Below are 55,670 nucleotides of genomic sequence, written 5' to 3' on the forward strand. Positions count from 1 at the left end.
AGCGCGAGGACACATGAGACGCCGCGCCCACCACCGGGGCGCACACGCCCCACCGCCTAGGTGAACGCCGGGCGTTCCGGGTCGAGGGTGGGGGCGCCCTCCGTAGGGGACGACGCGTGGGCGAAGTGGCGGCGAGGGATCCGGCCCGCGCGGAACGCCAACCGCCCCCCCGCCACCGCATACCGCATCGCCGACGCCATCAGCTCCGGCTCCCGCGCCCGCGTCACCGCAGACGCGAGCATCACCGCCGCGCACCCCAGCTCCATCGCCAGCGAAGCGTCCGACGCCGTGCCCGCCCCCGCGTCCAGGATCACCGGGACGTTCGCGTGCTCCACGATCAGCTGGAAGTTGTGCGGGTTGCGGATGCCCAGGCCCGACCCGATCGGCGACCCCAGCGGCATGATCGCCGCGCACCCCACGTCCTCCAGCTTGCGCGCCAGGACCGGGTCGTCGTTCGTGTACGGCAGGACCGTGAAGCCGTCGTCGACCAGCGTCTCCGCCGCGTCGAGCAGCTCGATCGGGTCGGGCAGCAGCGTGCGCTCGTCCGCGACGACCTCCAGTTTGACCCAGTCCGTGCCCAGCGCCTCCCGGGCGAGCCGCGCGGTCAGGACCGCCTCCCCGGCGGTGAAGCACCCCGCCGTGTTGGGCAGGGCCCGGATCCCCAGGGATTCGAGGACGGAGAGCACGGACCCCTGCACGGTGGGGTCGAGCCGCCGCATCGCGACGGTGGTGAGTTCGGTGCCCGACGCGATCAGGGACCTGCGCAGGACGTCGAGGCTGGGCGCACCCCCCGTACCCATGATCAGGCGCGAGTCGAGGACGGTGTCACCGATGACGAGCCGGTCGTCGGCCATGGTCAGCCTCCCTGGACGGCGGTGAGGACTTCCACCCGGTCGCCGTCGCGCAGGAGCGTGCCGGACCAGCGGGAGCGCGGGACGACCGTCTCGTTGACGGCGGCGGCGACACCCGAGGGCGCGGGGGTCAGCGTCGCGACCAGCACGTCGAGCGTGGTGCCCGCGCCGATCGCGCGGGGCTCGCCGTTCACGGAGACGGAGAGGGCGGGGGCGGGGGTCGCGGAGACGTTCGCGGTGTCGGTCATGCGGGCTGCTCCTGACGTACCGGGGCGGGGGAGAAGCGGCGGGGGGTGAAGGGGCGCGCGACCTCGGGGAGTTCGCCGGTGGTCAGCACGTCGGCCATCGCGTCCCCGGTGACGGGGGTGAGGAGGACCCCGTTGCGGTAGTGGCCGGTGGCCAGGTGGAGGCCGGGGAGGGCGGTGGGCCCGAGGAGGGGCGCGTTGTCGGGCGACGCGGGCCGCAGCCCGGCGCGCGCCTCGGCGAAGGGCAGTTCGGTGATGCCCGGCACCAACTCGTGCGCGTCGCGGAGCAGTTCGTACACCCCGCCCGCCGTGACCGTGGTGTCCCAGCCCTGCTCCTCGCTGGTCGCGCCGACGACGAGTTCGCCGTTCTCGCGCGGCACGAGATAGACGTCGCTGCCGCGCACGACGGCCCGGACGGACCGGGACAGGAACGGCGCGTACGGCCGGGGCACCGTGAGCCGCAGGACCTGGCCCTTCACGGGCCGTACCGGCGGTACGACGTCGGTCGGCAGGCCCGCCAGCCGCCCGCTGAGACTCCCGCCCGCCAGGACGGTCTGGTCGGCGGAGAGCGCGCGGCCGTCGGCCAGGACGACGCCGGTGGCCCGGTCCCGTACGACGGTGAGGCGGTCCGCGAACGCGCGGTGGAAGACCACCCCGGCCCGTTCGCAGGCCGTGACCAGGGCCGCCGCGAGCCGGCGGGGATCGATCTGGTGGTCGCCGTCGACCCGCAGGCCCCCGCGTACGCCGGGCGCGAGCATCGGCTCCAGCCGCCGGCACTCGCGGCCCGAGAGCCACTCCGAGGAGAGCCCGGACCGCCGCTGGAAGCCGTGCAGTTCGCGCAGGTGCGCGCGGTCGTCGGCGTCGAGGGCCACGGCGAGCGTGCCGCACGTGCGGTAGCCGGTGTCCCGGCCGCTCGCCGCCTCCAGTTCGGCGACGAAGGCGGGGTAGCGCTCGGCGGAGGCGAGGTTGAGACCGAGCAGCGTCTCCTCGCCGTAGTGGAGTTCGGTGACGGCGGCGAGCATGCCCGCCGCGACCTGCGCGGCCCCGCCGCCCGGCTCGGGGTCGGCGACGGCGGTACGGAGTCCGCGCTGCGCGGCCCGCCACGCCGTGACCAGGCCGATGATGCCGCCTCCGACGACGAGGACGTCGGAGGAGGTGTTGATGTCGGGGTGCTGACCCGTATGGGACGACTGCATGGGCGTCCAGCCCCTCCCTTCGCCGGCATGACCCGGATCAGGTTCGTACGGTCGGAGGCCGTCAGCCTCCCTCTCAGCCCGGTGCGTCCGGGCTCCCGCGAGGTAGTGTCAACGGCCAGACTAACGCCCCGTCCTCCGCCGGGTAAGGGAGCAATCACCGTGGCCGGCTCGCGGGAGGGCGGCGGGACGAGTGGTGGCGGAGCTGACCCCCGACGGCCCGTCCGTTCTCTAAGGTGATCGGGTGAGCGAGCAGCGGACACACCCGGAAGAGCGGAATGTCGTCATCGTCGGGGCCGGGATGGCGGGGGTGCAGACCGCGGTCGCCCTGCGCGAGGGCGGCTTCCGCGACCGGATCACGCTGATTGGCGCGGAGCCGCATCCGCCGTACGACCGGCCGCCGCTCTCCAAGGCGGTCCTGCTCGGCCAGGCGGACGGGTCGTCCTTCGACCTCGACTTCGCGGCGCTCTCCGTCGACCTGCGGCTCGGCCTCGCCGTGACCGGGCTGCGGCCGGACGTACGGGAGATCGACACGGCGGACGGTCCCGTGCCGTACGACGTGCTGGTCGTCGCGACCGGCGCGGAGCCGGTCAGGCTGCCCGGTACGGAGGACGTCCCCGGCGTCCATCTGCTGCGCACGCTGGACGACGCCGAGCGGCTGCGGCCCGTGCTGGCGCGGCAGGACGAGGTGGTGGTCGTGGGCGCGGGCTGGATCGGCGCGGAGTTCGCGACGGCGGCGCGCGAGGCGGGGTGCGCGGTGACGGTCGTGGAGGCCGCGGACCGGCCGCTGGCGGGGGTCCTCCCGGCGGAGGTGGCCGCGCCGATGGCGGGGTGGTACGCGGAGAGCGGCGCCGTACTGCTGACCGGCGCGCGCGTGGCGTCCGTCGAGCCCGGCGCGGTGGTCCTCGCGGACGGCCGGCGGCTGCCGGCGGACGCGGTGGTCGTGGGCGTCGGGGCGCGGCCCGCGACGGGATGGCTGGCGGGCTCGGGCGTGGAGCTGGGCCCGGACGGTTCCGTCACGGCGGACGAACGGCTCGGGACGTCGCTGCCCGGGGTGTACGCGGTGGGCGACTGCGCGTCCTTCCCCTCGGCCCGGTACGGTGCGCGGCTGCTCGTCCATCACTGGGACAACGCGCTCCAGGGCCCCCGTACCGTCGCCGCCCGGATCATCGGGGAGACCGAGGGCGTCTACGACCCGGTGCCGTACTTCTGGTCGGAGCAGTTCGGCCGGTTCGTGCAGTACGCGGGCCACCACGCGGCCGCCGACACCCTGGTGTGGCGCGGCGACCCGGCGGAGGCGGCCTGGTCGGTGGCGTGGCTGCGGGAGGGCGCGCTGGTGGCCCTGCTGGCGGTGGGCCGCCCCCGGGACCTGGCCCAGGCGAGGAAACTGCTGGACACCCCCACCCGCCTGGACCCCCGGCGGGTGGGGGATCCCGCGATCCCGCTGAAGAAGGCCGTTCTCTGAGCGGCCGGGGACGCGTCCGCCGCCCGGCCGGGGCAACCCAACTACCGTCCGCCCGTCCGGGATGGCACGCTTGTCCTCGTGACCGAGATTGACGCAAAGATCGATGCTCTCGTCCCTGCCTGGCTCCACCTGCCCGATATCGCCGAATTGTTCGATGTCGAGGTGACGCGGGTGCGGCAGCTGGTGAAGGAAGGCCAGCTGATCGCCGTCCGCCGCGGGGAGAACCGCGCGCTCCAGGTGCCCGCCGCCTTCATCGACGGCGGCAAGGTCGTCAAGGGTCTCGCCGGGACCCTGACGCTTCTGAGGGACGACGGCTGGACCGACGAAGAGATGCTGGAGTGGCTCTTCACCTCCGACCCCACCCTGCCGGGCACGCCCGCGCAGGCGCTCAGCGAGAATCGCGGCACGGAGGTGAAGCGCCGGGCTCAGGCGCTCGCCGTCTGAACCGGCCGCCGTACCGCTCGTACCGGCCGAACCACATCACCGCACGCGGCGTGCGGCGGTACGGCACCGCCCCCGCGGTCCCGTACCGCCGGCCGCCGCGGAACCGACGGGGGGATCCTTCGTGCCCACAGACGTGACCGCGGCGCGCGCCGCGCTGTCCGACGCCCGGCTCTACCTCTGCACGGACGCCCGCAGGAAGCAGGGAGACCTCCCCGACTTCCTCGACGCCGTGCTGGCGTCCGGCGTGGACGTCGTGCAGCTGCGCGACAAGGGCATGGAGGCGGCCGAGGAGCTGGAACACCTCCAGGTCTTCGCCGAGGCGAGCCGGCGCCACGGCGTCCTGCTGGCGGTGAACGACCGCGCCGACGTGGCCCACGCCATCGGTTCCGACGTGCTGCACCTGGGCCAGGGGGACCTCCCGGTCCCCGCCGCCCGCGCGATCCTCGGCGCGGCGCCTCTGATCGGCAGGTCCACCCACGCGGAGGCGGAGGTCGACGCGGCGGTGGCGGAGCCGGGCGTGGACTACTTCTGTACGGGTCCGTGCTGGCCCACCCCGACCAAGCCGGGCCGCCACGCGCCCGGCCTCGACCTCGTGCGGTACGCGGCCGCCCTGGCCACCGACCGCCCCTGGTTCGCGATCGGCGGCATCGACGCGGGCACCCTCGACCAGGTGCTGGACGCGGGCGCCCGCCGGGTGGTCGTCGTACGGGCGATCACCGAGGCCGACGACCCGGCGGCGGCCACGGCCTCGCTCGCGAAGCGGGTGCGCGAGCGCTCCCGCTGACCGGCGGCCCGTCCCCGCGCGCGGCCTCCCGGGTGTCCGAGGCGTGGACCGGGGACCGGCAAACCGGTCAAATGTCCCCGGTTCGCTTGGGGGACGCCCACACCCTCGATAACCTGCACGTATGGCCTTCGGTACACCTTCGACCAGAACAGATCACGCACCGACCGTGCGCGATCTGCTCGCCGCGGGCGAGACCACCTATTCGTTCGAGTTCTGGGCGCCCAAGACGGAGAAGGGCGAGCGGAACCTCTGGAACGCGCTGCGCCGGGTCGAGGCGGTGGCCCCCAGCTTCGTGTCGGTGACGTACGGCGCGGGCGGCTCCACCCGGGCCGGCACGGTCAGGGCCACCGAGCAGATCGCCGCCGACACCACCCTCACCCCGGTCGCCCATCTCACCGCCGTCGGCCAGTCCGTCGCCGAACTGCGCAACATGATCGGGCAGTACGCCGACGCCGGGATCCGCAACATCCTCGCCGTACGGGGCGATCCGCCCGGCGACCCCATGGGCGAGTGGGTCAAGCACCCGCAGGGCGTGCGGTACGCGGCGGAACTGGTGCGCCTCATCAAGGAGTCGGGGGACTTCTGCGTCGGGGTCGCGGCCTTCCCGGAGATGCACCCGCGGTCGTCGGACTGGGCCACGGACATCCGCCACTTCGTGGACAAGTGCCGGGCCGGCGCCGACTACGCGATCACGCAGATGTTCTTCGAACCTGACGGATATCTCCACCTTCGTGACCGGGTCGAGTCCGCCGGGTGCGCAACTCCGATCATTCCGGAAATCATGCCGGTCACGAGCGTGCGGATGCTGGAGCGACTGCCCCAGCTCAGCACCGCGGCCGTGCCGGCCGGGCTGAAAGAGCGGATCCTCGCCGTCAAGGACGATCCGGCCGCTGTACGCTCCATTGGCATCGAGTTCGCGACGGAGTTCTGCGCGGGACTGCTCGCCGAGGGTGTCCCCGGACTGCACTTCATTACACTCAACAACTCCACGGCGACGCTCGAAATCTACGAGAATCTCGGACTGCGCGAGCAGTCGTGACCGGCCGCAGCCGCCCTGTCCCGGGGTGGCGGCCGCAGGAGAGGGGCGGGCATGGGCTGGACGGTCCTCTACATCGCGTTCGGAATCGTGGCGCTGTGGCTGCTGGGTGAGGTGCTGCTCCAGTACAAGGCGCGGCTGCGCTGGCGACTGCTCGCCTTCACCGGGTTCATGGGTGTGGTGCTGGGTGTCCTGATGCCGTCCGTCTTCGTCATCGCGCTCGGCGCGATCGCGTTCGCCGTCGGGCAGGCGTACGTGACGCTCTCCTTCCGTCGCGGCTTCTCCACCGGCTGGGCGCTGGGCGGCAGCCCGGGAGCCAGCCGCCGGCGCAAGGCGGTCGGCGGGGGCGAGCAGGAGCCCACGCTCCAGGTCTCGGACCTGGAGTACGAACCGGCCATGGCCGGGCCCGCGAGGGACGTGCCGATCGACGCCGCGATGACGGCGACGATGGGGGCGGTGTACGAACCGCAGCCGCTCCCCGACGACACCGGCCAGTACGGCGTCTACAAGGACGACCAGGCGCAGCAGAACCCGTACGGCGAGGCGTTCGACGCCTTCGCCGGGTACGGACAGGCCGCGCCCGGGCAGCCGTACGCGGCGCAGGACCCGTACGCCGACCCGAACGCGTACGGCACCGGCCAGGGCGTCTACGCGGCGCAGGACACCGGCCAGGGAGCTCAGGGTGCCGGGCAGGACACCTACGCGCAGTACGGCTACGGCACCGACCAGCCGTACGCGGCCTACTCCGACCCGTACATCGGCACGGCCGACGGCGGCGGGCAGCAGCAGGGCGCGTACGACAACTACGGCGGCCAGCAGCAGTACGCCGACCCCTACGCCGCCCAGCAGCAGTACAGCGCCGACACCCCGCCCGGCGGGGTGTGGGTCCCGCAGCAGCGCGAGGGCGACCACCAGGTCCCGCCGATGCCGCAGGAACAGCCGCACGACTACGGCTACGACCCCGGCTACAACAACAACGAGCAGCAGTACCGGTACTGACCGGCCGGCAGAGGCAGCGGTAGAGGTACCGGTACGGAACCGGCTACCGCGAGCCGCGGAAGTCCGCCCCCTCCACGATCAGCCCGGCGACCAGCGCCCCGGACATCCCCGCGTGCGCGAGGCCGCCCCCGGGATGCGCCCAGCCGCCCGCCCGGTAAAGCCCGGCCAACGCGGTGCTGTTCGCCGGATACAGGAAGTGCCCGTCCGCCCCGGCCAGCGCGGGCGCCGGCACCGCGCCGCCCGCCGCCCCCGTCTCCTCCGCCGTGTCGGCGGGCGTCCGTGTCTCACGCCACTCCACCCGCCCCGCCAGCCCGGGCACGGCCGCCTCCGCCGCCGAGACCAGCACGTCGGCGTACCGCTCCCGCAGGGCGGCGTCCGTCCAGTCGACCGGGCCCTGCGCGGCGACGGTCGCCGTGACCGTCACCGCCTCGTGGTCCGCGTCGGGGCGCGTCGCCGGGTCGTCGGGACGCAGCACCGTGACCGTGGGCCGGGCCGCCGGGCGCCCGGCGAAGAGGTCGGCCGCCTCGGCGGCGCCGTCGGGGGAGTGCACCACCGTCCGGTGCGCGGCGTCCCCGGGCCGCCCGCCCCGCAGCGCCAGCAGTACGGTGAACCGGCCGGGCGCCGAGGCGGCGTCGCGGCCCCCCGGTTGAAGGTCCCGCCCCTCCGGCCGTACGTCGCCCGCCTCCCGTACCTCCCGCCCGGCGAGCGGACCGGGTGCGACACCCGCCACCACCCGGTCGGCCGCCACGACCGTGCCGTCCGCCAACTCCACGCCCGTGGCCGCGCCGTCCTTCTCCACGATCCTCGTCACTCCGGCGCCGAAGACGAACTCCACCCGGCGCGCCAGGCACCGTTCGTACACCGCCCGGGCCAACTCCCGTATCCCGCCGCCCACATACCAGCTGCCGAAGGTCTGCTCCAGATACGGGAGCACGGCCGCGCTCGCCGGGGCGCGGCGCGGATCGAGGCCGTACGACAGCGCGTACCCGTCCAGCAGGGCGGCGAGGCGGGGATCCGCCAGCTCCCAGGCGCCGATCTCCGCGACCGTCCCCGCCCGGCGCGCGCCGCGCAGCAGCCGTCTGTGCCGTACGGCCGGATACGGCTCGCGCCCGAGCGGCCCCCGGTCGGGCGGCAACGGCTCCTCCAACAGCGGCCGCCTGGACCGGTCCCAGGTGTCCCTGGCCCGTCCGAGGAACGCCCCCCAGCGCTCCCCGGCGCCCGCGCCCAGCGCCGCGTCCAGGGCTGCCACGACCCCGCCCCGGGACGCGTCGGGCAGCAGGACGTCCGTACCGTCCGCGAAGACGTGCCGGGCGGCCGGGTCCACCTGCCGCAGCTCGACGCACGCCTCCAGCGGCTCCTTGCCGGTCTTGACGAACAGGTCGCGGTAGACCGCCGGGAGGTGCAGCAGCCCCGGCCCCGTGTCGAAGACGAAGCCCGCGCGCGCGAACCGGCCCACCGACCCGCCGTACGTCGCCGCGCGTTCGTACACCGTCACCCGGTGGCCCGCCACGGCCAGCCGGGCGGCCGCCGCCATGGCGCCCATGCCCGCGCCGATCACCACAATCCGTGCCATGCCAGGGACTTTATCCGGGGTCACTGACAACGCGGCCCCGCGCCCTGCGCCGCAGGAAACGGCGGATCCGGGAGGCCAGGAAGACCACCGTCACCACGCCCAGCACCAGCAGCGTGGCGGCGATCGAGGCGGCGGCGACCGGATGGAAGAGCGCGAACGTGATGATCCCGGCGACGCCCAGGTCCTCCAGCGTGCTCAGGACGATGTTGCTGAACGGCTCGGGGGAGGTGTTCACCGCCATCCGCGTCCCGGCCTTCACGAGATGGCTGACCAGCGCGGTGGAGCCGCCGACCGCGCCCGCCGCCAGGTCGGGCAGCGAACCGCTCTGACCGGCGAGCAACGCCCCGACCACCGCGCCCGACACGGGCCTGATCACCGTGTGCACGGCGTCCCAGACGGAGTCGACGTACGGGATCTTGTCGGCGACGGCCTCGCAGAGGAAGAGCAGGCCGGCGGCTATCAGCACGTCGGTGCGCTGGAGCGGGGCGGGCACGTCGTCGGTCAGCCCGGTGGCGCCGAACACGCCGAACAGCAGGACCACCGCGTAGGCGTTGATCCCGCTGGCCCAGCCGCTGGTGAAGACGAGGGGGAGTACGGACACGGACGCGATCGTAGCCACGGCGGGGCCGCCGCGGGATGGGGAGGGGAACCCGGTTCTGAGTACGGCTACTCAGCGCGCGAGTTGAGTAGGCGCGCGGATGGGCCGCCCCCGGCGCGGAGGGGAGAGTGGGGACCACGGAAGGGGCGCGGCGCCGGCACCGCCGGCACGGGGCTGCGGAACGGTGCCGCACCTCTGAGGCGGCAGGGGGGACGGGGGACAGGGGGAGCTGGACAGGGGGGACGGGGGAAACGGGGGAGGTACGGGGGGACGGGGGAGGTACGGGGGAACGCGCCGGTTCGGCGGGGCTCAGGAGGCTGAGTCCGCCGGACCGGCGCGCTCGTGTGTCCGGGGAGCTCGGCCCGGGACAGGTGCCCGGCGGGGCGAAAAACCTCGCCCGCCCCTGTGTACGCGGCAACGTCGCAGGTCAGAGGTGATTGTCAGTGGCGTACTCCACGATGAACACATACGGCCACAGAGCCGTCACACGAGGACAGGAGGTTCCGCCATGGCCAGCTCCCATTCCGGTGCCGCACGTCGGCGCCCCACGGGTGGCCCTGCCCCCTCACTGACCGGACCACCGAGCGACGTCCACCCCGTCCTGCGAAGGGCCACGGCCCCGCCGGCCGCCCTCGACCTCCTGTCCAAGGCCCGCGACGGCCTGGACGAGGCCGCGACGCTGGACACTCCGAACGAGCGCTACGCCACCGCCCACCTCGCCGCCCTGCGCACCGCGGCCGCCGTCCTCGCCGCCCGGGGCCGCCCGGACACCACCCCGCCGCGCCGCCGCAGGATCAGGACCGCCTGGGAAGTGCTCCCCGAGATCGCGCCCGAACTGTCCGAGTGGAGCGCCCTGTTCGCCTCCGGAGCCGCGCGCCGGGCGCGCGCCGAGGCGGGCATACGGGGCGCGGCGAGCAGCCGCGACGCCGACGACCTCCTGCGGGACGTGGCCATGTTCCTGCGCCTGGTGGAGCGGATGCTGGTGCTCGCGCCGGTCCTGCCCCAGCCCCGGGCGGAGTTACCGGGACAAGGGGACGCCGTGGGGTGAGGGCCGGGGGCGGCCGAGGCAATAGGGTGGGCGGAGCCCGCACCGTCCACGCCCCGCCGCCCGGGGCGGCACCGCGCCGAGGAGTCAACTGCCGTGTCGGACCCTTCCCCTGTCTTCGGTGGGGAGACGCCATCGCGCCCCCGGGGCTCCCTGCGCACCGCCGTGGTCTGGGAAGTCCTCAAGGAGGCCCTGGAGCACCGGGCCAAGGCCGCCGGGACGGACGTCCTGGACGTGCTCGACACCGGCGGGGGCACGGGCAACTTCGCCGTGCCCGTCGCCCGCCTCGGCCACCGGGTGACCGTGGTCGACCCGAGTCCGAACGCGCTCTTCGCGCTGGAGCGCCGGGCGGACGAGGCCGGGGTGGCCGACCGGGTCCACGGTGTGCAGGGTGACATCCACGGACTCTTCGACGTGGTCGACCGGGCCGGCTTCGACGCGGTGCTCTGCCACGGCGTCCTGGAGTACGTGGACGACCCGGCCGACGGCGTACGGACCGTGTCGGACGCGCTGCGCCCGGCCGGCGCCCTCAGCCTGCTCGCGGCCGGGCTCGGCGGCGCCGTGCTCGCCAGGGCGCTCGCCGGGCACTTCACCGAGGCCAGGCAGGCGCTCACCGACCCGGCGGGCCGCTGGGGCGAGGGCGATCCGGTACCCCGGCGCTTCACCGCCGAACAGCTGACGGATCTGGTCGGCGGCGCGGGCCTGCGGGTCGGTGCCGTACACGGCGTGCGGGTCTTCGCGGACCTCGTGCCGGGCGGCCTGGTGGACACGCAGCCGGGGGCGCTGGAGGCGCTGCTGCGGCTGGAGACGGCCGCCGCCGAACTGCCCGCCTTCCACGCCGTCGCCACGCAGCTGCACGTCCTGGGCGAGAAGCGGAGCTGAGCCCCGGGGCCCTCCGGCCTCCCCGGAGGACCCCGCGAGGGGCTGATCGTGTGGCTGATCAGCGATGCAGCCGCGCATGCAGTGCGTCACTGCACCCCCGTGAAAGCGCCTGGCGCCGTATGATCGGTGTACACCATCCGGCATGACGGATCGATGGTTGGGGAATCAACGCCTCAGCGGTTGAAACGGCATGGCGGCCCGGATTGGCGAAATGGCGTTGAGGGCGGGTTTCACGGGGGCCGATTCCCTGCCTATCCTTGAAGGGGCCGCATCCGGTCGCCCCCCGCGACCGACGACTAGGAGGACTCCGTGCCGCTCTCGGAGCACGAGCAGCGAATGCTCGAGCAAATGGAGCGAGCGCTGTACGCCGAAGATCCCAAGTTCGCGACAGCGCTTGAGGGAAGCGGGCTGCGTACATACACCCGACGACGGGTCTATCAGGCAGTCGCAGGCTTCCTGGTGGGTATCGCGCTCCTCATGGCCGGAATGGTCGCTCAGCAGATCTGGATCAGCGTGGTGGGGTTCCTCGTCATGCTCGGCTGTGCGGTCCTGGCGGTCACCGGCTGGCGGAAGGCGCCCAAACCGGGCGAGCAACCGGCTGCCGGCGGCGGTGCTCCCGGCCGACGACAACCACGACAGCGCCGCTCGATGATGAACCGCATCGAGCAGCGGTGGCAGCGCCGCCGCGACGAACAGGGCCAGTGAGTCCCTGAGGTTCTTCACGAAGGACATGAAGGAGGGGCGAACGCGCGACGCGTTCGCCCCTCCTTCATGTCCGCGGTCGCCGTGACCCGCCCCCCTCAGCCCCCCTGGCGGGACGGCCGGCGGCGGATCGTGTCCGCCCAGCGGGACGGGTGGAGGCGGTGTGCCGTCCACCGTTCCGTGAGAACCGACCACCGCTCCGAGAGCGCCCACATCACCCGAATGGAGGAGCGCGGAGCGAGGAGCGCACGCAGCCGGGCCGCGCGCCCCGCCGGGGCGCGAAGGCCCTCGTGCACCAGCCGGACGTCCTCGGCCAGCCCCGTACCCGGCCGGGGTACCGGCGCGTACAGCACCTGTTCCACCGCGTCCGCGAGCCGGTGCACGGCCTGCGCCGCCGCCGGCTCCAGGTGTCCCTCCCGCACGATCCGCTCGGCCGCCTTCCGGGGCGTCCGCGAATCGTCCGGCGCGATGCCGTAGTCCCACGCCGTATCGGTGATTTCACGCCACGCTGCGAGCGTCCGTGCGGTGAGGTCCGCTTCCGTACGGCCCCCGGAGCCCAGCCGCCGGGCGCGCACCCTCTGCCGTCGCAGCAGGGGCAGCAGCGGCAGCAGGAGGAGCACCACGACGGCCAGCACAAGACCGGCCAGGCCCAACCCCGACCACCAGGGGCTCTCCGGGTCGTCCGGGGTCGCCGCGGCGCCCGGGGCGACCGTGCCGCAGCCGTCCAGCCGCCGCGCCTGCGCGTCGCAGCTCTGCGAGGCCGACGGCTCCGCGGAGGGCGCGGCCGAGGTCGTGGCGTCGGGCAGCTGCGGGTCGCTCGCGCTGCCCGAGGGGGCCTCGGGGCGGGTGTAGTCGGGGGTGCTGCCCCGGCTCGGCGTCGGCTCGAAGCGCGTCCACCCCACGCCCTCGAAGTACAGCTCGGGCCAGGCGTGCGCGTCGCGCAGCCCCACGGACACGCTCCCGTCCGGCTGGGCCGTACCGGGAGTGAAGCCCACCGCGACCCGCGCCGGGATCCCGAGCGTGCGGGCCATCGCGGCCATGGTGAAGGAGAAGTGGACGCAGAAGCCTTCCTTGTTCTTCAGGAAGCGCGTGATCGCGGTGACGCCGGTGCCCGAGTCGACCTGGACGTCGTAGGTGAACCCGCCGTCCACGGCGAACCAGTCCTGGAGCTTGACGGCCCGCTCGTAGTCGTTGGCCGACCCCGCCGTGACCTTCTCCGCGGTCTCCTTGACCACGGCCGGCAGGCTGCGCGGGACCTGCGTGTACTCCCGGCGCAGCGCCGGAGGGGCCGGGGGCGCCGCGGCGAGCTGCTCACGGGTCGGGTCGACCAGCAGACTGCTGACCTCGTACCGCTCGCCCCGCGTCGACTGGCCGTTTTCGCCCACCAGCGTCCGGCCCGTGGGTTCGTACCGCCACCGTCCGTCGATGTCGACCTTCGTCGCCGGATAGGGCATCGGCAGATAGTCCTGCCGGTACCAGGGGGCGGCGGAGATGCTGGTGGTGACCTCGGTGGTACGGACGTCCGAGTTCAGCCCCTGTGGCGTCGGGAACTCGTCGGGGACGTCCTCGATGCTGCGCTGCGAGAACCGCCAGGACGTGCCGTCGAACTTGTCCAGCGCCATGATCCGCAGATACATGTTCTGGGTGTCGGGCGCGTTCGTCCGGTAGCTCAGCGCCTCGCGGTCCTCGGGCTGGTTCAGATTGTCCTGGAGCGACACCAGCGGGTTCACCGCCGAGATGGTGCCTCCGCCGCCCGGTCCCGAACCGGACCCGCCGCCGGTGCCGGCCAGCAGGCCGCCGTCGAGGGCGGGCAGCGCCAGCGGGACCACCAGGGCCACCCCGAGCGCGACGACGCCGATCCTGCGTCCGGTACGGATCGGTGGCGGCGCTCCCGCGCCGTCGCCGCCGGGCAGCCGCCCGGCCCGCGGGGTGCCGCCGAACACCCGGCCCCACTGGGACAGCCGGTCCCGGCCCTCGGCCAGGAGCAGCAGCAGATAGCCGCAGGCGGCCAGCAGGAACCACCAGGCCCCGCCCGCCCCGCCGGAGAGCCCGGCCGCCACCGAGTACAGCGCCAGCAGCGGCAGCCCGGCCGGGGCCGCGCTGCGGAACGTCACCGCGAGGGCGTCCACGGCCAGCCCGATGACGACCACCCCGCCGATGAGCATCAGCTTGATGCCGTCGGTCGCCGGGGCCGGTATCGCGAACCGCCCCACGTCGTCGCCGCCCGCGCTCAGCAGGTCGCCGAAGCGGGCGACGGCGTCCGGGGTCGGCAGGATGCCGAGGAACGCCTGCCGGCCGGCGAAGACCACCGTCAGCATCAGCAGGGTCACCAGCGCCTGGAGCGCCACGGTCAGCGCCCGCGCCAGCGGCACCCGCCGGCCCAGCGCGCCCGTGCCGCTGACGATCGCGACCATGACGGCGGCCTGGAGCATCCACGTGGCCGGTTCGACCAGCGGCAGCAGCGCGCCCGCCGCCATCAGCGTGGCGGCGAAGGCGCACAGCGCCAGCCTTCCGCGACCGCTCATGACCATCCTCCGGAGAAGCCGTTCGAACCGCCGGTGACGGTCGATTCCACCCGCTGGCGCGCCGCTTGGTGCCACAGGTCGGACAACGCCGTCCCCGAGGGCACCAGGAGGGCGGTCCAGCCGGCCTCCCGCAGCTGCCGCAGCCGCTTCCCGACCTGGTCGGGGTTGGCGACTCCGGGCGCGCCCTGCGCCCAGCCGGAGCTGTCGAGGACAAACGCGACGGCCGCGCCGCTGCGCTGCCGCATCCGGGCCGCGATGGCGGCCTGCTCCTCGTCCAGATCGCCGAAGAAGGCCAGCAGCAGCCCCTCGGTGCTGCCGCGCAGCACGTCGTACGCGCGCGAGAGGCCCGCCCCGTCGGAGTGGTCGACGATCGCGAGCGTGTCCATCATCAGGCCCGCCGAGTCGGCGGACCCCTGGGTCGCCCCGGCGAAGCCGTCGGCCCCCTCGCCCGGCACCGAACTGCCGGTGTCGGTCAGCAGCCGTACGGCGAAGCCCCGTTCCAGCATGTGCACCAGGGCGGAGGCGGCGCCCGACACCGCCCACTCGAACGCCGAGTCGGGCCCGGCGCCCTGGTAGCCGACCCGCCGGGTGTCCAGCAGCACCGTGCACCTGGCCCGCTGGGGCGTCTCCTCCCTGCGGACCATCAGCTCGCCGTAGCGGGCCGTGGAGCGCCAGTGCACCCGGCGCAGGTCGTCGCCGTGCCGGTAGCCGCGCGGGATGACGTCGTCCTCCCCGGCCAGGGCCTGCGAGCGGTTCCGCCCGTCGCCCAGCCCCGCCGCCTCGCCCGCGAGCCGGACCGCCGGCAGCGGTTCGGTACGGGGGATGACGGTCAGGGTGTCGTACGCGCTGAACGAGCGGGTCAGCTCGCACATCCCGAACGGGTCGCTCAGCCGCAGCTGGAGCGGCCCGAGCGGATACCGTCCGCGCAGGTCGGAGCGGACCCGGTAGGACACCTCACGCCGGCCGCCCGCCTCCACCCGGTCCAGTACGAACCGGGGGCGCGGGCCGAGCACGTACGGCACGTGGTCCTGGAGCATCAGCAGCCCCGTGGGCCCCCGCGACACGTTGTCCATCCGCAGGTGCACCCGCGCCTCCGAGCCCGCGGGCACCCGGGAGGGCGACAGCCGCCGGCTGCCGGCGACGCGGTAGCGCGTGCGGTACAGCACCGCCACGCAGATCAGCGGCAGCACGGCGAGGAGCAGTCCCACCCGCAGCAGGTCCGACTGCCCGAGGACGTAGGCGCACACGGCGGCGGCGATCCCGGCGGCGAAGAACGACCGCCCGCGCGTCGTCAGCCCGGACAGCGCGGCCCGCAGGCCGCCCCCGTCGTCGGCGTCCGGGGCGTCGGTCCCCCCGGGTCCCATCACAGCCGCCGTGCGCCGGGCTGCTGGCCGTAGAGCGGGCCGCCCGGCACCGCGCGCGCTCCCGCGGCCAGGCCGCCGTCCGCGGTGGGCACGGGCGTGCGCTGAAGGATCTCCAGCACGACCTGCTCGGCGGTACGGCGGTTCAACTGCGCCTGGGCGGTGGGCAGCAGACGGTGCGCCAGCACCGCCACCGCCAGCGCCTGCACGTCGTCCGGCAGCGCGTAGTCCCGGCCGCTCAGGGCGGCCGAGGCCTTCGCCGCCCGCAGCAGGTGGAGCGTGGCGCGCGGCGAGGCGCCGAGTCTGAGGTCCGGGTGGTTACGGGTCGCGCCGACCAGCTCCACCGCGTACCGCCGCACGGAGTCGGCGACATGCACGCCGCGCACCGCGTCGATCAGCTTCACGATGTCGTGCGCGTGCGCCACCGGCTGGAGGTCGTCCAGGGGCGAGACCCCGCCGTGCACGTCCAGCATCTGCAACTCGGCCTCCGCGCTGGGGTAGCCGATCGACACCCGGGCCATGAAGCGGTCGCGCTGCGCCTCGGGGAGCGGGTACGTGCCTTCCATCTCCACCGGGTTCTGGGTGGCGACCACCATGAACGGGCTGGGCAGTTCGTACGAATGCCCGTCGATGGTGACCTGGCGCTCCTCCATCGACTCCAGCAGCGCCGACTGGGTCTTCGGGGAGGCGCGGTTGATCTCGTCGCCGATCACGATCTGCGCGAAGATCGCCCCCGGTTTGAATTCGAATTCCCGCCGCTGCTGGTCGTAGATGGACACCCCGGTGATGTCCGACGGCAGCAGGTCGGGAGTGAACTGGATACGCCGCACCGAACAGTCGATGGAGCGCGCGAGCGCCTTCGCGAGCATCGTCTTGCCCACGCCGGGGACATCCTCGATCAGAAGATGCCCCTCGGCGAGGAGCACGGTCAGCGAAAGCCGTACGACCTCAGGCTTGCCCTCGATCACACCTTCCACCGATGCGCGCACACGCTCCGCTGTGGTGGTCAGATCAGTGAGGCTCGCTCGATCGTCATAGGTCGTCACCCGGCCCTCCTCGGCCCGTTCATACGGGCCGGCGCTCATCAGACGGCCCGGCCCACCTCGAAATACGGACGCCGCCCCCGGAAGGTTCCGGTGCGCCGTCACACACGCATTCTTGTTGCCGTTACCGCTTCGTGTCACTCGCCTGTGGATAAGTGGGTGGGATACGTCGGCTTTGCCGTGATTGAGGGCCGGGGTGACGACAGTTGGAGGGTCGGCCGGAGATCGGACGGTGGCCGGTCGGCCGCCGGGAAGCGCTAGTCGGAGGTCTCGATCTCCCGCAGGAGACCCGTCTTCACGTCGAAGACAAAGCCGCGGATGTCGTCCGTGTGCACCAGGAACGGTGAGGTACGGACCCGCCGCATCGACTGCCGTACATCCTGGTCGACATCGCGGAACGACTCGACCGCCCAGGACGGCCGCTGGCCGACCTCGATCTCCAGGTCGTGCCGGAACTCCTCGGTGAGGCTCTCCAGGCCGCAGCCGGTGTGGTGGATGAGGACGACGCTACGCGTACCGAGCGCCCGCTGGCTGATGGTCAGGGAGCGGATGACGTCGTCGGTGACCACGCCTCCCGCGTTGCGGATGGTGTGGCAGTCGCCGAGCGCGAGGCCCAGCGCTCCGTGCAGGTCGAGCCGGGCGTCCATGCAGGCGACCACGGCGACGCGCAGCACGGGGCGGGCGTCCATGCCGGGGTCGGTGAACGCGTCGGCGTAGCGCTGGTTGGCGTCGATGAGCCGGTCGGTGACCGTCCCGCCGGTGCGGGCCGCGCCGGCGGGAGCCACGGTGGGCTCTGCGGGGAGGTGTGCGGAAGTCGACATACGTAAGACGGTAATGGTCACAGCCCGTCGAAGCCCGCCCCAAGACAGAACAAAGAGCGTCAACATGGCTGGATGTGAGCTACTCCACATGGGCGGGTCGCGGTCGTCCGATGGGGTGATCCGCGGTGTTTGTGGCGCTGTGGTGAGTGGCCCGCGCGACGCGCCAGCCGGTTGATTGACCGGAAGGGCGAGTGGACTAAAGTGACGCGAAGTTCACGGACACCTTCCGCAGACTTCCGAAGACATCCCGATTTCCCCCGCGTGTGCGGCGTACGTGCGGCTCGGCCTCCTCCCGCCGGCTCGGCCGGGGCCGCCGACGCCCTTCCGGCGCCGGCGGACCTCCCCCTCCCGGGCGGGCGGGACCCGGCCGTACGTACCGGCCGCGCCGGATCTGAGAGGGGCGCATGAACCAGGCCCGACACGTACCGGTGATGCTCCAGCGGTGCCTGGACCTGCTGGCCCCCGCCCTCGACCGCCCCGGCGCCGTCGTCGTCGACGGCACCCTGGGCCTCGGCGGCCACAGCGAGGCGCTGCTCACGGCGTTCCCGGAGGTCCGGCTGGTCGCGCTCGACCGCGACAAGGAAGCCCTCCGGCTCTCCGGCGAGCGGCTCGCCCCGTACGGCGACCGCGCCACGCTCGTCCACGCCGTCTCCCACGAACTCCCCGAGGTCCTGGACCGGCTGGGCATCCCCAGGGTCCACGGGGTTCTTTTCGACCTCGGCGTCTCCTCCATGCAGCTGGACGAGGCCGAGCGCGGCTTCGCGTACGCCCACGACGCCCCGCTCGACATGCGGATGGACCAGTCCGCCGGCATCAGCGCCGCCGAGGTCCTCAACACCTATCCGCCGGGTGAGCTGGTACGGATCCTGCGCGCGTACGGCGAGGAGAAGCAGGCCAGGCGCATCGTCTCCGCCGTCGTCAGGGAACGCGAGAAGGAACCCTTCACCAAGAGCGCCCGGCTCGTCGCCCTGATCCGCGACGCCCTGCCCCAGGCGGCCATGCGCACCGGAGGCAATCCGGCCAAGCGCACGTTCCAGGCCCTGCGCATCGAGGTCAACGGCGAGCTCTCCGCACTGGAGTCCTCCCTGCCCGCCGCCGTCCGGGCCCTCGCCGTCGGCGGCCGCATCGCCGTCCTCTCCTACCAGTCGCTGGAGGACCGGGTCGTCAAACAGGTCTTCGCGGCGGGCGCCGCCACCACCGCGCCCCCCGGACTGCCCGTCGTCCCCGAGCGCTACCAGCCCCGCCTCAAGCTCCTCACCCGGGGCGCCGAACTCCCCACGGAGGAGGAGATCGCCGACAACCGGCGCTCCGCCTCCGCCCGGCTGCGGGGGGCGGAGAGGATCCGGGAGGACGTGTCGTGAGCGGACCGGCCAAGCAGTTGAAGGGGCGCGCCGCACGGCTCGCCCGGATGATGCCCGCCGGGGCCACCTCCGCGGCCCGTACCCCCTTCGTCCTGCTGGTCGTCCTGCTCCTCGGCGGCGGCCTGATCGCCCTGCTGCTCCTCAACTCCTCCCTCAACGAGGGCTCGTTCCGGCTCAGCGAGCTGAAGAAACAGACCACCGACCTCACCGACGAGCAGCAGGCGCTGCAACGGGACGTCGACGACCACTCCGCGCCCGACGCCCTCGGCCGCCGGGCCCGCGAACTGGGCATGGTCCCGGGCGGCAGCCCCGCCTTCCTCAACCCGGACGGAACCGTCCGCGGCGTCCCCGAACGGGCCGAGGCGCTGCCTCCCGTACCGCCCCCCGTGCTGGAACAGCCCGCGCCCGCGAGCCCGCCCCCCGGCTCCACCGTGCCCGTACCGGCGCCGAACGCCGCCGCGTCGGACCCGTCCGCCACCCCCGCCCCCACGGCCTCCGCGCCCGTGCCCACCCCCGGCGCCCCCGACCCGACGACCTCCGGCAGGTGACGCAGTGCCCCCCAAGGAACCACCGCACCGCCGGGTCCCCGGCCCCGCCGGGAACCGGAACGCCACGCGCCCCCGGACCCCCGGCCACCCCGCCCCGCCCCGCCGCCGCCCCGGCGCCCCCGGCGCCCGCCCGCCCCACCGGATCAGACTCGGCAACCCCCGCCCCCGGCTGCGCCTGGTCAGCCTCGGCCTCACCCTCGTGATGCTCGTGTTCGTCGTACGGCTCCTCCAGGTGCAGGCCGTCGACGCCCGCGCGTACGCCGCCAAGGCGGAGAAGAGCCGCTACCTCAGCCACACCCTGGAGGCGGAGCGCGGCGAGATCACCGACCGCTCCGGGATCGCCCTCGCCGACAGCGTCGACGCCTACGACATCACCGCAGACCCGCTGATGTTCACCCCCGACTCCACCCGGGTCCCCGACGCCCCCGAGCAGGCCGCCGCGCTCCTCGCCCCGATCCTCGGCGTCGACACCGGCGACCTGATCACCAAGCTCAAGACCCCCAAGTCCCGCTACGCCGTGCTGGCCCGCCGCCAGACCCCGCAGGTCTGGAACCAGATCAAGGACCTCAAGAGCGTCCTCGCCAGCAAGGCGAGCAAGGCCAACCAGGGTGTGCCCCCGAAGCAGGCCAGGAGCAGCGTGCTGGCCGGTGTCTTCCAGGAGGCCAGCAGCAAACGGGTCTACCCCAACGGCGATCTCGCCGCCGGGATACTGGGCTACGTCAACGCCGCCGGCCACGGCGCCGGCGGGGTCGAGTCCATGCTGGACAAGGAGCTGGCGGGCGAGGACGGACAGGTCACCTTCGCCCAGTCCGGCGGGCACCGTGTGCCCACCGCGACCTCCCGGGAGAAGCCCGCCGTGCCCGGCTCCGACATCGAGCTGACCATCGACCGGGACATCCAGTGGGCCGCCCAGCAGGCCATCGCCGACCAGGTCCAGAAGTCCAAGGCCGACCGCGGCTACGTGGTGGTCCAGAACACCAGGACCGGGGAGGTGCTGGCCATGGCCAACGCCCCCGGCTTTGACCCGAACGACTTCTCCGAGGCCAACGCGGCCGACCTGGGCAACGCCGCGCTCCAGGACGCGTACGAACCCGGCTCCACCGCCAAGATCATGTCGATGGCCGCCGTACTGGAAGAGGGCGTCGCCACCCCGCTGACCCACGTCGTCGTCCCCAACCGGCTGCACCGCGGCGACCGGCTCTTCAAGGACGACATCGACCACCCCACCTGGAACCTGACCCTCAACGGCGTCCTCGCCAAGTCCAGCAACATCGGCACGATCCTGGCGACCGGACAGCTCGGCGCGACCCAGCAGAAGGCCAACCAGGTCCTCTACTCGTACCTGGACAAGTTCGGCATCGGCCGGCCCACCGGGCTGCACTACCCCGGCGAGACCCAGGGCATCCTCGCGAAGCCGCAGGACTGGTCGACCTCGCAGCAGTTCACCATCCCCTTCGGCCAGGGACTCTCCCTGAACGCCATGCAGGCCGCGTCGGTCTACTCGACCATCGCCAACGGCGGCGTACGGACCGAGCCCACCCTGATCCGCGGCACGAAGGGCCCCGACGGCCGCTTCACCCCGGCCCCCGCCCCCAAGAAGACCCGGGTCGTCAGCGAGAAGACCGCCAGGACCGTCGCGACCATGCTGGAGTCGGTCGTCGGCAACGAGGAAGGCACCGGCACCAAGGCCCGCATCCCCGGCTACCGCGTCGCGGGCAAGACGGGTACGGCCAACCGGGTCGATCCCGAGCTGGGCCGCTACAAGGGCTACACCGCCTCCTTCGCGGGCTTCGCGCCCTCGGACGACCCGCGGATCACCGTCTACTGCGCCATCCAGAACCCGACCACGGGCAGCTACTTCGGCGGCCAGATCTGCGGACCCATCTACAAGAAGGTCATGGAGTTCGCACTCAAGACCTTGCAGGTCGAACCGACCGGAACCGCCCCCGCCCGACTGCCGGTCACCTTCTAGACGGGCCGGCCCACAGCCGGCCCGTCGCCGTCCGGCGCGTGACCCCAGGGAAAGCCCCAGTGACAACCATCACCCCCGATTCCGGGAACCGCCCCACCCCTCCCGACGGCCCCGGCGGCACGGGCCGCTCACTTGGCCCGCGCCCCTCCGGGCCCGGTACGCTCACCGCCGTGCCACACGCTGATCAGTACAGAACCGCCCCCGAGGACGCCCCTGTGAACCAGCCGGGGGCGCCCCGTCCGGACCGGGTCCGGCCCACCTCCCTCGCCGAGCTCGCCGTCCGGCTGGGCGCCGAGACCCCGGGCGCCTCCCCGGGCCCCGGGGAGACGACGGGCATCACCCACGACTCCCGGGCGGTACGGCCCGGCGACGTGTACGCGGCCCTCCCCGGCGCCCGCGTCCACGGCGCCGGCTTCGCCGCCCAGGCGGCGGGACTGGGCGCCGCCGCGATCCTGACCGACCCCGCCGGGGCCGAACGGGCCGCGGCCACCGGACTGCCCGTCCTGGTCGTCCCCGACCCCCGGGGCCGGATGGGCGAGCTGGCCGCCGAGATCTACGGGCGGCCCGGCGAGGACCTCCTCCAGATCGGCATCACCGGCACCTCGGGCAAGACCACCACGGCCTACCTGGTCGAGGGCGGACTGCGCGCGGCGGGCCACCGTACCGGCCTGATCGGCACCGTCGAGATGCGCGTCGACGACGAACGCATCAAGTCCGAGCGCACCACCCCCGAGGCCACCGACCTCCAGGCGCTCTTCGCCGTCATGCGGGAACGCGGCGTCGGGTCGGTCGCCATGGAGGTCTCCAGCCACGCCCTGGTCCTCGGCCGGGTCGACGGCTGCGTCTTCGACGTGGCGGTGTTCAACAACCTCAGCCCGGAGCACATGGAGTTCCACTCCGGCATGGAGGACTACTTCCAGGCCAAGGCCCAGCTGTTCACCCCCCGGCGCAGCCGCCTCGGCGTCGTGAACCTGGACGACGCGTACGGCCGGCGCCTCGTCACGGAGGCGACCGTACCGGTCACCACCTTCTCCGCCGAGGGCCGCCAGGACGCCGACTGGCGCGCCGAGGACGTCGAGACCGGCGCCCAGGGCTCCACCTTCACCGCCGTCGGCCCCCGGGGGCAGCGGGTACGGGCCGCCGCGCCGCTGCCGGGACCGTTCAACGTCGCCAACACCCTCGCGGCGATCGCCACCCTGGCGCTGGCCGGGATCGACCCGCAGACCGCCGCCGACGGCGTCGCCGCCGTCCCCGGGGTGCCGGGACGGCTGGAGCGCGTGGACGCGGGACAGCCGTACCTCGCCGTCGTCGACTACGCGCACAAGACGGACGCCGTCGAATCGGTCCTGCGCTCCCTGCGCAAGGTCACCAAGGGCAAGGTGCACCTCGTCCTCGGCTGCGGCGGCGACCGCGACGAGACCAAGCGCGGGCCGATGGGCGCCGCCGCCGCCCGGCTCGCCGACACCGCCGTCCTGACCTCCGACAACCCCCGCTCCGAGGACCCCCTCGCGATCCTCGCGGCCATGCTCGCGGGCGCCGTCGGCGTCCCCGCCGCCGAGCGCGGCGACGTCCTGGTCGACGCCGACCGGGCCTCCGCCATCGCCACCGCGGTCTCCCGCGCCCGGGCCGACGACACGGTGCTGATCGCCGGCAAGGGCCACGAGCAGGGCCAGGACATCGCCGGAGTGGTACGCCCCTTCGACGACCGCCTGGTCCTGCGCGACGCCCTCGAACGCTCCCTCGGCCACGCGCCGGGCCGCGCCCCCGCCGGCGACGAGCCCCGCCCCGAGCACAACAGTCAGGGATGACCCCGTGATCGCCCTCTCCCTCAGCGAGATCGCCGCCCTCGTCGGCGGGCAGTCGCACGACATACCGGATCCGGCGGTCCGGGTCACCGGACCCGTCGTCATCGACTCCCGCGCCGTGGAGAAGGGCAGCCTCTTCGCCGCCTTCGCCGGCGAGCGGGTCGACGGCCACGACTACGCGCGGGGCGCCGTCGAGGAGGGTGCGGTGGCCGTCCTGGCCACCCGCCCCCTCCCGGGCGTCCCCGTGATCGTCGTCGACGACGTCGTCCAGGCCCTCGGCGCCCTCGCCCGCGCCGTCGTCGAACGCCTCGGCGCCACCACCGTCGCGCTCACCGGCTCCGCCGGCAAGACCAGCACCAAGGACCTCATCGCCCAGCTGCTCCGTACGAAGGGACCCACGGTCTGGCCGGCCGGGAACCTGAACAACGAGATCGGCGTCCCGCTGACCGCCCTGCGCGCCGTCGAGGACACCCGCTACCTCGTCCTGGAGATGGGCGCCCGGTACCTCGGGGACATCCGCTACCTCACCGGACTCGTCCCGCCCCGGATCGGCCTCGTCCTCAACGTCGGCACCGCGCACATCGGTGAGTTCGGCGGACGCGAGCAGATCGCCGAGGCGAAGGGCGAGATGGTCGAGTCCCTGCCGTCCGGCGCCGACGGCGGGGTGGCCGTCCTCAACGCCGACGACCCCCTCGTCCGCGCCATGAAATCCCGTACCGAAGCACGCGTGGTCCTCTTCGGCGAGGCAGACGAAGCAGACGTACGGGCAGAGAACGTGCGCCTCACCGCCACCGGACAGCCCGCGTTCCGCCTTCGAACACCCTCCGGGTGCAGGGACGTGACGCTGCGGCTGTACGGTGAGCACCACGTGTCGAACGCGCTCGCCGCGGCCGCCGTCGCCCATGAGTTGGGCATGTCCGTCGACGAGATCGCCGAAGCGCTCTCCGAGGCGGGAACCCTCTCCCGCTGGCGTATGGAGGTCACCGAGCGCGCGGACGGCGTGACGATCGTCAACGACGCCTACAACGCGAACCCCGAATCCATGAGAGCCGCGCTCCGTGCGCTGGCCGCCATGGGCGGTGCCTCACGGACCGAGGGGGGGCGTACCTGGGCGGTGCTCGGCCCGATGGCCGAGCTCGGGGACGAATCGCTCGCCGAGCACGACGCGGTCGGACGGCTCGCCGTCCGGCTCAACGTCAGCAAGCTCGTGGCGGTCGGGGGCAGGGAAGCGTCCTGGCTGCGACTGGGCGCTTACAACGAGGGTTCGTGGGGTGAGGAGTCGGTGCACGTGTCCGACGCACAGGCGGCGGTCGATCTGTTGCGCAGTGAACTGCGTCCGGGAGACGTCGTGCTGGTGAAGGCTTCCAGGTCGGCAGGTCTTGAGAGGGTCGCCCTGGCACTCCTCGAGAGCACCACCGAGGGCGAGGTCTCCGGCCGATGAGGCAGATCCTCTTCGCGGGAGCCATCGGGCTCTTCCTGACCCTGATCGGCACACCGCTGCTGATCAAGCTCCTGGCCCGCAAGGGATACGGGCAGTTCATCCGGGACGACGGCCCGCGCAGCCACGGCAGCAAGAAGGGCACGCCCACCATGGGCGGCATCGCCTTCATCCTGGCCACGCTGATCGCCTACGCGCTGGCGAAGGTGATCACCGGCGAGAACCCCACCTTCTCGGGTGTGCTGGTCCTGTTCCTGATGGCGGGCATGGGACTGGTCGGGTTCCTCGACGACTACATCAAGATCGTGAAGCAGCGGTCGCTGGGCCTGCGGGCCAAGGCCAAGATGGCGGGCCAGCTGATCGTCGGCATCGCCTTCGCGGTGCTCTCGCTCCAGTTCGCCGATACCCAGGGACTCACCCCGGCCTCCACCAGGCTGTCGTTCGTCACGGACTTCGGCTGGTCGATCGGCCCGGTGCTGTTCGTGGTCTGGGCGCTGTTCATGATTCTCGCGATGTCCAACGGCGTGAACCTGACGGACGGTCTGGACGGCCTGGCCACCGGCGCGTCCGTGATGGTCTTCGGCGCGTACACGTTCATCGGGCTCTGGCAGTTCCAGGAGTCCTGTGCCAACGCGGTGACGCTGACCAACCCCAACGCCTGTTTCGAGGTACGGGACCCCCTGGACCTCGCGGTCGTCGCCTCCGCCCTGATGGGCTCGTGCTTCGGCTTCCTGTGGTGGAACACCTCACCCGCCAAGATCTTCATGGGGGACACCGGGTCGCTCGCGCTCGGCGGCGCCCTCGCGGGCCTCGCGATCTGCTCCCGTACGGAGTTCCTGATCGCGCTCCTCGGCGGCCTCTTCGTCCTGATCACGATGTCCGTCGTGATCCAGGTCGGCTCCTTCAAGATGACCCGCAAGCGGGTCTTCCGCATGGCTCCCCTCCAGCACCACTTCGAACTGAAGGGGTGGTCCGAGGTCCTTGTCGTGGTGCGGTTCTGGATCATCCAGGGCATGTGCGTGATCGTGGGCCTCGGCCTCTTCTACGCGGGCTGGGCGGCGGACAAGTGATCCGGTCCGACAAGTGATCCGGACGGTCGAGTGAACAAGGCGGTCACGTGAACTGGCAGGGCAAGCGGGTCACCGTCGCGGGTCTCGGAGTCTCCGGGATCCCGGCGGCCCGGGTGCTGCACGGCCTCGGCGCCGAGGTCACCGTCGTCAACGACGGCGACGACGAACGGTCCCGTACCCAGGCCGCCGGGCTGGCGGAGCTGGGCGTCACGGTCCGGCTCGGCGACGGGGACACCCTGCCCGCCGGTACGGAACTGGTCGTCACCGCCCCCGGCTGGCGGCCGGACAAGCCGCTGTTCACGGCCGCCGCGGCCGCCGGGGTGGAGATCTGGGGCGACGTCGAGCTGGCCTGGCGGCTGCGGGGGCCCGGCGCGGCCCCCTGGCTCGCCGTCACCGGCACCAACGGCAAGACGACCACCGTCAGGATGCTCGCCTCGATCCTGACGGCGGCCGGACTGCGTACGGCCGCCGTCGGCAACATCGGCGTCTCGCTCCTGGACGCCGTGGCCGGCGACGAGACCTACGACGTGCTCGCCGTCGAGCTCTCCAGCTACCAGCTGCACTGGGCGCCGAGCCTGCGCGCCCACTCCGCCGCCGTGCTCAACCTCGCCCCCGACCACCTCGACTGGCACGGCTCCATGAAGGCGTACGCCGCCGACAAGGGCCGGATCTACGAGGGCAACCGGATCGCGTGCGTCTACAACGCGGCCGACCCGGCGACCGAGGACCTCGTCCGCGCCGCCGACGTCGAGGAGGGCTGCCGGGCGATCGGCTTCACCCTCGGCACGCCAGGACCGTCCCAACTCGGCGTCGTGGACGGCATCCTGGTCGACCGCGCCTTCGTGGAGAACCGCCGCGACCGGGCCCAGGAGCTGGCGCACGTCACCGACGTCGACCCGCCGGCCCCGCACAACATCGCCAACGCCCTCGCGGCGGCGGCCCTCGCCCGTGCCTACGGCGTCGAGCCCGCCGCCGTACGCGACGGACTGCGCGCCTTCCGGCCCGACCCGCACCGGATCGAACTGGTAGCCAGGACCGGCGGCGTCACGTACGTCGACGACTCCAAGGCCACCAACACCCATGCCGCGGAGGCGTCCCTGGCGGCCTACGACCCGATCGTCTGGATCGCGGGCGGCCTCGCCAAGGGCGCGGCCTTCGACGACCTGGTCTCCGGGTCCGCGAAGCGGCTGCGCGCGGTCGTCCTGATCGGCGCCGACCGTGCGCTGATCCGGGAAGCCCTCGCGCGACACGCCCCCGAAGTCCCGGTGGTCGACCTCGACCGGACCGACACTGGAGCGATGCCCGCCGCCGTCCGCGAAGCGGCACGGCTCGCTCAGCCGGGGGACACCGTACTGCTGGCCCCCGCCTGCGCCTCGATGGACATGTTCACCAACTACAACAAACGAGGCGAGGCGTTCGCGGACGCCGTCCGCGCACTCGCCGCCGAGCACGCCTGACCGGCCCGGCCCCCCGGTGCCGTGCCGAGCGGTCCCGGGCACCCGGCCGCGCCACCCGTGCCGCGGTCCTCGGACCTCCGGCAGCCGCGCCAGGCACGACTGGAGGGGACAGCGACGATGCCGGCCGACGACACCGTGGGACGGGACCCGCGCTCCGCGCCACGCGGAGCGGGCCTGACGGGCACTCCCGCCCTCGCGGGGGTGCCGGGAGCGGGTACGGGACCCGGCGGCGGCGCGAAGGCCGCAGCGGGGTCCCTGGCGGTACGGGGGCCCCTCGCCAGGCTCGCCGGTACGGGTCGCCTCGCGGGTACGGGCCGCCTGCCCGGCCTCGTCCTGCGCGGCAAGGCCCCCGGAGCGCCCGTACGGCGTCCCCCCGCCGCCCGCGGCAGGGGGAGCGGCCCCCGCGCCCCCAGACCGCCCCGCGGCGGCGGGATCAGGCGCAGGTTCGAACAGGCCCGGCGCACCTGGGACCGGCCGCTCACCGCGTACTACCTGATCCTCGGCAGCAGTCTGCTGATCACCGTCCTCGGACTGGTGATGGTGTACTCCGCGTCGATGATCAAGGCGCTGGAGCTGTCGCTGCCGGGCGCGTACTTCTTCCGCAAGCAGCTGTTCGCCGCCGGCATCGGCACCGCCCTGCTGCTGGTCGCCTCCCGCATGCCGGCCAAGCTCCACCGCGCCTTCTCCTACCCGCTGCTCGTCGGCACGGTCTTCCTCATGGCCCTGGTCCAGGTCCCCGGGATAGGGCAGTCCGTCAACGGCAACCAGAACTGGCTCTCCGTGGGAGGCCCCTTCCAGCTCCAGCCCAGCGAGTTCGGCAAGCTCGCGCTGATCCTGTGGGGGGCCGACCTGCTCGCCCGCAAACAGGACAAGCGGCTGCTCTCGCAGTGGAAGCACCTGCTGGTGCCGCTGGTCCCGGTCGCCTTCATGCTGCTCGGGCTGATCATGCTCGGCGGCGACATGGGTACGGCGATCATCCTCACCGCGATCCTCTTCGGCCTGCTGTGGCTGGCCGGGGCGCCCACCCGGCTGTTCGGCGGGGTGCTGGGCCTCGCGGGCGTCGTCGGGTTCGTCCTGATCAAGACCAACGAGAACCGGCTGTCCCGGTTCTCCTGCGTGGGGGCGATCGACGTCGGCCCCAACGGCGAGTGCTTCCAGGCCGTGCACGGCATCTATGCTCTTGCCTCCGGCGGATGGTTCGGTTCGGGGCTCGGCGCCAGTGTGGAAAAGTGGGGCCAACTTCCCGAACCGCACACCGACTTCATCTTCGCCGTCACCGGGGAGGAACTGGGGCTGGTGGGGACGCTGTCGGTGCTCGCCCTGTTCGCGGCTCTAGGCTATGCGGGTATCCGCGTGGCCGGACGCACGGAGGATCCCTTCGTGAGGTACGCCGCGGGAGGTGTCACCACGTGGATCACGGCCCAGGCCGTGGTCAACATCGGTGCGGTGCTCGGTCTGCTGCCGATCGCCGGAGTCCCGCTGCCGCTGTTCTCCTACGGAGGATCGGCTCTGCTGCCGACCATGTTCGCCGTCGGGCTGCTGATCGCCTTCGCGCGGGACGATCCCGCCGCGAGGGCGGCCCTGGCCATGCGGCAGCCTGTCTTCAGCAGGAAGCGGGCCGGGGTGAGATGGAAGACGATGAGACGGCGCGTCAAGAAGCGTCCGTCCGGAGAGCGGTGAATTTCGGTGCATGTCGTACTCGCCGGTGGGGGGACCGCCGGCCACATCGAGCCCGCGCTCGCCCTCGCGGACGCCCTGCGCAGGCAGGACCCCACCGTGGGGATCACGGCCCTCGGCACGGAGCGCGGCCTGGAGACCAGGCTCGTTCCCGAGCGGGGGTACGAACTGGGACTCATCCCGGCCGTGCCGCTGCCGCGCCGACCCACCCCTGAACTGATCACCGTCCCGGGACGGCTCCGCGGCACGATCAAGGCCGCCGAGCAGATCCTGGAGCGCACGAAGGCCGACTGCGTCGTCGGCTTCGGCGGCTATGTCGCGCTGCCCGGCTACCTCGCCGCCAAGCGGCTGGGCGTGCCCATCATCGTGCACGAGGCCAACGCCAGGCCGGGCCTCGCCAACAAGATCGGGTCGCGGTACGCGGCGGCCGTCGCCGTCTCCACGCCGGACAGCAAGCTCCGGGGCGCCCGCTACATCGGCATCCCGCTGCGCCGCACGATCGCCACCCTCGACCGCGCCCGGGTCCGTCCCGAGGCGCGCGCGGCCTTCGGCCTCGATCCCAACCTGCCGACGCTGCTCGTCTCCGGCGGCTCGCAGGGCGCACGCCGGCTCAACGAGGTGGTGCAGCAGGTCGCTCCGGTGCTCCAGCGCTCCGGGATCCAGATCCTGCACGCGGTCGGCCCGAAGAACGAATTGCCGCATGTGGACAACATGCCCGGAATGCCGCCCTATATCCCGGTACCGTATGTGGACCGGATGGACCTCGCGTACGCGGCGGCGGACATGATGCTCTGCCGTGCGGGCGCGATGACCGTCGCCGAACTCACCGCCGTCGGGCTGCCCGCCGCCTATGTGCCGTTGCCGATCGGCAACGGCGAACAGCGGCTCAACGCCCAGCCGGTGGTGAAGGCGGGCGGTGGACTGCTCGTCGACGACGCCGAACTGACGCCCCAGTGGGTGCAGGGCAACATCCTGCCGGTGCTCGCCGATCCGCACCGGCTGTACGAGATGTCCCGCGCGGCCGCCGAGTTCGGGCGCCGGGACGCTGATGATCTGCTTGTCGGCATGGTGTACGAGGCGATCGCCGCGCGCCGGCAGGCGTAGCGCGCCGCGAGGCGCCGAACGAGAGAGGCAGGGAGCGTGGCCGGACCGACGACCGCCGCACGGGACGCGCGGGCGCAGGCGGAGTCCGGCCGCTCCGGGCCGGGCGGCTCCCCGTCCGGCCGCCGCTTCCGGCTCCCCGGCCGGTACGCGCTGATCGCGGTGGCCGCCGGGGCCGCCCTGGCCGCCGGCGCCGGGATCTGGGTGCTGTACGGCTCGCACTGGCTGCGGGTCGAGCGGGTGAGCACGTCCGGCACGGACGTGCTCACCGTCGCGCGGGTGGAGGAGGCCGCGGCCGTCCCGATCGGGTCGCCGCTGGTCTCCGTGGACACCGGTGCGATCGAGGAGCGGCTCCGGCGGCGGCTGCCGCGGATCGAGACGGTCGAAGCGATCCGGTCATGGCCGCACGGAATCAGTCTGAAAGTGACCGAACGACAGCCCGTCCTGCTGATCGAAAAGGGCGGAAAGTTCATCGAAGTGGACGCCGGCGGAACTCGTTTCGCCACCGTCGGGCAGGCCCCGAAGGGCGTACCCCTCCTGGAATTGACGGGGAAACAGTCAGCCGGGCAGCAGCGCTTCCCGGCGGACCGGCTGACCCGCGAAGCCGTCCGCGTGAGGAGCGAACTTCCCCGGAAAGTCGCCGCGGACACCAGGGCGGTCCGGGTGCGTTCGTACGACTCGATCTCGCTGGAGCTGACCGGCGGACGTACGGTGATGTGGGGAAGCGGCGAGGACGGCGCGGCCAAGGCGCGTGCGCTCACCGCCCTCATGAAAGCAGCCCCCGGGGCGGGCCACTTCGACGTCAGCGCGCCCACCGCGCCCGCCTCGTCACGGAGTTGACGCTCATATGTGCTGGCCAGCACCCTGGTTGGTCAGCGCTATGGGTGATCACATAGGGTGAAAAGAAAAACGGGAGGTTCGGCGTGTTCGTTGAACGTGCGCCACTTGTCGACTTAGTGTCCTGTTCGGAAGAGTCCTAGAAGCGGACACACAGGTAACCCTGAACTTTCGACGTCAGGGTTTGGGTCGGCGTTCCGGACCGTCCCATCGGCATCAGTCTCGCAGCGCGACTTCAGCGAAGCGACGACACGTAACTCGAGGCGAGAGGCCTTCGACGTGGCAGCACCGCAGAACTACCTCGCAGTCATCAAGGTCATCGGTGTCGGCGGCGGTGGTGTCAATGCCATCAACCGAATGATCGAGGTCGGTCTCAAGGGCGTCGAGTTCATCGCGATCAACACTGACGCGCAAGCCCTGTTGATGAGCGACGCCGACGTCAAGCTCGACGTCGGCCGCGAACTCACCCGGGGCCTCGGCGCCGGAGCCAATCCGGCGGTCGGTCGCAAGGCGGCAGAGGACCACCGTGAGGAGATCGAGGAGGTCCTCAAGGGGGCCGACATGGTCTTCGTCACCGCAGGCGAGGGAGGCGGCACCGGCACCGGTGGCGCGCCCGTGGTCGCCGCCATCGCGCGTTCGCTGGGCGCCCTCACGATCGGTGTGGTCACCCGCCCGTTCACCTTCGAGGGCCGCCGCCGCGCGAACCAGGCGGAGGACGGCATCGCCGAGCTCCGCGAAGAGGTCGACACCCTCATCGTCATCCCCAACGACCGGCTGCTGTCCATCTCGGACCGTCAGGTCAGCGTGCTGGACGCCTTCAAGTCGGCCGACCAGGTGCTGCTCTCGGGTGTCCAGGGCATCACCGATCTGATCACCACACCGGGTCTGATCAACCTCGACTTCGCCGACGTCAAGTCCGTGATGTCCGAGGCCGGCTCGGCGCTCATGGGCATCGGCTCGGCCCGCGGCGACGACCGCGCGGTGGCCGCCGCCGAGATGGCGATCTCCTCGCCCCTGCTCGAAGCGTCCATCGACGGCGCCCGCGGTGTCCTGCTCTCCATCTCCGGCGGTTCCGACCTCGGTCTCTTCGAGATCAACGAGGCCGCGCAGCTCGTGAGCGAGGCCGCCCACCCCGAGGCCAACATCATCTTCGGCGCCGTCATCGACGACGCCCTGGGCGACGAGGTGCGGGTCACCGTGATCGCGGCGGGCTTCGACGGCGGACAGCCGCCGACGCGCCGCGAGACCGTGCTCGGCGCCGGCAAGCGCGAGGAGCAGCAGGCCCCGCCGCGGTCCGCGGACACCGGCAGGCCCGCCGGCGGACTCGGTACGGTCCCGCCGCGCGACGACAGCCCGGCCAAGCCGGAACCGGCGCAGGCGGTCAACGAGAAGCCGCTCCCGCCGATCAGCTCGCCGCACGTCCCGCCGGCCCGTCCGTACCAGGACACCCAGGTCGAAGAGCTGGATGTTCCGGACTTCTTGAAGTGATAGAGCGGCAGGACACCGAGAGCGGCGCGCACTTCGCCTTCACCGACAGGTGGGGCGGGGTGAGCGCCGTTCCGTACGAACAGCTCAATCTGGGCGGCGCGGTCGGCGACGACCCGGCCGCCGTGCGGACCAACCGCGAACTCGCCGCGAAGTCCCTGGGCCTCGACCCGGGGCGGGTGGTCTGGATGAACCAGGTACACGGCCGCGAGGTGGCGGTCGTGGACGGCCCCTGGCCCGCGGCGGACGCGGCGGCTCCCGCGAGCCCCGCCGCCCCTTCCGGGATTCCGCCGGTCGACGCGCTGGTCACCGCGCGGGGCGGACTCGCCCTCGCCGTGCTCACCGCGGACTGCGTGCCGGTGCTGCTGGCCGACCCGGTCGCCGGGATCGCGTCCGCCGCCCACGCCGGACGCCCCGGGCTGGTCGCCGGGGTCGTGCCCGCCGCCGTCAAGGCCATGGTCGCGCTCGGCGCCGAACCGTCCCGGATCACCGCCCGGACCGGACCGGCCGTCTGCGGACGCTGCTACGAGGTCCCGGCGGCGCTGCGCGACGAGGTCGCCGCGGCCGTACCGGAGTCCTGGGCCGAGACCGGCTGGGGCACCCCGGCCGTCGACGTCGTCGCGGGCGTGCACGCGCAGCTCGCCGCGCTCGGGATCGAGGACCGGGAGCGGTCGGACTTCTGCACGCGCGAGTCCGGCGACCACTTCTCGTACCGCCGCGACCGGACCACCGGCCGGCTCGCCGGCTATGTCTGGCTGGACGGCGCCGACGGCCCGGGCGGTGCGGCATGACGGACCGCAGGACCGAACTCGCAGGCAATCTCGCGAAGGTGGAGGACCGGATCGCCGGGGCCTGCGCCGCCGCCGGGCGCGCGCGGGAGGAGGTGACCCTGATCGTGGTCACCAAGACCTACCCCGCGAGCGACGTCCGGATCCTGCACGAGCTGGGGGTGCGGGAGGTTGCCGAGAACCGCGACCAGGACGCCGGGCCCAAGGCGGCCGCCTGTCAGGATTTGTCGTTGACGTGGCACTTCGTGGGCCAGTTGCAGACCAACAAGGTTCGTTCCGTGGCGGGTTACGCCGATGTCGTGCAGTCTGTCGACCGGGTGAAGCTCGTTTCCGCCCTCTCCGCCGCGGCGGTCAGGGCGGAGCGCGAACTCGTCTGCCTGATCCAGGTCGCGCTCGACGCCGGTGCGGGCGAGCGCGGGGCGAGAGGGGGTACGGCACCCGGCGGGATCGAGGAGTTGGCCGCCGCGCTGGCCGCTGCGCCGGGTCTGCGGCTCGGCGGTCTGATGACCGTGGCGCCGCTGGCCGGACCGTACGCGGGACGGCAACGGGCGGCGTTCGAGCGGCTGCTGGAATTCTCATCCCGCCTGCGCGCGGACCATCCGGCTGCGAACATGGTGTCCGCAGGGATGAGTGCGGACCTCGAAGCAGCCGTCATGGCCGGAGCGACACATGTACGCGTCGGTACGGCGGTGCTCGGAGACCGACCTCGGCTCGGGTAACGTCGCGAAGCAAGTCGGACCACAGCAGAAAATATGGTCATTCCCGCCGATTGACGGGTGGACCGAGTGGATCGCGGGCACTTGGTGACGAGGCCGATCCACCACAGAGCGGAGGACTCAGAGCATGGCCGGCGCGATGCGCAAGATGGCGGTCTACCTCGGCCTCGTGGAGGACGATGGGTACGACGGCCGGGGCTTTGACCCCGACGACGATTTCGAACCCGAGCCGGAGCCCGAGCGGGAGCACCGGCGCCACCAGCCCGTGCACCAGCAGGAGCGGGAAGAACCGGTGCGGATGGTCCAACCACCCGCGCAGCGCGAGCGCGAGCCGGTGCCCCTAGCGGTAGAAAACGGACGTCCGGCGCGAATCGCCCCCGTGGCATCCATCACACCTGAACGTCCGAGCCTGGAGAAGAACGCACCGGTGATCATGCCCAAGGTCGTGTCCGAGCGGGAGCCCTACCGCATCACCACGTTGCACCCGAGGACCTACAACGAGGCCCGTACCATCGGGGAACACTTCCGTGAGGGCACGCCTGTGATCATGAATCTCACGGAGATGGACGACACGGACGCCAAGCGACTTGTCGACTTTGCCGCGGGTCTTGTCTTCGGTCTCCATGGCAGCATTGAACGGGTGACGCAGAAGGTGTTCCTGCTGTCTCCTGCTAACGTCGATGTCACGGCGGAGGACAAGGCCCGCATCGCAGAGGGCGGATTCTTCAACCAGAGCTGAGAACACGGCACCGGGAACGACCCGGTCGCAGGGCGGGAACGATCCGGTCGCAAGGCCGGACCGGGGACCAGGGGAGAGGGAAGCACGGGATGGGCGTCGCACTGGAGGTGATCTACATCGTTCTGGTGTGTTTCCTCGTCGTGCTTATTTTCCGGCTGGTCATGGACTACGTCTTCCAGTTCGCCCGCTCGTGGCAACCCGGCAAGGCGATGGTGGTCGTCCTGGAGGCCACCTACACTGTCACCGATCCACCGCTCAAGCTTCTGCGGCGGTTCATTCCGCCGCTGCGTCTCGGGGGCGTGGCACTCGACCTGTCCTTCTTCGTTCTGATGATCATCGTGTACATCCTCATCTCGGTCGTGAGCGGTCTCGCGACGTGAGCGACCTGGTGAGGGGAATGTGAACGATACGGTCTTGCCGACTGCCGACGACTACGTAGAGGTGAAGAAGAGATGCCGTTGACCCCCGAGGACGTGCGGAACAAGCAGTTCACGACCGTCCGCCTCCGAGAAGGCTATGACGAGGACGAGGTCGATGCCTTTCTAGACGAGGTCGAGGCCGAACTCACGCGCCTCCTTCGTGAGAACGAGGATCTGCGCGCCAAGCTGGCCGCCGCCACGCGCGCCGCCGCGCAGAACCAGCAGCAGCAAGGCATGCGCAAGCCTCCGGAACAGCAGGATCGGCCCGGGGCCCCGGTGCCCGCCGCCATATCCGGACCGCCGCAGCAGCAGCAGCCCCCGCAGATGGGTCCGCCCCAGCTGCCCGGTGGTGCTCCGCAGCTTCCTGCGGGTCCGAGCGCGCACCCCGGCCACGGTGGTCCCCAGGGTCACGGCCCGCAGCAGGGCCAGCACGGCCCCGGTCCGATGCAGGGCGGCCCCATGGGCCAGATGCAGGGCCCCATGCAGGGTCAGATGCAGGGTGGCCCGATGCAGGGCGGTCCCATGCAGGGCCAGATGCAGGGTGGCCCGATGCAGGGTCAGATGCAGGGTGGTCCCATGCAGGGCCAGATGCAGGGCGGACCCATGGGCGGCCCGATGGGCGGTCCCATGGGCGGTCACCCGCAGCAGGGGCAGCTCGGCCAGGGTCCCGGCGGCGACAGCGCGGCACGCGTGCTCTCGCTGGCGCAGCAGACCGCCGACCAGGCGATCGCCGAGGCGCGTTCCGAGGCCAACAAGATCGTCGGTGAGGCACGCAGCCGCGCCGAGGGTCTGGAGCGGGACGCCCGTGCCAAGGCGGACGCGCTGGAGCGGGACGCCCAGGAGAAGCACCGTGTGGCGATGGGCTCCCTGGAGTCCGCGCGCGCCACGCTGGAGCGCAAGGTCGAGGACCTCAGGGGCTTCGAGCGGGAGTACCGTACGCGGCTGAAGTCCTACCTGGAGAGCCAGCTGCGCCAGCTGGAGACCCAGGCGGACGACTCGCTCGCACCGCCGCGTACGCCTTCGGCGCCCTCGCTGCCGCCGTCGCCCTCGATGGCTCCGGCCGGCGCGGGTGCGATGGGGCACTCCATGGGCAACGGGTCGATGGGCAACGGCTCCATGGGGAACGGGTCCATGGGTGGCTCGATGGGCCACGGCGGTCCGGCCGCGGGTCCGTCGTACGGCGGGCAGCAGCAGATGTCGCCCGCGATGACGCAGCCGATGGCGCCGGTGCGGCCGCAGGCGCCGCAGCCGATGCAGCAGGCGCCGTCGCCGATGCGGGGCTTTCTGATCGACGAGGACGACAACTGAGGCCGCTTGGCGGTGCGTGACGCGTGGCCGTCGGCAGGCTGACGCTTCAACAGGGCCGGGCCCGGGGTTTTCACCCCGGGCCCGGCCCTGTTCGTGTGCGGTGGTAGCCGCTGCGCGGCTTTCCCTTACCCGCCCCTTCCCGAAACCGGGGCTCCGCCCCGGACCCCGGTCCTCAAACGCCGGACGGGCTGAGAATCAAGCCCGTCCGGCGTTTGAGGACACGGGGGTCTGGGGGCTCGCCCCCAGTTTCGGGAAGGGGCGGGTAGGGGAACCTCAGGCCTTGCGCAGGTGGAACGTCAGGGACAGGCCCTCGTCCGTGAACGGGGCGCCGTACGTGGCGTCCGGGACGCCCTCCGCGTAGTCCGTCGACAGGACCTCGTCCGCGATCAGCGCCGCGTGGTCCGTCAGCGCCGTACGGACCGCCTCGTCCGTCGTCCGCCAGCGCAGCGCGATGCGGTCCGCCACGTCCAGGCCGCTGTTCTTGCGCGCCTCCTGGATCAGCCGGATCGCGTCACGGGCCAGGCCCGCCAGCCGCAGTTCGGGGGTGATCTCCAGGTCCAGCGCGACCGTCGCGCCCGAGTCGGAGGCCACCGACCAGCCCTCCCGCGGGGTTTCCGTGATGATCACCTCGTCGGGGGCGAGCGTGATCGTCACGCCGTCCACCGTCACCGACGCCGTGCCCTCCCGCAGCGCCGCGGACAGCGCCGCCGCGTCCGCCTCGGCGACCGCCTTCGCGACCGCCTGGACGCCCTTGCCGAAACGCTTGCCCAGCGCGCGGAAGTTCGCCTTCGCCGTCGTGTCGACCAGCGAGCCGCCGACCTCGGCGAGCGTGGCGAGGGACGAGACGTTCAGCTCCTCCGTGATCTGCGCGCGCAGTTCGGCCGACAGCGCCTCGAAGCCCGTCGCCGCGATCAGGGCGCGCGACAGGGGCTGGCGGGTCTTGACGCCCGACTCCGCGCGCGTCGCCCTGCCCAGCTCCACCAGGCGCCGTACCAGCAGCATCTGCTGGGAGAGGGTGGGGTCGATCGCCGCCAGGTCCGCCGCCGGCCAGTCCGCCAGGTGCACCGACTCCGGCGCGTCCGGCGTGACCGGTGTGATCATGTCCTGCCAGACCCGCTCGGTGATGAACGGCGTCAGCGGGGCCATCAGGCGGGTGACCGTCTCGACCACCTCGTGCAGCGTGCGCAGCGCCGCCTTGTCGCCCTGCCAGAAGCGGCGGCGGGAGCGCCGTACGTACCAGTTGGAGAGATCGTCGACGAACGCCGACAGCAGTTTGCCGGTGCGCTGGGTGTCGTACGCCTCCATCGCCTCCGTCGCCTGGTCGACCAGCGCGTGCAACTCGCTGAGCAGCCAGCGGTCCAGCAGCGGGCGGTCGGCCGGCGCCGGGTCGGCCGCGCTCGGCGCCCAGTCCGACGTCCGCGCGTACAGGGCCTGGAAGGCGACCGTGTTCCAGTAGGTGAGGAGGGTCTTGCGGACGACCTCCTGGATCGTGCCGTTGCCGACCCGGCGCGCCGCCCACGGGGAGCCGCCGGCTGCCATGAACCACCGCACGGCGTCGGCGCCGTGCTGGTCCATCAGCGGGATCGGCTGGAGGATGTTGCCCAGGTGCTTGGACATCTTCCTGCCGTCCTCGGCGAGGATGTGCCCGAGGCAGACCACGTTCTCGTAACTCGACTTGTCGAAGACGAGCGTGCCGACGGCCATCAGCGTGTAGAACCAGCCGCGCGTCTGGTCGATCGCCTCGGAGATGAACTGCGCCGGGTAGCGCTTCTCGAACAGATCCTTGTTCCGGTACGGGTAGCCCCACTGCGCGAACGGCATCGAACCGGAGTCGTACCAGGCGTCGATGACCTCGGGCACGCGGGTCGACGTCTGCCCGCAGTCGGGGCAGGCGAAGGTCACCTCGTCGATGTACGGGCGGTGCGGGTCGAGCCCGGACTGGTCGGTGCCGGTCAGTTCGGTCAGCTCGGCGCGGGAGCCCACACAGGTGAGGTGGTTGTCCTCGCAGCGCCAGATCGGCAGCGGGGTGCCCCAGTAGCGGTTGCGGGACAGCGCCCAGTCCACGTTGTTGTTCAGCCAGTCGCCGTAGCGGCCGTGCTTGACCGAGTCCGGGAACCAGTTGGTCTTCTCGTTCTCCTCCAGCAGCCGGTCCTTGACCGCCGTCGTGCGGATGTACCACGAGGGCTGCGCGTAGTAGAGGAGCGCGGTGTGGCAGCGCCAGCAGTGCGGATAGCTGTGCTCGTACGGCACATGGCGGAAGAGCACCCCGCGCTCGCGCAGGTCCTCCGTCAGCGCTTCGTCCGCCTTCTTGAAGAAGACGCCGCCGACCAGCGGGACGCTCTCCTCGAAGGTGCCGTTCGGGCGGACCGGGTTGACGACCGGCAGGCCGTACGCGCGGCAGACCTTGAGGTCCTCCTCGCCGAAGGCGGGGGACTGGTGGACCAGGCCGGTGCCGTCCTCCGTGGTGACGTACTCCGCGTTGACCACGTAGTGGGCGGTCGTGCCCTCGGGGAAGTCGATCAGCCGGAAGGGCCGGTCGTACGTCCAGTACTCCATCTCGCGGCCGGTGAAGGACTCACCGGTCACCTCCCAGCCCTCGCCGAGCGCCTTCGCGAGCAGCGGCTCGGCGACGACCAGCTTCTCCCGGCCGTCCGTCGCGACCACGTACCGCACGTCGGGGTGGGCGGCGACGGCGGTGTTCGACACCAGGGTCCACGGAGTGGTCGTCCAGACCAGCAGCGACGCCTCGCCCGCGAGCGGGCCGGAGGTCAGCGGGAAGCGGACGAAGACCGAGGGGTCGATGATCGTCTCGTAGCCCTGCGCCAGCTCGTGGTCGGACAGGCCCGTCTCGTCGCGGGGGCACCAGGGGGCCACCCGGTGGTCCTGGACCAGCAGGCCCTTGTTGAAGATCTCCTTGAGGGACCACCACACCGAGTCGACGTACTGCGGGTCCATCGTGCGGTACGCGTCGTCGAGGTCGACCCAGTAGCCCATGCGGGTCGTCAGCTCGGTGAACGCGTCGGTGTGGCGGGTCACCGACTCCCGGCACCTGGCGTTGAACTCGGCGATGCCGTACGCCTCGATGTCCTTCTTGCCGGTGAAGCCCAGCTCCTTCTCGACGGCCAGCTCGACCGGCAGGCCGTGGCAGTCCCAGCCGGCCTTGCGCGCGACGTGGTAGCCGCGCATCGTACGGAAGCGCGGGAAGACGTCCTTGAAGACGCGGGCCTCGATGTGGTGGGCGCCCGGCATGCCGTTGGCGGTGGGCGGGCCCTCGTAGAAGACCCACTCGGGGCGGCCCTCGGAGTGGGCGAGGGTCTTGTCGAAGATCTTGCCGTCGCGCCAGAAGTCGAGCACGGCGTGCTCCAGCGCGGGCAGGTCGACCTGGGCGGGCACCTGGCGGTACCGGGGGGTCGCGGGCGTCGATGTCATCTGGTGGTCTTCCTCCGGCGGAACTGCGTCGTCTCCGTCGGAGGGACGAGAGCTGCGCTCCCGCGGTACCACCCTCCTTGGCCCCGGGCGTGCCGCCCGTGGCCCCCTCATTGGGTCGCGCTGCCGGGTCTACTCGCCCGGGACCTACCTGGTGGTACGTCCCCGGACTTTCTTCCGGCGGCTCCGGGGTGATGCTTCGCCCCGCGCTCGCCCCCGGGCTCTCACCGTCCCCGGGTCGCTCATGGCCGCTCACGGGGGTACTCGTCCCCATCCACGCCTCTCGCTGCGTCCAGTGTACGGGGCGGGGCGGGGCCCGGCCGACGGGTTTACGCCGCTCCGGCAGGCGGCGGCGTAGGTTGTCGCCGCGGTGGCCGCCCAGGTCGCCGCCGTGCCCCGGGGCGCCGTACGGCCGAACGTCCGGCTCGGACGGGCGAACGGGCGCATCCGGGCTCCGGAGCCGCTCGCGTGGCGGATTACCGGGCGGCGAGGTGGGCACAACGGTGGGAGGCTCCTGTTGTCGCGGCACAGAAGGGGCCGGGGTCCTGTCGCCGGACGGGACCCGAGCGGCGGCGTGCCCCGTTGCCGCGGGGCTGGGGTCGATTTATCGTCCCAGCACGATTCGCGAGCAAGATCACCAAGTGTGAAGGGGCCGCGGCCATGGTGGCGAAGAAGAGCGCCGCGAAGAAGACGACCGCGCCGAAGGCCGCGGCGAGGAAGGCCGCCGGGACCACGGTGAACACCGCGGCGGCCGACCGGGCACCGACCGGGGACACACCGGCCGGGGGCGCACCGCCCCAGGAGTCCGCGAAGAAGGCCCGGGCCGGGAAGCCGGCGGCGAAGAAGCCGGTGACGAAGAAGTCAGCGGGCAGGAAGCCGGCGGGCGACAAGCCGGCGGCCGGGACATCGGCGGCCGGGAAAACGGCGCCCGCCAGGGCGGCCGGCAATGCGTCACAACAGGCCGCGTCCGCGGCCGAGGGGGCGGCCGAGGCCGCGGAACAGACGGGAGCCAAGACGGTGACAGCGAAGAAGACCACGGGGGACAGGACACCGGCCGCGGGCAAGGCCCCGGTCACGGCACCGGCCGCCGCCACGGCCGCACCGCCGGGCGAACTGGCGGTACGGCCCGGCGAGGACCCCTGGACCCCGGAGGAGGTCGCGGAGGCCCGCGCGCTGATGGAGAGCGAGGTCACCCGGCTCCAGGCCGAGCTGGCCTCGTCCGAGGCGTCGCTCGTCGGGCTCATGCGGGACTCCGGGGCGGGCGCCGGTGACGACGACGCCGACACCGGTACGAAGAACATCACCCGCGAGCACGAGATGTCCCTGGCGGCCAACGCGCGCGAGATGCTGGAACAGACCGAGCGGGCGCTCCTGCGCCTCGACGCGGGCACATACGGGCTCTGCGAGGTCTGCGGCAAGCCCATCGGCAAGGCCAGGATGCAGGCGTTCCCGCGGGCCACCCTGTGTGTGGAGGACAAGCAGAAGCAGGAACGTCGAGGCTGAACTCGCACGCCTGTGTCGTACCCTCGTCCTCTATAAGACATCTAGGTTGAGGGACTCACGTGGCAGAGGCGGAGCGCATCATCGGTACGCCGGATGTGGACGACGAGACCGCGGCTCCCGCCGAGCGGCCCAGGGGGCCGCGCAGGATCGCCGCCCTCTTCGCCGTCGCCGTCGTGGCGTACCTGCTCGACCTCGGCAGCAAGATGCTCGTGGTGGCCAGGCTGGAGCACCACGAGCCGATCGACGTCATCGGCGATCTGCTGCGGTTCGAGGCGGTACGGAACCCGGGCGCCGCGTTCGGCATGGGCGAGGCCTTCACGGTGATCTTCACGGTGATCGCGGCGACCGTGATCGTGGTCATCGCGCGGCTGGCCCGCAAACTCCACAGCCTGCCCTGGGCGATCGCCCTGGGGCTGCTGCTCGGCGGCGCGCTCGGCAACCTCACCGACCGGATCTTCCGCTCCCCGAGCCCCTTCCAGGGCGCCGTGGTCGACTTCATCGCGCCCGCGCACTTCGCGGTCTTCAACCTCGCCGACTCCGCGATCGTCTGCGGCGGCATCCTGATCGTGCTGCTGTCCTTCCGGGGCCTGGACCCCGACGGCACGGTCCACAAGGACTGACAAGGCATACTCGACGGGTGAGTCTTCCCGAGATCAGAACGCTGCCCGTGCCCGATGGCCTGGAGGGCGAGCGTGTCGACGCCGCCCTCGCCCGTATGTTCGGGTTCTCCCGTACGAAGGCGGCCGAGCTGGCCGCCTCCGGGAAGGTGCAGGTCGACGGCGCCGCGGTCGGGAAGTCCGACCGGGTCAGCGGCGGGGCCTGGCTGGAGGTCGAGCTCCCCGAGCCCGCCCAGCCCATACGTATCGTCGCCGAGGCCGTCGAGGGCATGGAGATCATCCACGACGACGACGACATCGTGGTGATCGTCAAGCCCGTCGGCGTGGCCGCCCACCCCAGCCCCGGCTGGACCGGCACCACCGTCATCGGCGGTCTCGCCGCGGCCGGCTACCGCATTTCCACCTCGGGCGCGGCCGAGCGCCAGGGGGTCGTGCACCGGCTGGACGTCGGCACCTCGGGGCTGATGGTCGTCGCCAAGTCGGAGCGCGCGTACACGCTGCTCAAGGCGCAGTTCAAGGAGCGCGTCGTCGACAAGCGCTACCACGCGCTGGTGCAGGGCCACCCCGACCCGATGAGCGGGACGATCGACGCCCCGATCGGCCGGCACCCGAACCACGACTACAGGTTCGCGGTCACCGCCGAGGGCAAGCCGTCCGTCACGCACTACGACCTGATCGAGGCGTTCCGGTCGGCATCGCTGCTGGACATCAAGCTGGAGACGGGCCGCACCCACCAGATCCGGGTGCACATGGCCGCCCACCGCCACCCGTGCGTCGGCGACCTCACGTACGGCGCGGACCCGACGCTGGCCAAGCGGCTGGGGCTCACCCGGCAGTGGCTGCACGCGGTGCGCCTTGGCTTCGAGCACCCGTCGGACGGCCGGTGGGTGGAGTACGCGAGCACGTACCCCGCCGATCTCCAGGGCGCGCTGGACCAGGTGAGGGCGGAGAGCAACGTATGACCACGATCGACGGCGGCCTGCTGGGACACGTCGTGCGGGAGGCCGCGGGACCGGAAGACCGGGAGGCGTGCTTCGCCGTCCGCAAGGAGGTCTTCGTCCTGGAGCAGGGCGTGCCGGAGGACCTTGAGTACGACGGCAGGGACGACGACGCGATCCAGGTGCTGGCCCTGCGGGACGACGGCCTGGCGCTGGGCACCGGACGGCTGCTGTACGGGCCCGGCGCGGCGGACAGGACCGGCGGGGACCCGGGCGTCGGCGCCCTGGGCCGCCTGGCCGTGAGGCAGGCCGCGCGCGGCCGGGGACTGGGCGCGGCCCTGGTCCGCGCCATCGAGGACGCGGCGCGCGAGCGGGGCCTCACGGCGGTGGATCTGCACGCGCAGACCCACGCGCTGGGTTTTTACGAACACTTGGGGTACGAGGCGTACGGACCGGAGTTCCTGGACGCGGGCATCCCGCACCGCTCGATGCGGCGCGTGCTGTAGCGCGGGCGGGCCAGGCCGGTCCTGTGGGGCCTGTCCGGCGGACAGGCCCCGGCCGGGCCGCGCTCGCCGGAATCCCGCGGGGATCATGGCAGGCTTGGCCGCCTGATCCAGCCTGACCGGGCTGCCGAGCCGCCGGAGGGCGACACACCGTGGACCAGCTGGCCCTGCTGCTCGTGCTCCTGCTGGGGGCGGTGGTCACCGTACCGCTCGGGGAGCGGCTCGGGCTGCCGTCGCCGGTGCTGATGACGATCATCGGGATCGTCCTGGCCCTGCTGCCGTTCGTGCCGAACGTGGACGTCTCGCCGGACCTCATCCTTCCGCTGCTGCTGCCCCCGATCCTCTACGCCGCCGTCCAGCGCACGTCCTGGCGGCAGTTCACGGCCAACAAACGGCCCATCTTCCTGCTCGCCGTCGCGCTGGTGTTCGTGACGACGGCCGCGGTGGCCGCGGTGGCCAACGCCGTCGTCCCCGGGCTGCCGATCGCCGCCGCGCTCGTGCTCGGCGCGCTCGTCGCCCCGCCCGACCCGGTGGCCGCGACCGCCGTCGCGGGCTCCCTCGGGCTGCCCCGGCGGCTGGTGTCGATCCTGGAGGGCGAGGGCCTGTTCAACGACGTCACGGCGATCGTGCTCTACCACGTGGCGATCTCGGCGGCCGTCAGCGGCACGTTCTCCTGGCCGGTGGCCGTGGGGCAGTTCGCGCTGTCCGCGGTGGTGGCCGTCGCGATGGGACTCGCGCTCGGCTGGGTCACCAACAAACTGATGTCCCTGCTGGACGACGCGACCCTCCAGATCGGGCTGACGCTCCTGGTGCCGTTCGCCGCGTACGTCCTGGCGGAGGAGCTGCACGGCTCGGGCGTCCTCGCCGTCCTCACCGTCGCCCTCTACCTGGCCGAGCACTCCGCGGACGCCGACGACGTCATGGGGCGGCTGGCCGGGAACGCCTTCTGGCAGATCGTCGACACGCTGGTGACCGGCATCGCCTTCGGCCTGATCGGGCTGGAACTCCACCAGGCCTTCGGCACCGGCGACGGCCGGGGCGGCGCGCTGCTGGGCTGGAGCGCCGCCGTGGTCGGGGTGGTCGTCGGGGTCCGGCTGCTCTACCTGATGCCGGCGACGTGGCTGGCGAAGCGCCTGCACAAACTCCGCGACTACGACGAGGAGATCCCGGTCAGCTGGCGTGAGACCGTGGTCATGTGGTGGGCGGGGATGCGCGGGGTGGCGTCGGTCGCGCTGGCGCTGGCGATCCCGCTCAAGACCGACAGCGGGGAGCCGTTCCCGGGCCGTGACGAGATCATCTTCATCGCGTTCGCGGTCATCATGACCACCCTCGTCTTCCAGGGGCTCACCCTGCCGTGGCTGGTACGGCGCCTCGGGGTGCGGGCGGACACGGACGCCGAGCGCGACCTGCTGAACATCCTCGCGGGGCGCGCCGCGAAGGCCGCGCGGCACCGGCTCAGGGAGATCGAGAGCGTCGAGGACCTGCCGGAGGAGCTGAGCGAACGGCTGCTGCGGGCGGCGTTCGACCTCGGGGTGCGGATCAGCCCGGACATCGTGGACGACGAGCGGCGCGAGGGGTTCCGGCGGCGGGTGGACCGGATCAAGACCGTGCAGCGGATCCAGCGCGAGATGATGTCGGCGGCGCGGCACGAGATCCTGGCGGCGCGGAGTGAGCCGGGGGCGGATCCGGAGCTGGTGGACCGGGTGTTGCGGCACCTGGATGTGCACAGCATGCGGTAGCGCGGGGGCGGGGGGTCCGGGTGCACGGCCTGCGGCCGTAGTGCGTCCTCAATCGCCGGACGGGCTTGATGTGGTTCGGCTCGGTGGTGGGGTGTCGAGCGGCGGACGGGCTTGATGTGGCTCGGCTCGGTGGTGGGGTGTCAAGCGCCGGACGGGCTGGGTTTGGCCGGGGTGGAGCGGGCCGGGGACATCGTGATCCTCGGGAGGGCCTGGGGGTGTTCGGCCGCCAGCCAGGCCAGGAGCCGTTCCCGCACCGCGCAGCGCGTGGTCCAGATGTCGTCCGCGTCCTTCGCGGTGACCACCGCGCGTACCTCCATCGTGCTCGGGGTGGTGTCCGTGACGGCCAGGCTCCAGTCGCGGCCGTCCCAGGACGGGCACTCCAGCAGGATGTCGTGCAGCTTCTCCCGCATCAGGTCCACCGGCGCCGTGTGGTCCAGCTGGAAGAAGACCGTGCCGGTCATCTGGACCCCGCCGCGCGACCAGTTCTCGAAGGGGCGGCTGGTGAAGTACGACACCGGCATGGTGATGCGCCGCTCGTCCCAGGTCCGTACCGCCAGGAAGGTCAGCGTGACCTCCTCCACCACGCCCCACTCGCCGTCGACAACCACGGTGTCCCCGATGCGCACCATGTCGCCGAACGCGATCTGGAAGCCCGCGAAGAGGTTGCCGAGCGTCGACTGGGCCGCGACCCCGGCCACGATGCCGATGATGCCGGCCGAGGCCAGCATCGACGTACCGATCGTGCGCAGGCCGGGGAAGGTCAGCAGGATCGCCGCCACCGCCACCACGATGACCACGGCGGTCACGATCCGCATGATCAGGGTGACCTGCGTACGGACCCGGCGCACCCGCGCCGGGTCGCGGGTCACCGTCGCGTAGCGCGCGTACGCCGACTGGACCGCGACGGACACCGCCCGGATCACCAGCCAGGCCCCGGCGCCGATGATCACCAGCGTCAGCGCCTGCCCGATCCGGTCCTGGTGGCTGTCGACGGACGGCCACCGGGTCTCCCGGAACGTCGCGCGCAGGGTGGCGGCCAGCAGGACCACCTGGAGGGGGAGCCGGCAGCGGCGCAGCAGCCCCCACAGGGGCGTCTCGTGGTGGCGCTCGTCGGCCCGGCGCAGCAGGACGTCGACCGCCCAGCCGAGCACCAGGGTCAGTGCGATCGAGCCACCGACCACGATCAGCGGTCGCAGTACGTTCTCCATGTCTCCCTCTCGACTCGTCCGGCTCCCCGGCCGTTCCGGTCCGGGGCTCCCGCTCCTGTCCGGGTCTTCCGTCGCTGTCCGGGTCTCCCGGCCGTTTCAGGCAGTTCCGGGCGGGCTGGCAGGATGGCGGGATGGACATCATGCTTTTCCACTCGATGTACGGCCTGCGCCCGGCCGTGCACGCGGGTGCGGACCGGCTGCGCGCGGCCGGGCATTACGTGCGCGTGCCCGACCTCTTCGAGGGACAAACCGCCGCGACGGTGGAAGAGGGCGTCGCGCTGAAGGACAAGATCGGCAAGGAGGAGCTGCTGCGGCGCGCGATCCTGGCCGCCGCGCCGTACTCGGAGCGCGGTCTGCTGTACGCCGGGTTCTCGCTCGGCGGCTCGATCGCGCAGACCCTGGCGCTGGGGGACGAGAAGGCGCGGGGACTGCTGCTGTTGCACGGCACGTCCGACATCGCGGAGAACGCGGCCGTGGACGAGCTGCCCGTACAGCTGCATGTCGCGGACCCCGACCCGTTCGAGTCGCACGACTGGCTGAACAGCTGGTATCTGCGGATGCGGCAGATCGGCGCGGACGTGGAGATCTACCCGTACCAGGGCGCGGGGCACCTCTACACCGACCCCGAACTGCCGGACTACGACGAGGCGGCGGCCGAGCGGACCTGGCGGACGGCGCTCGGTTTCATCGACTCGCTCTAGGCGCTCGCGGGGGACGGGTGGGGGACGGGTGTGGGGCGGGGAAACCGCTCCCCGCCCCACCCGGTCCTGCTCGTCGGCTCAGGCCTTGAGCGCCTTGTCGATCGCCGTGTTGAACTGCGCCACCGTCATGGGCGGGTTCTGGCTGCCGTCGTCCGCCGTGAGCGTCTTGCCGTCCATCTTGAAGGTCGGGGTGCCCTGCACGCCGCTCTTGTCGAAGGTGGCGGACATCTTCATCGCCCAGGCGTCGAACGTGCCCTGCTCGACGTCCTTCTGGAAGGCCGCGTTGTTCTTGAGGGCGCTCACCGAGTCGGCGACCTGGAGCAGGTAGCTGTCCTTGGCGAACTTGTCGTTGCTCTCCTCCGGGTGGAACTGCGTGGAGTAGAGCGCGGTCTTGTACTGGAGGAACGCCTCGGGGCTCACGTTGAGCGCGGCGCCCAGCGCGGACAGGGCGTTCTTCGAGCCCGTGCCGTTGTCGGAGTTGTCGATGAACGTCGCGCCGACGTACTGGATCTTGAACTTGCCCGCGTCGATGTCGTTCTGGACCGTCGTGCCGACCGTCTGCTCGAACTGGGCGCAGATCGGGCAGCGGGAGTCCTCGAACACTTCGAGGGTCTTCGGGGCGGACGCCTTGCCGATGACGACGGTCGTGCCGTTCGTGCCCGTGGTGTTCTTCGGGGCGGTGACGGTCGTCTCGTTCTTCGCGGCCTCCCAGTGGGAGGGCTTGTTGCCCTGGACGACGGCGTACCCGACGCCGCCGGCTATCGCGAGGAGGACGACGGCGGAACCGGCGACGATCCCCTGGCGGCGGAAGCGGTCCTTCTTCGCCTGGCGCTCGCGCTCCTGGCGCAGCCGTTCGCGGGCCGCCGCCTTGTTGGCCTGGTTGTTGCGTGTACTCATGATCGTTGACTCCGTGTGAGGACGCGCCCGTGCCGCTGGGGGCAGGCGCTGGTGGGGGTACGGACGGGGAGGGGCCGGGTCGGCTCAGGCGGCGCTGAGCGCGGGAAGCGGCGGTCCCCGCCGTCCTACGGAGTGCACGAGCAGATGGGTACGGGACGGGCGCGGGCGGCCCGTGGGGCGCGCACCGCGCCGTACGGCCCGGCGCACGGTCCCCGCGACGGAGGAGAAGGCGACGAGCAGCGGCCGGAACGCGGAGGTGGCGGCGGTCCGTACCAGACCGGCCAGCGCGGCCTCGCCGTGCCGCAGCCAGACCGTGGCGAGCAGCCCGATCGAGACGTGCACGGCGAGCAGCAGCCAGGGCAGGGCCGGGTCGGGGGAGTTCAGCAGCGCGGCGGCACCGCGCTCGGGGGAGACCACTCCGGGGAGCGGGTTCCCGAGGCCGCCGCCGCACAGCACGTCGAGGCCGACCGAGCGCAGCGAGCCCGCGACGGGGCCGCCGGCCGGGCCGTAACAGACCTGCTGCCCGCTGGTGAAGACGGTGTCCGCCGCCAGCTCCAGCGGGACGAGCAGCCCCGCGATCGGCCAGAAGCCGCGCTCGCGGCCCGCTGTCGCGTACGCCAGCAGGAACACCGCGGCGCTGAGGCCGGCCACGACGGGCAGGGGCACGGGGACCCGGGAGAGCAGCACGTGGGAGCCCACGGACAGCGTCACGACGAGTGCCGTGAACAGTGCTGCCCGCAGTGCTCGGAGCTGCGTCCCGGAAATGTCCATTGTCGCCGAGTGTGCCATGCCGCCCTGTAAACACCCCTTAAAGGGCGGGTGGGGCACCGGGCGGCGGACGGCCCCGGGCGGGCCCGAGAGGCCCGCCCGGGGCGCGCGCTACGCCAGCCGTCCGTTGCGGAACAGGTCCACGAAGATCTGGTGGTCGGCCCGCGCCCGCGCCCCGTACGTGTGCGCGAAGTCCACCAGCAGCGCCGCGAAGCCGTCCTCGTCGCCCGCGATCGCCGCGTCGATGGCCCGCTCGGTGGAGAACGGCACCAGCGAGTGGCCGCTCTCGTCGTCCGCCGCCGCGTGCATCGTCGCCGTGGCCCTGCCCAGGTCCGCGACCACCGCCGCGATCTCCTCCGGGTCGTCCAGGTCCGACCAGTCCAGGTCCACCGCGTACGGCGAGATCTCCGCGACCAGCTGGCCCGCCCCGTCCAGCTCCGTCCAGCCCAGCCACGGGTCAGCGTGCGCCTGGAGCGCCCGCTGCGAGATCACCGTGCGGTGGCCCTCGTGCTGGAAGTACTCCCGGACGGCCGCGTCCGTGATGTGCCGGGACACCGCCGGGACCTGCGCCTGCTTCATGTAGATCACGACGTCGTTCTCCAGGGCGTCGCTGTTGCCCTCCAGCAGGATGTTGTACGAGGGCAGCCCGGCCGACCCGATGCCGATCCCGCGCCGCCCCACGACGTCCTTCACACGGTACGAGTCCGGGCGGGTCAGGCTGGACTCGGGAAGGGTCTCCAGATAGCCGTCGAAGGCCGCAAGGATCTTGTAACGGGTCGCCGCGTCCAGCTCCACCGCGCCGCCGCCGGAGGCGAAGCGCCGCTCGTACTCCCGGATCTCCGTCATCGAGTCGAGCAGCGCGAACCGGGTCAGCGAACGGGCCGCGCGCAGCGCCCCGAGCAGCGGCCCCTCGGCGGTGTCCAGCGTGAAGGGCGGCACCTCGTCGTTCTTGGCGCCCGTCGCCAGCGCGTGGATCCGCTCGCGGTACGCGCCCGCGTAGATCTCCACCAGCTCCGTGATCTGTTCGTCGCTCAGCGCCTTCGTGTACCCGATCAGCGCGAGGGAGGCCGCGAAGCGCTTGAGGTCCCAGGTGAAGGGGCCGATGTACGCCTCGTCGAAGTCGTTGACGTTGAAGATCAGCCGGCCGTTGGCGTCCATGTACGTGCCGAAGTTCTCCGCGTGCAGATCGCCGTGGATCCACACCCGGCCGGTCCGCTCGTCCAGGAACGGGCCGCTCGCCCTGCTGCCCGCCCGCTGCTGCTCCAGGTCGTGGTAGAAGAGGGCCGCGGTGCCCCGGTAGAACGCGAACGCGGACGCCGCCATCTTCCGGAACTTCACCTGGAAGGCGGCCGGGTCGGCCGCCAGCAGCCGGCCGAAAGCGGTGCCGAACACGGCGAGGATCTCCTCGCCGCGCTCCTCGTCAGCTGTTTCTGCGGGACGCGGGACCGACATCGCGGGGTGCCTCCTGGTGCAAGGGCTAAGGGTGTCGACGGCGCCTCGGCGCCGTCAGAAGTGGCAACGCACGACGGTACTCGCGAGTGCCCGCCGGCGGGCCCGTCCGGCCCTCGTTTGTCGGTCCCGAGTCGTAGACTTCCACGCTGTCCCCCCAGACTGTTCCGCAGCCTGTCGATCGCCGTTCGCCGGAGGCCCCCGTCGTGACCAAGCCGCCTTTCACGCACCTGCATGTCCACACCCAGTACTCCCTGCTGGACGGTGCCGCGCGGCTGGCGGACATGTTCAAGGCCTGCGGTGAGATGGGCATGTCCCACATCGCCATGACGGACCACGGGAACCTGCACGGGGCCTACGACTTCTTCCACCAGGCGAAGAAGGCCGGCGTCACCCCCATCATCGGGATCGAGGCGTACGTCGCCCCCGAGTCGCGGCGCAACAAGCGGAAGATCCAGTGGGGACAGCCGCACCAGAAGCGGGACGACGTGTCCGGTTCCGGCGGTTACACCCACAAGACGATCTGGGCGGCGAACGCGAAGGGGCTGCACAACCTCTTCCGCCTCTCCTCCGACGCGTACGCCGAGGGCTGGCTGACGAAGTGGCCGCGGATGGACAAGGAGACCATCGCCCAGTGGTCCGAGGGCCTGATCGCCTCCACCGGCTGCCCGTCCGGCGAGGTCCAGACCCGGCTGCGCCTCGGCCAGTTCGACGACGCGCTCAAGGCGGCCTCCGAGTACCAGGACATCTTCGGCAAGGACCGGTACTTCCTGGAGCTGATGGACCACGGCATCGAGATCGAACGCCGGGTCAGGGACGGCCTGCTGGAGATCGGCCAGAAGCTCGGCATCCCCCCGCTGGTCACCAACGACTCGCACTACACGTACGCGAACGAGGCCACCGCCCACGACGCGCTGCTCTGCATCCAGACCGGCAAGAACCTGTCCGACCCGGACCGCTTCCGCTTCGACGGCACCGGCTACTACCTCAAGTCCACGGACGAGATGTACGCGGTGGACTCCTCCGACGCCTGGCAGGAGGGCTGCGCCAACACCCTGCTGGTGGCGCAGCAGATCGACACCGACGGCATGTTCCAGGAGCGGAACCTGATGCCCCGGTTCGACATCCCCGAGGGCTTCACCGAGGTCACCTGGTTCCGCGAGGAGACCATGCGCGGCATGGCCCGCCGCTACCCCGGCGGCATCCCGGAGGACCGGCTCAAGCAGGTCGAGTACGAGATGGGGATCATCATCGAGATGGGCTTCCCCGGGTACTTCCTGGTGGTCGCCGACTTCATCATGTGGGCCAAGAACAACGGCATCGCGGTGGGCCCCGGCCGCGGCTCGGCGGCCGGCTCGATCGTCTCGTACGCCATGGGCATCACCGACCTCGACCCGATCGAACACGGGCTGATCTTCGAGCGGTTCCTCAACCCCGAGCGCATCTCCATGCCCGACGTCGACATCGACTTCGACGAGCGCCGGCGCGGCGAGGTCATCCGGTACGTGACGGAGAAGTACGGCGCCGACAAGGTCGCCATGATCGGTACGTACGGAAAGATCAAGGCCAAGAACGCGATCAAGGACTCCGCGCGCGTCCTCGGCTACCCGTACGCGATGGGCGACCGCCTCACCAAGGCCATGCCCGCCGACGTCCTCGGCAAGGGCATCGACCTCAACGGCATCACGGACCCCAAGCACCCGCGCTACAGCGAGGCGGGCGAGATCCGGGCGATGTACGAGAACGAACCGGACGTGAAGAAGGTCATCGACACCGCGAAGGGTGTGGAGGGCCTGGTCCGGCAGATGGGTGTGCACGCAGCCGGTGTGATCATGTCCAGCGAGCCGATCGTCGACCACGCCCCGATCTGGGTGCGGCACACCGACGGGGTGACCATCACGCAGTGGGACTACCCCCAGTGCGAGTCGCTCGGCCTCCTCAAGATGGACTTCCTGGGGCTGCGCAACCTCACGATCATGGACGACGCCGTCAAGATGGTGAAGGTCAACAAGGGCATCGACCTCGACCTGCTCGCGCTGCCGCTCACCGACCCGACGACGTACGAACTGCTCTGCCGCGGTGACACCCTCGGCGTCTTCCAGTTCGACGGCGGGCCCATGCGCTCCCTGCTGCGCCTGATGAAGCCCGACAACTTCGAGGACATTTCCGCCGTCTCGGCCCTCTACCGGCCGGGCCCGATGGGCATGAACTCGCACACGAACTACGCGCTGCGCAAGAACGGCCAGCAGGAGATCACCCCGATCCACCCGGAGCTGGAGGAGCCCCTCAAGGAGATCCTCGGCCTCACCCACGGCCTGATCGTGTACCAGGAGCAGGTGCAGAAGGCCGCCCAGATCATCGCCGGGTACTCACTGGGCGAGGCCGACATCCTGCGCCGCGTGATGGGCAAGAAGAAGGCCGACGAGCTGGCGAAGAACTTCGTCCTCTTCCAGGCCGGCGCCAAGAAGAACGGCTACTCGGACGAGGCGATCCAGGCGCTGTGGGACGTCCTGGTGCCGTTCGCCGGATACGCCTTCAACAAGGCCCACTCGTCCGCGTACGGCCTGGTCACCTACTGGACCGCGTACCTGAAGGCGAACCACCCCGCCGAGTACATGGCGGCGCTGCTGACCTCCGTCAAGGACGACAAGGACAAGTCGGCCGTCTACCTCAACGAGTGCCGCCGCATGGGCATCAAGGTGCTCCCGCCGAACGTCAACGAGTCCCAGTCGAACTTCGCCGCGCAGGGCGACGACGTGATCCTCTTCGGCCTCACGGCGATCAGGAACGTCGGGCAGAACGTGGTCGACTCGATCATCCGGTGCCGCAAGGCCAAGGGGAAGTACAGCTCGTTCCCCGACTTCCTGGACAAGGTCGAGGTGGTCGTCTGCAACAAGCGGACCGTCGAGTCGCTGATCAAGGCCGGCGCCTTCGACGAGATGGGCCACACCCGCAAGGGGCTCGTCGCCCACCACGAGCCGATGATCGACAACGTGGTCGCGGTGAAGCGCAAGGAGGCCGAGGGGCAGTTCGACCTCTTCGGCGGGATGGGCGAGGAGCAGAACGACGAGCCCGGCTTCGGCCTCGACGTCGAGTTCTCCGACGTCGAGTGGGACAAGTCGTACCTCCTCGCGCAGGAGCGGGAGATGCTCGGCCTGTACGTCTCCGACCACCCGCTCTTCGGCCTGGAGCACGTGCTGTCGGACAAGTCGGACGCGGCGATCTCCCAGCTCACCGGCGGCGAGCACGCGGACGGCGCGGTCGTCACCATCGGCGGCATCATCTCCGGCCTCCAGCGCAAGATGACCAAGCAGGGCAACGCCTGGGCCATCGCCACCGTCGAGGACCTCGCCGGATCCATCGAGTGCATGTTCTTCCCCGCGACCTACCAGCTGGTCTCCACCCAACTCGTGGAGGACACCGTCGTGTTCGTCAAGGGCCGCCTCGACAAGCGGGAGGACATCCCCCGGCTGGTCGCCATGGAACTCCAGGTGCCCGACGTGTCGTCGGCCGGCACGGACGCGCCGGTGGTCATCACGATCCCGACGGTGAAGGTCACCCCGCCGATGATCAGCAGGCTCGGCGAGATCCTCGGCCACCACCGGGGCAACTCCGAGGTGCGGATCAAGCTCCAGGGCGCCAGGAAGACGACGGTGCTCCGGCTGGACCGGCACCGGGTGCGGCCGGACGCGGCGCTGTTCGGCGACCTGAAGGTGCTGCTGGGCCCGGCGTGCCTGGCGGGCTGACGTACCACTGAATTGCACGGCTGAGGGGCACGCCCGGACCACCGGGCGTGCCCCTCGCGCGTGGACGGCGCCAGTGGTGGCCGTCAGTTGTGGCCGAAGCGCTTCTGCTTGCCCTTGTGCGGCATGTCCGACGGGGTTATCCGGGACTGCACCTGGTCCGAGCGGTCCTCGGACGACCGGGACTCCTCGGGGCCGCGCGCCTCCGCCGGCGGGGTCTGCTGCTTGTTGCGGTCACGGTTCTTGTTCTTCGCCATGAAGGTGCCTCCTGAGACGGTCCCGGGACCGGGACGCGTTCAGACTCACATATGCGATAAATTGCCGCATTTTGGATCATTGCGCTGGGTAGTGAGCCCATGTCACGGGGCCGGTGTGGGATACGCCACGCCGATGATCGAGTTCCGGACGTCAAGCCTCTTGCCGTCGGGCAGACTCGAAGCAAACCCGCAGTAACTCCCGATCGCCCGATCCCGAGGTTGCCGAAAGAGGGGTGGAACACGTGGATCGCTGCGTCGTCCTGGTGGACGCCGGATATTTGCTGGGCGCCGCGGCGAGTCTCCTCGCCGGAGAACCGGCCCGCTCCCGCATCACCGTCGACCACGCCGCGCTCATCCAGGGCCTGCGCGAGCGGGCCGAGGCCGATACGGAACAGCCGCTGCTCCGGATCTACTGGTTCGACGGCGCCCCCGACCGCGTCCCCCAGCCCGAACACCGGCGGCTGCGCGTCATGCCCCGCGTCACGGTCCGGCTGGGCGCGCTGACCCGCAGCGACGGGCGCTGGGCGCAGAAGGGCGTGGACGCGGCGATGCACGCGGAGCTGACCGAGCTGGCCAGGAACCGCGCCTGCTCGGACGTGGTCCTGGTGACCGGCGACGGGGATCTGCTGCCCGGCCTGATGTCCGCCAAGGAACACGGCGTCGCGGTGCACCTGTGGGCCGTGCAGGCCGCGGACGGCGACTACAACCAGTCCGAGGACCTGGTGGCCGAGGCGGACGAGCGGCGCGTGCTGGACCGGGCGTGGATCACCCATTCGGTACGGGCCAAGGAGACGGCCGGGGTGTGCCCGCCGCCGCCGGTGCCGCGGCCGGAGATCGCGGCGATCCTGTCGGCGCCGCTGCCGGAGTCGGGGCCCGAGCCGGCGGCCGCGTCGGGGTCCTCCGGCTCCTCCGTTCCGGCCGCCCCGGCCCGGAAGGCCGACGGGGCCGTGGCGCCGGCCGCGGCGGGGCGCAACGGCTCGGGGCCGGCCGAGCACGAGTCCCCCTCGGACGCGGACGTGCCTCCGGCGCCGGGGAGCCGTGGTGTGCCGACGCCCAGGGACCTCGCGAGCCTGCGGGCTCCGCTGGGGCCCTCGGTCGGGCCGTCGGGGGGGTCGTCGGGCGGGTCGTCGGGCAGCGCGGCCGCGGGGGCGACGCTCCGGTGGTCCTCGGACAAGGGGTGGGTCGAGCGCCCCGGGGGCGGCGGCGGTGGCGGTACGGCGGGCGAACCGCCCGAGACCGCGTCGCTGCCGACGCTGGCGCAGCTCACCAGCGCGGAGCAGCGGTGGGCGGACCGGGAGGAGGACATCACCACGGTGGGGGGCGACCCCTTCGAGGTGGGCCAGGTCTTCGCGCGGCGCTGGATGGGACGGCTGCCGGAGCCGGGGCAGGTGCAGAAGCTGTCCGTGATGTACCCGAGGGTGCCGCACCGGATCGACGGGGAGCTGTTGCGGTATGCGGCGCGGTTCGGGTTGCTGGCGCACAAGGATGACCAGATCGATGAGCATGATCGCTATGCGATCCGGGCGGGGTTTTGGCGCGAGATCGATGGCCGGGTCTCGGAGGGGGCGCCCCCGTCGACGGCGTAGCGTGGCGCCCCGGCGGGGGGCGCGGCTTCCTTCTTTGTCCTCGCGCC

Annotated in this window: 47 protein-coding genes and 1 riboswitch; of the genes, 32 read left to right on the plus strand and 15 right to left on the minus strand. The window is 72.0% G+C overall.

The window, feature by feature from the left end; genetic code table 11:
• Window positions 1-56 precede the first annotated feature (56 nt).
• The 3 genes from ACIODU_RS32515 to thiO all read right to left on the minus strand — a co-directional run bounded on the left by ACIODU_RS32515 (window position 57) and on the right by thiO (window position 2,292).
• Window positions 57-854 (minus strand): thiazole synthase, encoded by a 798-nt coding sequence (locus ACIODU_RS32515; RefSeq protein WP_356432058.1) that lies wholly within the window; start codon window positions 852-854, stop codon window positions 57-59.
• A 2-nt stretch (window positions 855-856) separates the two neighbouring features.
• Window positions 857-1,099 (minus strand): sulfur carrier protein ThiS, encoded by a 243-nt coding sequence (thiS, locus tag ACIODU_RS32520; RefSeq protein WP_356432060.1) that lies wholly within the window; start codon window positions 1,097-1,099, stop codon window positions 857-859.
• Window positions 1,096-2,292, minus strand: a complete 1,197-nt coding sequence (thiO, locus tag ACIODU_RS32525) for a glycine oxidase ThiO (RefSeq protein ID WP_401772555.1) — start codon at window positions 2,290-2,292, stop codon at window positions 1,096-1,098. Before thiO ends, thiS begins: the two co-directional genes overlap by 4 nt.
• Window positions 2,290-2,401: riboswitch (TPP riboswitch) on the minus strand. It overlaps the preceding gene by 3 nt.
• 132 nt (window positions 2,402-2,533) lie before the next feature.
• Here thiO and ACIODU_RS32530 point away from each other — a divergent pair.
• From ACIODU_RS32530 to ACIODU_RS32550, 5 genes are all read left to right on the plus strand, one after another.
• Window positions 2,534-3,754 (plus strand): NAD(P)/FAD-dependent oxidoreductase, encoded by a 1,221-nt coding sequence (locus ACIODU_RS32530; RefSeq protein ID WP_401772558.1) that lies wholly within the window; start codon window positions 2,534-2,536, stop codon window positions 3,752-3,754.
• 78 nt (window positions 3,755-3,832) lie between these two features.
• Window positions 3,833-4,198: an Rv2175c family DNA-binding protein gene (locus tag ACIODU_RS32535; RefSeq protein WP_161308845.1), complete on the plus strand. Its 366-nt coding sequence runs from the start codon at window positions 3,833-3,835 to the stop codon at window positions 4,196-4,198.
• Between the two features lie 121 nt (window positions 4,199-4,319).
• On the plus strand, window positions 4,320-4,982 hold the full coding sequence (thiE, locus tag ACIODU_RS32540; RefSeq protein WP_401772561.1) for a thiamine phosphate synthase: 663 nt from the start codon (window positions 4,320-4,322) through the stop codon (window positions 4,980-4,982).
• Window positions 4,983-5,103: 121 nt separating this feature from the next.
• Window positions 5,104-6,021 (plus strand): methylenetetrahydrofolate reductase [NAD(P)H], encoded by a 918-nt coding sequence (gene metF, locus ACIODU_RS32545; protein WP_356432066.1) that lies wholly within the window; start codon window positions 5,104-5,106, stop codon window positions 6,019-6,021.
• 51 nt (window positions 6,022-6,072) lie between these two features.
• Complete coding sequence (locus ACIODU_RS32550) at window positions 6,073-7,017, plus strand: hypothetical protein (protein WP_401772564.1); 945 nt, start codon at window positions 6,073-6,075, stop codon at window positions 7,015-7,017.
• 43 nt (window positions 7,018-7,060) lie between these two features.
• Here ACIODU_RS32550 and ACIODU_RS32555 read toward each other — a convergent pair whose 3' ends face one another.
• Both ACIODU_RS32555 and ACIODU_RS32560 read right to left on the minus strand, forming a co-directional pair.
• The gene (locus ACIODU_RS32555) at window positions 7,061-8,590 is read right to left on the minus strand and encodes a phytoene desaturase family protein (RefSeq protein WP_401772567.1); all 1,530 of its coding nucleotides are present in this window, start codon (window positions 8,588-8,590) and stop codon (window positions 7,061-7,063) included.
• A 10-nt stretch (window positions 8,591-8,600) separates the two neighbouring features.
• Window positions 8,601-9,191 (minus strand): DUF4126 domain-containing protein, encoded by a 591-nt coding sequence (locus ACIODU_RS32560; RefSeq protein WP_401772570.1) that lies wholly within the window; start codon window positions 9,189-9,191, stop codon window positions 8,601-8,603.
• Between the two features lie 505 nt (window positions 9,192-9,696).
• On the opposite strand from ACIODU_RS32560, the gene ACIODU_RS32565 reads away from it, so the two are divergent.
• The 3 genes from ACIODU_RS32565 to ACIODU_RS32575 all read left to right on the plus strand — a co-directional run bounded on the left by ACIODU_RS32565 (window position 9,697) and on the right by ACIODU_RS32575 (window position 11,820).
• The gene (locus tag ACIODU_RS32565; RefSeq protein WP_401772571.1) at window positions 9,697-10,236 is read left to right on the plus strand and encodes an SAV_6107 family HEPN domain-containing protein; all 540 of its coding nucleotides are present in this window, start codon (window positions 9,697-9,699) and stop codon (window positions 10,234-10,236) included.
• A 93-nt stretch (window positions 10,237-10,329) separates the two neighbouring features.
• Entirely contained in the window at window positions 10,330-11,115 is a 786-nt protein-coding gene (locus ACIODU_RS32570; protein WP_356432076.1) for a methyltransferase, read from the plus strand.
• A gap of 309 nt (window positions 11,116-11,424) precedes the next feature.
• Complete coding sequence (locus ACIODU_RS32575; protein ID WP_161307326.1) at window positions 11,425-11,820, plus strand: DUF3040 domain-containing protein; 396 nt, start codon at window positions 11,425-11,427, stop codon at window positions 11,818-11,820.
• Window positions 11,821-11,915: 95 nt separating this feature from the next.
• Here the strand turns inward: ACIODU_RS32575 and ACIODU_RS32580 are convergent, their stop codons facing one another.
• From ACIODU_RS32580 to ACIODU_RS32595, 4 genes are all read right to left on the minus strand, one after another.
• Window positions 11,916-14,342, minus strand: a complete 2,427-nt coding sequence (locus ACIODU_RS32580; protein ID WP_401772575.1) for a DUF3488 and DUF4129 domain-containing transglutaminase family protein — start codon at window positions 14,340-14,342, stop codon at window positions 11,916-11,918.
• Window positions 14,339-15,706, minus strand: a complete 1,368-nt coding sequence (locus ACIODU_RS32585) for a DUF58 domain-containing protein (protein WP_401772578.1) — start codon at window positions 15,704-15,706, stop codon at window positions 14,339-14,341. Before ACIODU_RS32585 ends, ACIODU_RS32580 begins: the two co-directional genes overlap by 4 nt.
• Window positions 15,706-16,749, minus strand: a complete 1,044-nt coding sequence (locus ACIODU_RS32590) for an AAA family ATPase (protein WP_401772581.1) — start codon at window positions 16,747-16,749, stop codon at window positions 15,706-15,708. The genes ACIODU_RS32585 and ACIODU_RS32590 overlap by 1 nt, the downstream gene beginning before the upstream one ends.
• 254 nt (window positions 16,750-17,003) lie before the next feature.
• The gene (locus ACIODU_RS32595; RefSeq protein WP_356432084.1) at window positions 17,004-17,567 is read right to left on the minus strand and encodes a carbonic anhydrase; all 564 of its coding nucleotides are present in this window, start codon (window positions 17,565-17,567) and stop codon (window positions 17,004-17,006) included.
• 404 nt (window positions 17,568-17,971) lie between these two features.
• Here ACIODU_RS32595 and rsmH point away from each other — a divergent pair, with 404 nt between their 5' ends.
• The 16 genes from rsmH (at window position 17,972) to ACIODU_RS32675 (ending at window position 36,288) form a co-directional block, all read left to right on the plus strand.
• The gene (gene rsmH, locus ACIODU_RS32600) at window positions 17,972-18,928 is read left to right on the plus strand and encodes a 16S rRNA (cytosine(1402)-N(4))-methyltransferase RsmH (protein ID WP_401772584.1); all 957 of its coding nucleotides are present in this window, start codon (window positions 17,972-17,974) and stop codon (window positions 18,926-18,928) included.
• A complete protein-coding gene (locus tag ACIODU_RS32605) occupies window positions 18,925-19,476 on the plus strand; it encodes a hypothetical protein (RefSeq protein ID WP_401772587.1) in 552 nt (183 codons plus the stop codon). The genes rsmH and ACIODU_RS32605 overlap by 4 nt, the downstream gene beginning before the upstream one ends.
• Before the next feature lie 4 nt (window positions 19,477-19,480).
• Complete coding sequence (locus tag ACIODU_RS32610; protein WP_401772590.1) at window positions 19,481-21,448, plus strand: peptidoglycan D,D-transpeptidase FtsI family protein; 1,968 nt, start codon at window positions 19,481-19,483, stop codon at window positions 21,446-21,448.
• A 59-nt stretch (window positions 21,449-21,507) separates the two neighbouring features.
• Window positions 21,508-23,256: a UDP-N-acetylmuramoyl-L-alanyl-D-glutamate--2,6-diaminopimelate ligase gene (locus ACIODU_RS32615; protein ID WP_401772592.1), complete on the plus strand. Its 1,749-nt coding sequence runs from the start codon at window positions 21,508-21,510 to the stop codon at window positions 23,254-23,256.
• A 4-nt stretch (window positions 23,257-23,260) separates the two neighbouring features.
• Window positions 23,261-24,694, plus strand: a complete 1,434-nt coding sequence (murF, locus tag ACIODU_RS32620; protein WP_401772595.1) for a UDP-N-acetylmuramoyl-tripeptide--D-alanyl-D-alanine ligase — start codon at window positions 23,261-23,263, stop codon at window positions 24,692-24,694.
• Window positions 24,691-25,761, plus strand: coding sequence for a phospho-N-acetylmuramoyl-pentapeptide-transferase (gene mraY / locus ACIODU_RS32625; protein WP_161312926.1), 1,071 nt, complete (start codon window positions 24,691-24,693; stop codon window positions 25,759-25,761). Before murF ends, mraY begins: the two co-directional genes overlap by 4 nt.
• A gap of 47 nt (window positions 25,762-25,808) precedes the next feature.
• On the plus strand, window positions 25,809-27,218 hold the full coding sequence (gene murD / locus ACIODU_RS32630; protein ID WP_401772598.1) for a UDP-N-acetylmuramoyl-L-alanine--D-glutamate ligase: 1,410 nt from the start codon (window positions 25,809-25,811) through the stop codon (window positions 27,216-27,218).
• 117 nt (window positions 27,219-27,335) lie between these two features.
• Window positions 27,336-28,898 (plus strand): putative lipid II flippase FtsW, encoded by a 1,563-nt coding sequence (ftsW, locus tag ACIODU_RS32635; protein ID WP_356432096.1) that lies wholly within the window; start codon window positions 27,336-27,338, stop codon window positions 28,896-28,898.
• Window positions 28,899-28,904: 6 nt separating this feature from the next.
• Window positions 28,905-29,999, plus strand: coding sequence for an undecaprenyldiphospho-muramoylpentapeptide beta-N-acetylglucosaminyltransferase (murG, locus tag ACIODU_RS32640; protein WP_161310645.1), 1,095 nt, complete (start codon window positions 28,905-28,907; stop codon window positions 29,997-29,999).
• Window positions 30,000-30,035: 36 nt separating this feature from the next.
• Window positions 30,036-30,836, plus strand: coding sequence for a cell division protein FtsQ/DivIB (locus tag ACIODU_RS32645; RefSeq protein WP_401772603.1), 801 nt, complete (start codon window positions 30,036-30,038; stop codon window positions 30,834-30,836).
• A gap of 276 nt (window positions 30,837-31,112) precedes the next feature.
• Window positions 31,113-32,321, plus strand: coding sequence for a cell division protein FtsZ (gene ftsZ / locus ACIODU_RS32650; protein ID WP_401772606.1), 1,209 nt, complete (start codon window positions 31,113-31,115; stop codon window positions 32,319-32,321).
• Entirely contained in the window at window positions 32,318-33,109 is a 792-nt protein-coding gene (pgeF, locus tag ACIODU_RS32655) for a peptidoglycan editing factor PgeF (protein WP_401772608.1), read from the plus strand. Before ftsZ ends, pgeF begins: the two co-directional genes overlap by 4 nt.
• Window positions 33,106-33,825, plus strand: a complete 720-nt coding sequence (locus ACIODU_RS32660) for a YggS family pyridoxal phosphate-dependent enzyme (protein ID WP_401772611.1) — start codon at window positions 33,106-33,108, stop codon at window positions 33,823-33,825. The genes pgeF and ACIODU_RS32660 overlap by 4 nt, the downstream gene beginning before the upstream one ends.
• Window positions 33,826-33,949: 124 nt before the next feature.
• Window positions 33,950-34,561: a cell division protein SepF gene (locus ACIODU_RS32665; RefSeq protein ID WP_161312328.1), complete on the plus strand. Its 612-nt coding sequence runs from the start codon at window positions 33,950-33,952 to the stop codon at window positions 34,559-34,561.
• 89 nt (window positions 34,562-34,650) lie between these two features.
• Window positions 34,651-34,941, plus strand: coding sequence for a YggT family protein (locus ACIODU_RS32670; RefSeq protein WP_356432106.1), 291 nt, complete (start codon window positions 34,651-34,653; stop codon window positions 34,939-34,941).
• 72 nt (window positions 34,942-35,013) lie between these two features.
• Entirely contained in the window at window positions 35,014-36,288 is a 1,275-nt protein-coding gene (locus ACIODU_RS32675) for a DivIVA domain-containing protein (protein ID WP_161312330.1), read from the plus strand.
• Window positions 36,289-36,561: 273 nt separating this feature from the next.
• Here the strand turns inward: ACIODU_RS32675 and ileS are convergent, their stop codons facing one another.
• Entirely contained in the window at window positions 36,562-39,717 is a 3,156-nt protein-coding gene (gene ileS / locus ACIODU_RS32680; RefSeq protein WP_401772615.1) for an isoleucine--tRNA ligase, read from the minus strand.
• 657 nt (window positions 39,718-40,374) lie between these two features.
• Here ileS and ACIODU_RS32685 point away from each other — a divergent pair.
• The 5 genes from ACIODU_RS32685 to ACIODU_RS32705 all read left to right on the plus strand — a co-directional run bounded on the left by ACIODU_RS32685 (window position 40,375) and on the right by ACIODU_RS32705 (window position 45,014).
• The gene (locus ACIODU_RS32685) at window positions 40,375-41,217 is read left to right on the plus strand and encodes a TraR/DksA C4-type zinc finger protein (RefSeq protein WP_401772616.1); all 843 of its coding nucleotides are present in this window, start codon (window positions 40,375-40,377) and stop codon (window positions 41,215-41,217) included.
• 59 nt (window positions 41,218-41,276) lie between these two features.
• Window positions 41,277-41,837 (plus strand): signal peptidase II, encoded by a 561-nt coding sequence (lspA, locus tag ACIODU_RS32690; protein WP_356432907.1) that lies wholly within the window; start codon window positions 41,277-41,279, stop codon window positions 41,835-41,837.
• Window positions 41,838-41,854: 17 nt separating this feature from the next.
• On the plus strand, window positions 41,855-42,796 hold the full coding sequence (locus ACIODU_RS32695; RefSeq protein ID WP_401772619.1) for an RluA family pseudouridine synthase: 942 nt from the start codon (window positions 41,855-41,857) through the stop codon (window positions 42,794-42,796).
• Window positions 42,793-43,278 (plus strand): GNAT family N-acetyltransferase, encoded by a 486-nt coding sequence (locus ACIODU_RS32700; RefSeq protein ID WP_356432903.1) that lies wholly within the window; start codon window positions 42,793-42,795, stop codon window positions 43,276-43,278. Before ACIODU_RS32695 ends, ACIODU_RS32700 begins: the two co-directional genes overlap by 4 nt.
• Before the next feature lie 149 nt (window positions 43,279-43,427).
• Complete coding sequence (locus tag ACIODU_RS32705; protein ID WP_356432901.1) at window positions 43,428-45,014, plus strand: Na+/H+ antiporter; 1,587 nt, start codon at window positions 43,428-43,430, stop codon at window positions 45,012-45,014.
• A gap of 140 nt (window positions 45,015-45,154) precedes the next feature.
• On the opposite strand, the gene ACIODU_RS32710 is transcribed toward ACIODU_RS32705, so the two are convergent.
• A complete protein-coding gene (locus tag ACIODU_RS32710; protein WP_356432899.1) occupies window positions 45,155-46,222 on the minus strand; it encodes a mechanosensitive ion channel domain-containing protein in 1,068 nt (355 codons plus the stop codon).
• 131 nt (window positions 46,223-46,353) lie between these two features.
• On the opposite strand from ACIODU_RS32710, the gene ACIODU_RS32715 reads away from it, so the two are divergent.
• Window positions 46,354-46,923, plus strand: coding sequence for a dienelactone hydrolase family protein (locus tag ACIODU_RS32715; RefSeq protein WP_202534399.1), 570 nt, complete (start codon window positions 46,354-46,356; stop codon window positions 46,921-46,923).
• A gap of 78 nt (window positions 46,924-47,001) precedes the next feature.
• Here the strand turns inward: ACIODU_RS32715 and ACIODU_RS32720 are convergent, their stop codons facing one another.
• From ACIODU_RS32720 to ACIODU_RS32730, 3 genes are all read right to left on the minus strand, one after another.
• Window positions 47,002-47,820 (minus strand): thioredoxin domain-containing protein, encoded by an 819-nt coding sequence (locus ACIODU_RS32720; protein ID WP_356432895.1) that lies wholly within the window; start codon window positions 47,818-47,820, stop codon window positions 47,002-47,004.
• Between the two features lie 84 nt (window positions 47,821-47,904).
• A complete protein-coding gene (locus ACIODU_RS32725; RefSeq protein WP_401772624.1) occupies window positions 47,905-48,591 on the minus strand; it encodes a hypothetical protein in 687 nt (228 codons plus the stop codon).
• A gap of 108 nt (window positions 48,592-48,699) precedes the next feature.
• The gene (locus ACIODU_RS32730) at window positions 48,700-50,040 is read right to left on the minus strand and encodes a DUF2252 domain-containing protein (protein WP_356432891.1); all 1,341 of its coding nucleotides are present in this window, start codon (window positions 50,038-50,040) and stop codon (window positions 48,700-48,702) included.
• A 203-nt stretch (window positions 50,041-50,243) separates the two neighbouring features.
• On the opposite strand from ACIODU_RS32730, the gene dnaE reads away from it, so the two are divergent.
• Window positions 50,244-53,783, plus strand: coding sequence for a DNA polymerase III subunit alpha (gene dnaE, locus ACIODU_RS32735; RefSeq protein WP_356432889.1), 3,540 nt, complete (start codon window positions 50,244-50,246; stop codon window positions 53,781-53,783).
• Between the two features lie 83 nt (window positions 53,784-53,866).
• Here the strand turns inward: dnaE and ACIODU_RS32740 are convergent, their stop codons facing one another.
• Complete coding sequence (locus tag ACIODU_RS32740; protein ID WP_401772627.1) at window positions 53,867-54,037, minus strand: hypothetical protein; 171 nt, start codon at window positions 54,035-54,037, stop codon at window positions 53,867-53,869.
• 233 nt (window positions 54,038-54,270) lie between these two features.
• Here ACIODU_RS32740 and ACIODU_RS32745 point away from each other — a divergent pair, with 233 nt between their 5' ends.
• Window positions 54,271-55,623 (plus strand): NYN domain-containing protein, encoded by a 1,353-nt coding sequence (locus tag ACIODU_RS32745; protein ID WP_401772629.1) that lies wholly within the window; start codon window positions 54,271-54,273, stop codon window positions 55,621-55,623.
• Window positions 55,624-55,670: the final 47 nt, after the last annotated feature.

It is taken from the genome of Streptomyces sp. NPDC088261, from assembly GCF_044740805.1.
In the GTDB taxonomy this organism is placed as follows: domain Bacteria; phylum Actinomycetota; class Actinomycetes; order Streptomycetales; family Streptomycetaceae; genus Streptomyces.

What these genes read in the sequence shown, in the direction of transcription:
- ACIODU_RS32515 (WP_356432058.1), bottom strand. Translation starts at nt 854, where the DNA reads ATGGCCGACGACCGGCTCGTCATCGGTGACACCGTCCTCGACTCGCGC.
- thiS (WP_356432060.1), bottom strand. Translation starts at nt 1,099, where the DNA reads ATGACCGACACCGCGAACGTCTCCGCGACCCCCGCCCCCGCCCTCTCC.
- thiO (WP_401772555.1), bottom strand. Translation starts at nt 2,292, where the DNA reads ATGCAGTCGTCCCATACGGGTCAGCACCCCGACATCAACACCTCCTCC.
- metF (WP_356432066.1), top strand. Translation starts at nt 5,104, where the DNA reads ATGGCCTTCGGTACACCTTCGACCAGAACAGATCACGCACCGACCGTG.
- ACIODU_RS32550 (WP_401772564.1), top strand. Translation starts at nt 6,073, where the DNA reads ATGGGCTGGACGGTCCTCTACATCGCGTTCGGAATCGTGGCGCTGTGG.
- ACIODU_RS32555 (WP_401772567.1), bottom strand. Translation starts at nt 8,590, where the DNA reads ATGGCACGGATTGTGGTGATCGGCGCGGGCATGGGCGCCATGGCGGCG.
- ACIODU_RS32565 (WP_401772571.1), top strand. Translation starts at nt 9,697, where the DNA reads ATGGCCAGCTCCCATTCCGGTGCCGCACGTCGGCGCCCCACGGGTGGC.
- ACIODU_RS32580 (WP_401772575.1), bottom strand. Translation starts at nt 14,342, where the DNA reads ATGAGCGGTCGCGGAAGGCTGGCGCTGTGCGCCTTCGCCGCCACGCTG.
- ACIODU_RS32585 (WP_401772578.1), bottom strand. Translation starts at nt 15,706, where the DNA reads ATGGGACCCGGGGGGACCGACGCCCCGGACGCCGACGACGGGGGCGGC.
- ACIODU_RS32595 (WP_356432084.1), bottom strand. Translation starts at nt 17,567, where the DNA reads ATGTCGACTTCCGCACACCTCCCCGCAGAGCCCACCGTGGCTCCCGCC.
- rsmH (WP_401772584.1), top strand. Translation starts at nt 17,972, where the DNA reads ATGAACCAGGCCCGACACGTACCGGTGATGCTCCAGCGGTGCCTGGAC.
- mraY (WP_161312926.1), top strand. Translation starts at nt 24,691, where the DNA reads ATGAGGCAGATCCTCTTCGCGGGAGCCATCGGGCTCTTCCTGACCCTG.
- ftsW (WP_356432096.1), top strand. Translation starts at nt 27,336, where the DNA reads ATGCCGGCCGACGACACCGTGGGACGGGACCCGCGCTCCGCGCCACGC.
- ACIODU_RS32660 (WP_401772611.1), top strand. Translation starts at nt 33,106, where the DNA reads ATGACGGACCGCAGGACCGAACTCGCAGGCAATCTCGCGAAGGTGGAG.
- ACIODU_RS32665 (WP_161312328.1), top strand. Translation starts at nt 33,950, where the DNA reads ATGGCCGGCGCGATGCGCAAGATGGCGGTCTACCTCGGCCTCGTGGAG.
- ACIODU_RS32670 (WP_356432106.1), top strand. Translation starts at nt 34,651, where the DNA reads ATGGGCGTCGCACTGGAGGTGATCTACATCGTTCTGGTGTGTTTCCTC.
- ACIODU_RS32675 (WP_161312330.1), top strand. Translation starts at nt 35,014, where the DNA reads ATGCCGTTGACCCCCGAGGACGTGCGGAACAAGCAGTTCACGACCGTC.
- ileS (WP_401772615.1), bottom strand. Translation starts at nt 39,717, where the DNA reads ATGACATCGACGCCCGCGACCCCCCGGTACCGCCAGGTGCCCGCCCAG.
- ACIODU_RS32685 (WP_401772616.1), top strand. Translation starts at nt 40,375, where the DNA reads ATGGTGGCGAAGAAGAGCGCCGCGAAGAAGACGACCGCGCCGAAGGCC.
- ACIODU_RS32700 (WP_356432903.1), top strand. Translation starts at nt 42,793, where the DNA reads ATGACCACGATCGACGGCGGCCTGCTGGGACACGTCGTGCGGGAGGCC.
- ACIODU_RS32710 (WP_356432899.1), bottom strand. Translation starts at nt 46,222, where the DNA reads ATGGAGAACGTACTGCGACCGCTGATCGTGGTCGGTGGCTCGATCGCA.
- ACIODU_RS32715 (WP_202534399.1), top strand. Translation starts at nt 46,354, where the DNA reads ATGGACATCATGCTTTTCCACTCGATGTACGGCCTGCGCCCGGCCGTG.
- ACIODU_RS32720 (WP_356432895.1), bottom strand. Translation starts at nt 47,820, where the DNA reads ATGAGTACACGCAACAACCAGGCCAACAAGGCGGCGGCCCGCGAACGG.
- ACIODU_RS32725 (WP_401772624.1), bottom strand. Translation starts at nt 48,591, where the DNA reads ATGGACATTTCCGGGACGCAGCTCCGAGCACTGCGGGCAGCACTGTTC.
- ACIODU_RS32730 (WP_356432891.1), bottom strand. Translation starts at nt 50,040, where the DNA reads ATGTCGGTCCCGCGTCCCGCAGAAACAGCTGACGAGGAGCGCGGCGAG.
- ACIODU_RS32740 (WP_401772627.1), bottom strand. Translation starts at nt 54,037, where the DNA reads ATGGCGAAGAACAAGAACCGTGACCGCAACAAGCAGCAGACCCCGCCG.